The sequence below is a fragment of the Paenibacillus sp. RS8 genome (assembly GCF_041956825.1).
Classification (GTDB): Bacteria; Bacillota; Bacilli; order Paenibacillales; family Paenibacillaceae; genus Paenibacillus_AQ.
Genome location: NZ_CP168131.1, coordinates 1434863 through 1492533, shown reverse-complemented (window position 1 = coordinate 1492533; position 57671 = coordinate 1434863). Strand labels below are relative to the sequence as shown.

Below are 57671 nucleotides of genomic sequence, written 5' to 3'. Positions count from 1 at the left end.
TTGTGAACCAGCATGGTGGATGGAACGGAACCTATCGTCTTGAAGCTACCGAGGAGGGGAGACAGGAGAGAAAGGTCTCTTTTCAACAATACTATGGCTCCTACCCATATGGCTCCTATCCGATCATGAGTAATTCGCAGCTACAGTATGGCGTAATTAATCTGGAATTGCAGCAGGGAACCGTATCCTCTTATGAACGCTCATTAATCTATATTGAGGAGAGTAAAGCAGAGAAGAAAATCGTAGAGCTATCTGGAGGCGCGGAGCTGGAGAATCAATTGTCGTTAGTCAGCAAAACTTCGGGAGTGAAGGATTTGACGCCTGCGTATGTACCTGTAGTGAAAGATGAGAAGCTGCAACTGCTCCCAGTCTGGAAGGTTACGCTTATTGATGGCAGTGTTCTTACTTTAAACTAATTACAAGTTGTTTATATAACATTTAGGAGGTAAGGGTATGGATTGGGGAAGAGCCAAAAATGTACTAATTTGCGCCTTTTTAGGTCTGAATCTGCTGCTTTGTTATCAGTTGTGGATTGATTTGCGCGATCAGGTTAGTGCTAATCTCGATTTCACTTCCCTATCTGAAGAAACCCAAGCGGTGATGGAGCAAAAAGGGATTCGTGTGTTGTGTCCAATTCCTGCGTCTACCCCGCAGCTTCCTAATATAACTTATCGATATTCTGCTGAAGAGCAGAATGAGCCACCTATTAAATTAGATGTTCCTATAGATAGTAAGCTGATCTATTCTTCATTCTCTGACCTTAGCAAGGCGCTTGAGAGTCAAATTCCCGACATCGCCAATTATCGCTTCGATTCACAAGAAAGTGAAGTTGGGAAATTTGTTCTTCACCCGCTAGTTCAGAATCAGTGGTCGTTATTCCGAGTTAGACTAGAGTTGATTAATAGTGATCAGAAGATTGTAGCTTACCGCTCGCCGAAGATTGAAATTGGGGCAAGCAGTAGTGATAAGGAACAGAAGGTACTGCCGGCATCACAAGCGCTTAGTAGTTTGATTGAAAAATATTTTCCGGCAGACTCCGTAGTGAAGGAGATTGAACTTGGTTATTATGGTGAGCTGTTCAACTCCGAAAGTCAGGTAGCGTCGCCGATGTGGCGGTTCATGCTGGAGAACGGCAATGCCTATTATGTGGATGCTATTAGTGCGGACATCATCAGTCCGAAGACAACAGATTAGAAGGAGTAAGGAAAATGGGGATTTCATTTACAGTACTGTCCAGTGGTTCTACCGGAAATGTTACGGTGGTACGGAACGGGGAGACAACACTTATGATTGACGCAGGTCTGAGTGCCAAGCGGATCGATGAGCTGTTAGCCATGCGCGAGTTAACGGGTAATGATATAGACGGGATTCTAGTTACGCACGAGCATTCCGATCATATCAAGGGACTCGGGGCAATGGCCCGTAAATACGATCTTCCGATTTATGCAAACACCAATACCTGGGGTGCTATAGAGAAAGGCATTGGCAAAATACCGGACTATAACCGAATCATTATGGAGTCGGGGCAGCATAGGGATTTTGGCAGTCTGCGAGTAGAGTCGTTTGCGATTTCTCATGATGCGGCGGAACCGGTGGGTTACAATTTTTATGATGGAAAAGAGAAGCTGTGTGTAGCTACGGACCTTGGGTATGTTAGCGACAAGGTGAGAGATGCGATTTCAGATGCAGACGTATTGGTGCTGGAAGCGAATCATGATATTGAAATGCTGAGGATGGGACGTTATCCGTGGAATACGAAACGACGTATACTTGGCGATATGGGTCACCTTTCTAATGAAGCAGCCGGAGCAGCACTTAGTGAAATTCTCACAGGACGGACCAAGCGTACCTATTTAGCGCATTTAAGCCGGGATCATAATATGATGGATTTGGCTAAAATGTCGGTACGTTGCGCAATGGAGGATCGGGGTTGTTTCTTCAAGGATAGTGAGTTTAAGCTTTGTGATACGTATTATGATCAACCTACGCCATGGGATAAATTGAGCCAGTTATCATAAGCTGATCAAGCTCGGCGGTTTTTTGTTCTAATTCTTGGCGGGAGATCAGGCCTTTATCGATCATTAATTCGATCATAGCACTGAAGGCAAGGGTCATATGATAGTGTTCATCCTTTAAATCACCAAGTTTACCGATAAACTCAACCAGATCCATACTTGTAGAAAAAGAATTCATAATTATACCTCCTTATATAGTAAAAACAAAATTGGAGTTGTAAAAAATTCGCAGACCTTTTACCTCAGGAAAATCACGAATTGAGGGTTGCCTGTGATACAATTGTAGACATAATGAGCAAAACCTAAATTTAAGGAACATTTCTATTATTGTAGTCTTTTAAGATGCAAAATATTCCTAATAGAGAAGATATATTGAAAGATTCTAATATTCTTTCGATTAACTGAAACTATTGTGGGGTTAATGGATAAAGTGAAACCTTTTAGTGATTGTGAGAGTCTAAAAGTATGCAGTAATATGTGCTGAAATATAAGAACATAAGTGTTTTGCACCTAAGGTTCTTGTATGTCTTGTAATTCTCGCACAAATGCGTTTCGTTCTATTAAGGACGGCACAGGCGTTTATGCTTGGGATGTGATTGCTAGGTTCAAGTTTTAGAGACTGTGGACGCTTGGCAATAGAAGGGGGAGATTTTCGGTGGGATTGTTTGATGACGATTTCTATTCAACTAAAGTATCACGGTCCAGAGGGGATGAAGCATCAAAGGGATCATTTGCAAACCGCAAGCATTCTGTGCGAAGATCGCGCAAGGGCTTATCCACTTGGCAAATATCCGCCGTCTGCTCCTTAATCAGTGCTGTGGTGGCAGTGTTCTTATTCAGTGTGCTTACTGGACAAATGAGTCATGAAACTGCCCCGAAGTCGGTAGCAACAACTGGGGAGGTTACTCCAAGTAGTGATCCGTTTGACCGTATCATTCAAGCCGCTGCTACGGTTCGTCCTGCAGTAGTTAGTATTATCAATCATAAGGAAGATAATAAAGAATTGAACATTCTGGATGAGTCAGCATTAGGCTCTGGAGTGATTTATAAAAAGGTGGATAATAAAGCATTTATTATTACTAATAACCATGTTATCGAAGACTCCGGCAATCTTGAGGTCGTAACAGTAGATGGTGAGACACGTAAAGCTACACTTGTTGGTACGGATAAAGTGAGTGATATCGCAGTTCTTTCTATTGATGCTAAGGGTATCAATACGATCGCACAGCTAGGAGATTCCTCCAAGCTTCGCCTAGGTGAAACAGTCATTGCCATTGGTAACCCTTTAGGACTTGGAGACACATTGACCTCAGGGATTGTCAGCTATACTGAACGGAAGGTTCCTGTATCCTTAAATCAGGACGGCGTATATGACTGGGAGCAAGAGGTCATTCAGACCGATGCGGCGATTAATGAAGGTAATAGCGGCGGAGCACTTGTGGATCTGGATGGTAAAGTCATCGGTATTAACACGATGAAAATCTCCGATGCAGGTGTAGAGGGTCTAGGGTTTGCAATTCCAGCTAACCATGTGATAGATACCGCAAATGAACTGGCTGAAAAAGGGCGTATTGCCCGGTCCTACTTAGGTGTATATTCCGTAGATTTAAATAATCCTTACGTTCCTCTTGCAGAGGATCAACGGAAGGAACTGAACCTACCGAATAATGTTAAGGATGGGGTAGTCGTTCTGGATGCTGTTGGACCTGCAAAGGAAGCCGGAATACAATTTAATGATGTAATTACAAAATTTAATGATGAGCCTATTACATCCACACTCTCCCTTCGCAAGTATTTATATAATCAAACGAAGATTGGCGAGGATCTGAAGATCACCTATTACCGAAATGGGAAGGTCAATCAGACGACAGTTAAACTTCTTGAAAAACCAGAGGAATAATATACCGAAAGTCGGCATATAATGATATAGCAGTAATGACAAGTAGAACGGACTACCCCTTCAGTTGTGAAGGTAGACCTTCCTGAAATAGCGATACTTTGTATCGCTATCGGGGATCTGTTTCTTCTAAAGATTTGATAAATATGGCAATTATAAGCTGATTTAATGAATTTTGGGCTGACTGGCAACCCTTACATTGGAAGGTAATACTTATTAGGGTAGAACCGGATAAATCCGGATGCCAGCTTGCCTTTGCTAATCAGGTGTGGTAATATGATATCAATCATACATTTAGTCCCTAATTTTCGCATTGAAAAGGGCTGTTATATTTGGTAATACAACCTTTTTCAATGTGTGAATTTTTTCTTTGTTTGAAGATAAAAAGAACATATTAATTTAAATTTGTGGAGGTAACACACATGCAAACAGGTACAGTTAAATGGTTCAACGCAGAAAAAGGATTCGGATTTATCGAAGTTGAAGGCGGAAGCGACGTATTCGTTCACTTCAGCGCAATCACTGGCGACGGCTTCAAAACTTTGGACGAAGGCCAACGCGTTGAATTCAACGTTGTTCAAGGCAACCGTGGACCACAAGCCGAAAACGTTGTAAAACTGTAATAATAGAAGAAACCGTCCCAGCTTTTTGAAAGTTGGGACGGTCTTTTTATATCTAGTTAGTCACTATTGACTTACAGGATGGGAGGAACGGCAATGAACTACCGGAAGAAACCTTTGGAAGAAATACCGGAAGAAAATACCGCGATTTGGGCGTGTACCAATGATGGATGCAACGGATGGATGAGGGATAATTTCGCATTTGAACATGCGCCTTCTTGCCGTCTATGTGACTCTCCAATGGTTCGCAGCACGAAGATGCTACCACAATTGCTTAATTCGAATGGCGATCTCAAATCGCTGAAGAAGGGTATTTCCATTACCTAACCAATGCCTTTATGAGTCAAGCTTGTTATAGAGCAGTGAACAACTTCAAGACGGTTAAACCGTCTTATTTTTTTTGCTTTTTTTATGGTAAATTGTGATTTTTGTCACAAATCATTTGAATTTTACCGTTAAATACACCCCTTTGTGTGACATTAATCACAAAAAGACGTTTAAATTTTTGACACAATATAATTAACGAAAAGGGGAGAAGGAAGGGAAAAATATGGATACAGTAATGCTGTCGCGTATACAATTTGCGTCGACGACAATATTCCACTATTTCTTTGTACCGGTATCAATCGGACTAGCGCTCTTGATTGCCATTATGGAGACCATGTACGTTAGAAAAGGCAATGAAGAGTACAAAAGAATGGCGCAGTTCTGGGGAAAGCTGTTCCTCATCAATTTTGCAGTAGGGGTAGTTACAGGGATTTTGCAGGAATTTCAGTTCGGGATGAACTGGTCTGATTATTCACGTTTTGTGGGTGATGTCTTCGGGGCTCCGCTTGCAGTAGAAGCATTGGCAGCCTTTTTTCTGGAGTCTACGTTTATTGGAATCTGGATATTTGGCTGGGACAAAGTGTCCAAGAGAGTGCACTTGGCCTCCATCTGGCTGGTAGCATTCGGTACGATGTTATCTGCTTTCTGGATCCTGGCAGCAAACTCCTTTATGCAGCATCCAGTAGGATTTGCGATTAATAATGGTCGTGCAGAAATGAATGATTTCTTCGCGCTTATTACGAACGGACAATTGTTGGTTGAATTCCCGCACACGGTTCTTGCTGCGTATGCAACAGGTGCCTTCCTAGTAACGGGTATTAGTGCGTACAAGATATTGAAGAAACAAGATGTATCTTTCTTTAAGAAATCTTTTCAAATTGCAGCTATCGTAGGTATTATTTCTTCTATTGGTGTAGCCGTGGCAGGCCATGCGCAAGCACAGTATTTGGTTGAGACTCAACCTATGAAGATGGCGGCTTCCGAAGGACTATGGGGTAAGAGTGGTGACCCAGCGCCTTGGACCGTATGGGCAAATATTGATCCAGAGAAGCAAGAAAGTACTGGAGAATTTCAAATTCCGTATATGCTGAGCTTCCTTTCATACAGTAAATTTTCCGGTGAAGTTAAAGGTATGCTTGAACTGCAAGCTGAGTATGAGCAAACCTATGGCCCCGGTGACTATATTCCACCTGTACGTACGACATTCTGGAGTTTCCGGATCATGGTTCTAGCAGGAACGTTAATGATTGTACTGGGTATGTACGCTATGTATTTAATGTGGCGCAAAAAAATGGACCGTCCAAACACCTGGTTTATGCGGTTTATGTTATGGGGATTACTGCTTCCTCCAATCGCGAATACAGCGGGTTGGGTCATGACCGAATTCGGGCGTCAGCCATGGACGGTATTCGGACTGATGACCACGGAAGACAGTGTGTCGCCTAATATTACGAGTGGTCAGGTTCTATTCTCTGTTATTTCTTTTACAACGATTTACGCAATTCTCGGATTAGTACTGATTGGTTTGTTTATGAAAGTAATTAAAAAAGGTCCTTATGCGATGGATAACGATCACGGGGATTCGCATGATCCATATAATGAGGAGGGCGCCCAATGATATCTCTTAATGAATTGTGGTTTGTGCTGATTGCAGTTCTGTTTATAGGGTTCTTCTTTCTGGAGGGTTTTGATTTCGGCGTAGGAATGGAAACACAGATTCTCGTTAAAAATGATACAGAGCGCCGGGTACTGATTAACTCTATCGGACCTTTCTGGGATGCTAATGAGGTATGGCTACTAACGGGTGCGGGCGCAATGTTCGCGGCTTTTCCGGAATGGTATGCAACGTTGTTTAGCGGATTCTATATTCCTTTTGTCTTTGCTTTATTAGCTTTGATTGCGCGTGGTGTTGCTTTTGAGTTCAGAGGTAAACGAGATTCTGTAGCTTGGAAAAGAACTTGGGATGCTTGTATCTTTATTGGCAGCTTCCTCCCACCGTTCCTCCTTGCAGTAGTGTTCGCCAGCTTTATTAAAGGTTTGCCTATTGATGGCGATATGCAAATGTACGCAGGTTTTACAGATATCGTGAATGTATATACTGTAGTAGCAGGTCTTACGGTAGTTCTTCTCTGTTTGGTGCATGGTCTCATGTTCACAACGCTGCGTACAGTGGGTGATCTACAGGCTCGTGCTCGGAAGATGGCACAGAAATTGCTGATCCCACTTGCAGTTTTGTTTACTGCTTTTGTGATTATGACTTATAATATGACTGATATCTTCGAACAGCGCGGAACGGTTCTTATGATTATTGTAGCGCTTGGAATTATCGCTTTTGTGCTATCGGGTTATTTTATGAAGAAGAAGAAGGATGGCTACGCTTTTGGAATGACAGGAGCAGTAATGGCGTTGTCGGTAACTTCAGTCTTTGTAGGACTATTCCCACGTGTTATGATTAGTTCAATCGATCAAGCCTTTAATTTGACAATCACCAATGCGGCTTCGGGACATTACTCTTTAAAGGTAATGACGATTGTGGCACTGACCATCCTTCCATTCGTATTGGGATATCAAATTTGGAGTTACTTTGTCTTTCATAAACGCGTTCACGAGAAGGAGCATCTTGAATACTAATGGATAAAAATTTGCTTGGGTATAAAGGAGTTAAGCCGGTCTTTCTGATCGTTGGCCTCCTTACCCTGGTGCAAAGCATGTCCATACTTCTGCTGGCCAAATGGCTGGCAGAAGTCATCTCTGCGCTATTTGCGGGAGAACCTCTGAAGGAACAATGGGCTACTTCGCTATTGTTCCTTCTTGCATTTCTAGTGCGCCATGCTTGCGCCATGCTGATGAGCCGTATCTCTTACCGCTTTGCGGAAGCAACGGGCAGCAACATGCGGAGGGAAATGATGGATAAGCTCTTCCAGCTTGGACCCAGAATGGTGGGCGGGCGTGGAACCGGGGATCTTGTCACACTTGTGCTGGAAGGTGTAACAAAGTTCCGCACATATTTAGAAGCGATTATCCCTAGAATGGTAGGGATGTCAATTACACCGATTTTGGTGCTTATTTATATCTACAAGATGGATACCGCGAGTGGGATTATTCTTACGATCACCATGCCGATTATTATTGTTTTTATGATCTTGATCGGGATGACGGCTCGCAAGCAGATGGACCGTCAGCTAAAATCTTATCGCACCTTATCTAATCATTTCGTAGACTCCCTCCGTGGGCTAGAAACGCTGAAATTTCTGGGCCGCAGCCGTAGTCATAGCACGAGTATTGCCACCGTCAGCGATCGATATCGCTCGGCGACGATGCGTACACTGCGAGTAGCCTTTTTGTCCTCATTTGCACTGGACTTCTTTACGATGTTATCCGTTGCTTCCGTTGCAGTAAGTCTCGGTCTGCGTCTGGTCAACGATCAGATGACGCTTGTTACTGGCTTAACCATTCTGATCTTGGCACCGGAATATTTCTTGCCTGTCAGATTGGTGGGTTCAGATTTCCATGCTACTCTCGATGGTAAGGAAGCCGCTGAGGCAATGAAAAGCATTATAGATCAGGATGAAGTGAAAGCTGAAGTAGTAGGTTCTAATGGTAATCAAGCCTTAGATTCTGCATCAAAAACATCAGAAGAGATATTCACTTGGCATAAAAATAGCGTAATTACATTAAAGGATGTCAGTGTGAAATACGAGGAAGCCGGTCTTTCTTCGCTGGAAGCGGTGAACCTGCAATTTAAAGGAGCAAGCAAAATTGGAATTATCGGAGAGAGCGGGGCCGGTAAATCTACGTTAGTGGATATATTAGGGGGCTTTTTGCACCCTACTTCAGGAAGTATCACGGTTAACGGTACAACGGTTAGCGCATTAACGGATGAGGCTTGGAGAAAGCAGACTTCATATATCCCACAGCGTCCTTATATTTTTAGCGGTACATTGGCTGATAATATTCGCTTTTATTACCCAGAGGCTTCTATGGAAGCTGTGGCTGCAGCTGTGAAAGCTACCGGATTATCGGAGCTGGTGGCGACCCTTCCGAATGGCTTGGATGAAATGATCGGCGGCGGAGGTCGTTCGTTCAGTGGTGGGCAGGAGCAGCGGGTTGCGTTGGCTCGAGCTTTACTCAGCAGTCGTCCGATTATGTTATTAGATGAGCCAACGGCACATCTGGATATTGAGACCGAATATGAGCTGAAGGAGACGATGGTGCCTCTTTTTGAAGGTAAGCTGGTCTTTTTGGCAACACATCGCCTGCACTGGATGCTGGATATGGACATTATTGTAGTAATGAAGCAAGGACAAGTGGCAGAAATCGGTACCCATCAGGAGTTGCTTGCCCGCAAGGGTGCGTATTATGAGTTGATTGGGTCGCAATTGGAGGGAATCCATTGAAACGTGAAGGATGGTTTGCTCCGTATGTATCGTCGTATTTTTGGCGTTTTGTGCTTATTATCGTGCTTGGGGCATTGACGATTTTTACAGCCTCATCATTAATGTATACCTCAGGATTTCTGATCTCAAAAGCATCTACACCTGTCGAAAATATACTAATGATCTATGTACCGATTGTCGGTGTGCGGACGTTCGGGACGAGTCGGGCTGTGATTCATTATGTGGAACGCCTAGTTGGGCATGACACGATTTTGCGAATTCTATCTAAGATGCGTGTGCGTTTGTACAATATTTTGGAGCCTCAAGCGTTGTTTCTGTCCTCACGTTTCCGCACTGGGGATATTCTCGGGATGCTTGCGGATGATATTGAATATTTACAAAATGTATATCTGCGCACCGTATTTCCAAGCGTCATTGCTTTGCTGATTTACGGGGCTGCTGTGATTGCACTGGGTACTTTTGATATCGCTTTTGCGCTATTGATGGCTCTGTATATATTGGTGTTAGTAGTGGTGTTGCCGTTCTTATCTCTGCTCTTCACACAGAAGCGCCAACGTGAAGTGAAAGTAGAGCGTAATCGTCTTTATCAAAAGCTGACTGACGCCGTGCTTGGCATGGGTGATTGGGTCATTAGTGGGCGGCAAAGCCAGTTCGTAGACACTTATGAAGCAGATGAGAGAAAAGTAGCCCAAACCGATGCAGCGCTGCGCAGTTGGGCACGCCTTCGTACGTTCATTGGGCAAGCGGTAATTGGGATTGGCGTGCTTTCTATGCTGTATTGGGCCGCTGGAGAGTTTGCAGATGGTGCTATTGCGGGCACATTGATTGCGGCGTTCGTACTGGTTGTTTTTCCTGTAGCAGATGCCTTTCTGCCAGTGTCTGAAGCGGTGGAGAAAATCCCGCAGTACCGTAACTCCTTAGAGCGATTGTCTGGTGTAAATGGAACTGAGCAGAACATCGTCTCTGAAAAAGTAACTGTAGTCGATGCTCTACCTCAGGCCATGAAGAGTGCTCACATCAAGCTCGAAAATGTAGGTTACTACTATGGTTCAGAGGCTAACTGGTCGGTTCGCGATCTCAGCCTCGACATTCCACAAGGTAAAAAGATTGCGATCATCGGCCGAAGTGGTGCGGGTAAATCGACGTTATTAAAGGCTATTCAAGGTGTTATTGAGCCTTCTGACGGCTCGGTTACGATTAATGGTATCGCTGCAGATGCCTATGGTGAGCATATTCCTTCTATTATAGCGGTGCTTAATCAGAGCCCACACTTATTCGACACTACGGTAGCCAACAATATTCGTATGGGTGATCCGAAGGCTTCCGAACAAGCGATTAAAGAAGCTGGCGCCTTAGCCAAAATGGATACGTTGATCTCCTCGTTGCCAGATGGATATGATACCTTTGTCCGTGAAGCAGGGCAACGATTCTCTGGTGGAGAGCGTCAGCGGATAGCGTTAGCTCGTATTTTGCTGCAAAATACACCTGTCGTCATACTAGACGAACCGACTGTAGGGTTGGACCCGCGGACGGAACGTGATCTTTTGAAGACAATGTTCGAAGCCATGAAGGGTAAGTCACTAATTTGGGTAACGCATCATTTGGTCGGTGCGGAGCAGATGGATGAAGTGATTTTTATGGAAAATGGCTCGGTAGAAATGCGTGGAACCCATGCTGAGCTGATGAAAAAAGAACCGCGTTACCGCAGATTATATGAGCTGGATCGTCCGGTGGAGTTTCTAGGGTAGGATGGAGAGTTTAAGATAATATTTATAGAAAATAGAGAGAGAAGTGATGAGATTCCTTTTGCCCTTCGGGGTGGGAGGAATCTTTTTTTGGTGAAGGGCAAGAATATAGACAATGGATGAACAGATCGCTGGAATGGATAGATAGGAGTTCCATTTTCGTGGGAAGTATGGTAGAACAATAGAAGGAGTATTAGGCCGTAGCGGCACAGAATGGGATGCTTGGTTGAATGTATGTAGTATGTAAAGAACATGTGGAATTAGCTATTGATTTGTTTGTGGACGAGTATGAAGATGCACCAGATGTAGTGGATTTGAAGGAAACGGAATTCTCTGACTGGGACCCGCCGGCAAAGTGCACCCAATGTGAGAAGAACGCTGAATATTTGGTGGTCTAAGAGACCTTTAAGACTTATAAAAAAACACCTTGCAGTCCCAAAAGGGACTGACCCCATAACGTGAGACAAATCAAAACACCTTCAAAAGAATGGAACCTTGTCGTAAGATAAGGAGATCATCTTGGAGGTGTTTTTGCATTGGCAACCAGAGTAAGTTATCCCGTGGAAATAAAGATGAAAGCTATAGAAATGAGATTAGCAGGCGTACCTGTGAAAGAGGTTATGGAGCAGCTCGGAATACGGAATAAGACACAGCTAAAGACATGGATGAGATGGAATCGAAATGGTGAACGGCATCGTTTGCAGCAGCCGGTGGGTAAACAGTACAGCTATGGAAAAGGTCCGGAGGACTCTTCGGAGCTCGAAAGAGTAAAGGCAGAGAACCGATTCTTAAAACAACAATTAGAACTGCTAAAAAAGTACGAGGAGTTGGAGAGGAGGTGGAACCAGAGGCCGTTATTGCCTGGATCGAATCCATTCGAAACGAAGTGACGGTGTCTGAGGCTTGTAGATGGCTCGGAATCGCAAGAACGACTTACTACCGCTGGAAAGCAGCTGTGGGGACAAAGCATACAGACAAAGTGGTGGAGAAAATCCGGGAGCTTTGCATCCGTCATAAATTCCGCTACGGGTACCGGAAAATCACGGCGCTCCTTCGGATAGAGCAGAGTATAAATCACAAGCGAGTCCAGCGGATCATGCAGTGTGAGGGGCTTCAGTGCCGCGTGAGGATGAAAAAACGAAAGGTGACTGGGCAATCTGTACACTCCTTTGAAAATCTGCTCAAGCGACAGTTTCATGCAGAAGCACCTCTGCAAAAACTCGTCACGGACATTACCTATTTGCCATTTGGCGGGAAGATGTTGTACTTCTCCAGCATTCTAGACTTGTACAATGGTGAGATTGTGGCTTACAGTATAGCAGATAAACAAGATACCTCTTTGGTGTTGGATACGTTAAATCAACTTCCAAAGCAGGAAAAGATGTTGCTGCATAGCGACCAGGGCAGCGTGTATACGTCCTTTGCGTACCAGGAAGCTGTAAAAGGAAAAGGCATTACCATGAGCATGTCCCGTAAAGGAACGCCCGCTGATAATGCCCCCATTGAATCGTTTCATTCCACCCTAAAGTCTGAAACGTTCTACCTCGAAGATCTCACATCTACAACGACTGCAATCGTTGTAGAGACCATTCGAGACTACATCATTTACTATAACTCATTTCGAATTCAAGCGAAACTAAATAACCAGTCACCGATGGATTTCCGGCGACTGGCTACTTAAACTTGTAAGGTGTTTTGATCCCTGTCTCACAAACGGGGGTCAGTCCCAAAATGGGCTGCAAGGTGTTTTTGCGTAGAATAATATATTGGAGGGCTCATTAGTCTTATGCATCTGCCGCATCTGTCATGTTAGCCAGTGAACTACCTCGGCTGTTACGGCGGTAGACAATGGCTGAGATGATGGCAATTAGCGCCGCAATAGAGAGTCCCCAGTAAATGTTGGAGTAGGCGGCCCGGAGCGGCAGCCCACGCTGCCATTCCAGTGCGCTTGCAGCCATAGCTACGCTGAAGGCACCGCTAAAGAATTGCAGTAGCTGGAACAGTCCCATCCCGGAGCCGATTTGTGAGGAAGGCAGAATCCGTGAGATTTCATTGGATACACTACTAGACAATGTAGTGAAGGCAAGACTCATAATCATATAGATGAGCATGACGGCAATCCAGGATCGCCCCGCAAAAACAGCGAACAGGACGGTAGCAGTCAGCACAAGCAGTGGAGCGAAGCGCAATATCCCCGCATTGCCATAACGGTCGATGATTCGTCCGACAGAACGGGAAACGAAGATTGCGAGCAGCGATCCTGGAAAGATTACAAGCCCGGCATGACTTGCACTGAAGCCAAAGCGATGAGTCAAAATCTGTGGCAGCAGGAACAAGGTGGCGAAGCTGCACAGATAGGAGGCGATTCCGACCACCGCCAGCACGAGATATGAGCGGTTACGGAAAAGCGCGGGCATTACAAATGGGTCGGGCGTGCTGCGGATCCGGCCAACAAATAAAGCGATGGCAAGAAGTCCAGCGACCAAGGCCACCCACAGCCCACTAGTCAGGAACAGCAGCAGACCGGTGGTGCCGACGCCCAAGAGCAGCCCACCAAGCACATCGAAGGAGCCTCGGGTGGCCACCTCTTTAGGCAGCAGGATAAGGAACAACGGCACGAGAAGCAAAATAGCTGCCGTTACAGCGAACAACCAGATCCAGCCGAGATATTCGACGATGGCTCCGCCCGCGACCGGACCAAGGCCTAGGCCGAGTGAAACGGCTGACATAATCGTCGCCATCGCTTTGCCGCGACGGGCTTGCGGGACATAACGTGTAAACAGAACAAGAGATAAGGACATTACAGCGCCCGCGCCCGACGCCTGTAGAATGCGCACGATAAGCAGAAAGATAAAGTTGGTGCTGAAGAAGCCGGCTACAGCCGCAAAGCCCAGCGTCAACAGACCTATCACCAGCAGGCGGCGGATCGGCAAGAAATCAGAGAGCCGGCTGTACGTGATTGAGGCAATCGAAAACATAATGGAATACCCGGTAACAATCCAAGAAGCGGATGCAGCTGTAATGCCGAAGGCTTCAGTTACATCAGGCAGTGCCAGATTGAACATGGCTGTATTCATGATGACGAGAACCACAGCGATGCTGAACAGAAGAGTCAGCAGGCCTTCCCGTGGAAGAGTCGCTTCCGGAGCGGAGGCTTCATGATCCGCATTCGCGGAAAGGTTATTTACAGAAGTCATGTGCGAAGCACTCCTTTTATTATTGTTTAATAGTTCGATTACTTACGAACAATTGAAATATAGCATGCGTTGATATAAAATGCAATTAGGAGCACCAATATTTTTTTCGCATTAAAAGTAGGACAAAGGGGATAATCATCCATGAAAATACTATTTCATCCGGACCGCAAGGACATTCAGCTTGCTTCCGTATTGTATGCGCTCAGCGATCCGATTCGCCTCCATATCGTATCGGATATTCATAGAAATGGAGAACAGGCTTGCAACGGCTTCAACGTTCCGATCGCCAAATCCACCATGTCTCATCATGCCCGTACGCTGCGCGAGTCAGGGGTTGTGTTTACGCGGGTTCAAGGAACCCAGCGCATACTGTCGCTGCGAACGGAGGATCTTAACGCAAGGTTCCCAGGTTTGCTGGATTCTATATTGTGTGCTTATGAAGCTGGGGAAAAGCCGGATTTTGCAATGGAGGAGCGGGAGGAGAGTAAGTAGGGGATGGATTGTCTGAAGAATAGGACATTTAAGGAATGCGAAAGATTAGGAAGCTACTTGCTAAAACTACAAGGGACGGCCTATTGCGCGTCCTTTTGCTATTTCTATAGAGGATTTTGACAGGAGGCACTTATGCTTATTCAAATTATTGGCGTAGGAAAATTGAAGGAAAAGTACTTGATTAATGGCATCGCGGAGTATGCTAAACGGCTGACACCGTACCTGAAGTTTCAGATGATTGAGGTGGCAGATGAAAAAGCACCCGACTCTCTAAGCGAAGCAGAGGTCGGTATTGTTAAGGCACGCGAGGGGGAACGCATCCTCGCGCACATAAAGAGCGAGGCGCATGTCATTGCGCTCGCGATTGACGGCAAGCTATGGAGCTCGGAAGAGCTTGCCGCAGAAATTGACAGGCTCGGCACCTACGGGACGAGCCATGTCGTGTTCGTCATCGGAGGGAGCCACGGGCTCTCCGATGAGGTCATGCGCCGCGCGCAGCAGCGCATGAGCTTTGGGCGCATGACGCTGCCCCATCAGCTCATGCGCCTGGTGCTGGTGGAGCAGATCTATCGCGCGGTGAAGATAAATCGGGGGGAACCGTATCATAAGTGACGGCTAAATTTTTAATGATTAGTATAAGTAAACTAAGTTGACAGTGGGATTTGGAATGCTTCAGACGGATGTACTCCTATTTAAACTGAGTAATACATATAAATTAATAAAAGGATTATTCTAGCATTGTTATATCACTTATCGCTGATTTTAAAGACTTGTAGTAAGATGTAAGTGCAACTCTATATACTGATGAGATGCTATTGAGTTATATAGGAGTGAAATTGTATGGCGCATTTAGAGGATGTAATAAGTGAGATTCAGGATCCGCGTTTACGTGAAAAAATATTATCTGAAGTAAGAAAGTTAAAAAATGAAAAGAAATTCGGCCTTGTTTTTGAAGACCACATGCCAGAGTTGATACCTTTATATAACTCTCAAATAAAAAAAGGAGTAAGAATCGCCAAAAAGACTGAATCAATGGACGAGACCTATAAAGTTCAATCAGTAGCAGATAGTATGGTAAATTGTTTACGTGAAAGTGATAATGTTTTGGAATCACTTTCCATTGAAGAGGTAGTTGTTGTTAAAAGATTCGGGGAACCTATATATCCTACACTTGTACCAGTAGAAAGTATTATACGTAATTCGGAAAAGCCACATCATATTTTAATAGAAGCGGATAACTTTCATGCGTTACAATGTCTAGAATATACTCATCAGGGAAAAGTAGATTGCATTTATATAGATCCCCCCTATAATACTGGTGCTAGAGACTGGAAGTACAATAATAATTATGTTGATAATACAGATCAGTGGAAACATAGTAAATGGTTATCCTTTATGCAAAAAAGACTTCTGTTGGCGAAAAGGATTCTCAGGCCTGATGGTGTTCTTATTGTTACAATTGATGAACATGAGATTCATAACCTTGGGGTTTTATTAGAACAAATTTTTCCTTCTCATCTTCGGCATACAGTAACTATTGTTATGAATCCAAAAGGGACCGGAAAATTGAATTTTGCACGTGTTGATGAGTACGCAATATTTTGTGTGCCTAATCTTGGTGAGAGTATTATTGTGGGAAAGCCAACAAAACCCTTTGTGAAAGTTGATCATCTACAAGCAGAAGAAGTGAGTAAAGATTTTGGGAGCAACGATGACTTTGAAGATGAATTAATTGAAGAAGATATTTTTGAAGATGGTGACATGGACTTTGTATCAGATTTACCGTTTCCAGAAGAAGAAATTGACCTTTGGGAATTACGACACGCACGTCGACGTGGTGGGGAATCAAGTTATCGCCATCAAAGAAAGAATCAATTCTATGCGCTTTACCTAGATCCTCATTCAAAAAAAATTGTAAAAGCAGGGGAATCCTTATTGCCATTAGAGTTGCAGCCCACGTTTGAAATGGTCGATGGATTAGTTCCAATTTGGCCGATTGATGCTGAGGGTAATCAAAGATGTTGGAGGTTTATCCCCTCCAAAATGCAATCACTTATTAATGAAAGACGGGTAGTTCTTGGACGTTTTAATACAGTAAGGCAAACATGGACTGTGAATATATGGGAGAGAACTCCTACAACACAAAAGTTAAAGACTGTTTGGTGGGATTCTCTTCATGATGCAGGTACACATGGAACTACTCACTTAAATAATGTTCTTGGAAGAAGAGATGCTTTTCCATTCCCCAAATCTGTTTATGCAGTAAAAGACTGTATAGCTGCAGTCGTGCGTGATCGTCCAAACGCTATTATTGTTGACTTTTTTGCTGGCTCAGGTTCAACTCTTCATGCTGTCTCGTTACTTAATATGATGGATGATGGAAAACGCCAATGCATTTTGATTACCAATAATGAGGTTCAAGACCGACAAGCAAAAATACTAAAAAAACAAGGTCTTCAACCAGGCGATTCGAATTGGGAAGCCAATGGTATTTGTCAGTCTGTAACTTTTCCTAGGTGTAAATACATTTTAAATGGATATAGAGACGATGGAACAAAGCTAAGCGGCGAAATGTTCACAGGGAGAAAAATAAGAGTAGATGTACCAAGAGTATTTAGACCATTGTCCTTTACAACATCAGATCAGTTGATAAAGCTACAAGCTAAAAAACAATTAGCTGCTGTTATTGGAATAACCCAAAGTAAGATAGACAATAGTCCATGGTATTTACAGAAAGATGAAGAAATTTCTGTTTTATTCGACATGGAAAAACTTGAGGATTATTGTAAGGAAGTTTCACAATATGGGGGTCATCTAACGACTATTGTCTTAACTCTTCCAAATAATAAGGCTTTTAAGTTGGCGAAAGAACGCATAATGGCATCACTTCCACCATTATATAAAGATATTGATGAAGTTCAGTCTCTCTCTGATGGTCTTGATGAGAATCTTGATTATGTAAGATTAGATTTTCTTGATCCAACTAATGTTGAACTTGGTCACGAATTCTCTCGTATACTGCCTCTTCTTTGGATGATGGCTGGCGCTATTGGTCCTATACCAAATGTAATTGGTAATGAGGACTATTTATTTCCGAAAGATTGTCCCTTTGCAGTACTTATTAATGAGACTGCATTCCCACAGTTTAGAAAAGAAATAGGGCTACATCAAGATTTGAGTTATGTGTTCTTAGTGACTGATTCCAATGAGGCATTTTTGGCAATGCAAGAAGAAATTAATTCGCCGAATGTTATTCAACTTTATCGTAATTATCTTGATAACTTCCGCATTAATACAGGGGAGGTAAGAAAATGAATATTCGCCTAATGGATTTTCAGGAAGAGTATGTTGTTGAACTAACAGAAAAACTAAAAAAGGCAAAAAGATATGTTGCTGAGGGAGAAACCGAAGCAGTTCTCCTTTCCGCCCCTACGGGTTCAGGTAAAACCGTTATGATGACGGCTCTAATAGAGAGTGTATTTATGGGCGTAGAGGGGTTTGCCAGTGAACCAGATGCAGTTTTTTTATGGTTGTCGGATCAACCTGAACTAAATGAGCAATCTCGCAAAAGAATCTTCAAAGCCTCAGGAACATTAAGGGCCCATCAGTTAAAAGTGATTGGTCCAGATTTTGATGAGGAAGTATTCGAAGGAGGCCATGTGTACTTCTTAAATTATCAAAAATTGGGAAAAGATAAAAACCTCACGACCAAAGGTGATAATCGTACATGGACTATATGGAATACGATTGAAAACTCATCAAAGCGTCTAAACGACCGTTTTTATATAGTAATAGATGAAGCACACCGTGGAATGAATAAAACCTCTGCTCAAGAAACAGAGGCAATAACCATAGTCCAAAAATTTCTACTAGGCTCAAAGGAGATCTCTCCAATTTCATTGATAATCGGGATATCCGCTACTCCAGATCGTTTTGTGAAACTGGTTGGAACAAGCGAAAGACATTTATATAAAGTGAATGTAGATGTCGAAAAAGTAAGGCAGTCGGGATTACTAAAGGAACGACTAGTAGTACGTATTCCAGACGACAAACAACCGAATGATTGGTCCTTACTTAAGGCAGCTGTTTATCGTTGGAAGGTTATGCGTGATGAATGGCACAGATATTGCGTGCACCAAAAATTAGATATAGTAAGCCCTATAATGGTTATCCAAGTTGAAGATGGTACAACTGGTAAGATAACTAAAACAGACTTAGAACTTGCGGTCAGCATCATAGAAGAAGAAGTAGGATCATTGAAAGACGAAGATTTAGCTCATAGTTTTCAGGAGGATAAGGAGCTATTAACAAATTCCCATAGAATAAGACATTTAGAAGCATCCAAAATTGATGCAGATGACAATATTAAATTTATCTTTTTTAAGATGGCTCTTACTACGGGGTGGGATTGTCCTCGTGCTGAAGTCATGATGTCCTTCCGAAGAGCACAGGATGCAACATTAATTGCACAACTTATTGGGCGAATGGTAAGAACACCTCTTGCCCGGAAAGTAGAAGGAAATGAATCATTGAATGATGTGCATTTATACTTGCCTTATTATGATAAAGTGAATTTAAATGCAGTGATTGAAAAGCTAAAAGGTGATTCGGAAAATGTTCCAGCAACTGAAATAAAACTGGCTTCAGATTTAATAGAACTAAGATTAAATGAATTCTCTTACAGTGAAATTAATAGAAACGGCGAATCTCTTTTAGAGACAGATTATAGAGATTCATTGTTCGAGTATCAAGATTTTGATTCTAACGACAGTTCGCAGGAATTAGGATATCCTATATCTCAAGTTAAAAAATTGGGATTACAAGAAAGAGGGAGTATGTCACCCTCAATAAAGGATATCGAAACGGAAGATCAGAATTCTGAATGCCATTTAGAGAATCCATTAACTAAAGAATTCGAACAACAAGAATTAAATAGTGCTACTGAATTTATAGCTTTTAAAAAAGATGATTTACTTTTAACGGACCAAGAAAATTCTTTATACAAAGTGGGAGAGTCGAACGAGGTCCAGCCCCCTATTATAAGAGAAAAGCCTAATAGTAAAGGAATATCGATACTAACAATGGACATTTTTTCATCCTTAAGTTGTCTCCCTACCTATACTTTTCGACAAGGTAGGAAGATACCGGATATTCGTCGCTTATTACGTTTTTCTTATTTACTTACAGTCCTTCATGATATAGATAAGGAGGCATTAGCTGATTCTAGATCAATAATTATTAATACTCTAATTCAAAAAAGGAATCAGCTACTACAGGCCAATCCTGAATTTCGACAAGCGATTGAGGAACTTTCTGTTATTACGGTGAAGCCCCTGATAATAGACCAAAGTACATTTGAGGTTAGAGAGAGCGTACAAGAGACAATTGAAGTTACAGAAAAAAATGTTGATGACTTGTTTAGATTAGCCAAACAAAGACTAGGTAATGAACTATGTTTAGAATACCTACGAAAGAACTATGACGAAAGTGCACCATATAGAGCAAAGTTGGAGCTGTTTCTTTTATTACAGAGAGAAGAAATATGGTCAGAGCTTCAATCTACTGCAAGATCACAAATCAAGACCTTGCGAGATAGAAATCATAGCTCAATAGCAAATTTACCAAGTAGTAAGAGACAAGTTTATGACGAAATATGGGCATCTGCACGAATTCCTGAGGCAGGAATGTTAGTTCTAACTGATAGTGTTTCTTTGCCTAAATCAGAAAATGGTAGGATATACAAAAAACACTTGTTCAGTGACACCAATGGGGACTTCAGAACAGAACTTGGAAACTGGGAAGAGGAAGTCTTGTCTAGAGAACTAGAGGGTTGTCTTGCATGGCTTAGAAATGTTCCTAGAAAATCATGGGCCCTCTGTTACGTCTATGAATATGGTGGTGAATGGAAGCCGGGTTATCCTGATTTCATTATTATAAGACGTGGTACAGATGGGATGGTCATAGATTTACTTGAACCGCATACAGGAAGTTTAGCAGATGCAGCAGCCAAAGCCAAAGGGTTAGCGTCGTTTGCACGTGATCACGGTCTTGCATTTGGTAGAATAGAGATGCAACGTGTTGAGGATAGAAGAATTTTAAGGTTAGACTTCAATAATCCAGAAATTAGGATTCGCGCTCTTCGGTTAAACAATAATCAAGAGCTTGATAATTTGTTTGAGGATTACGCATGTTTATAAAAGTTAGGTCCTTGATTATTCTTTTTGTTTCTGTATTGGACTTGGGTGTGTAATAACAATTTCACATAAAACCACTCATTATGGAAAGAGTGGTTTTATGTATCGGATAGTCTTATATACAGGATTTTCTCCATTTTAATCAATCCTCGTTGTCCTCTAATCCATGTTCCAAGCGACTCCTGACAGACTTAAAAATTCGCTGTATATTACTTTTCCATTCTATATCATAATTAATTGGATCAATAAGATTATGAAAGCGGAATCCAATGACCCCTTCTTTTCCTTGTAGAGACTTACCAATAATCATTTCAGCGGGGTATGCAACTGATAGTACCTTTAGCAATTCGGCAAGAAGGATCTTTTCATTTAAAATAAGAAATTCTCGATTTGAATCATCCAATGCAAAGACCATTCTATGCTCCCTGACCTTTTTATAATTGGCTCCAAACATCTTAACTTTTCTTATTTCATGATCCCAGAGGGGCTTAACAGTTATATTTTTCATTTTATCTTGTATTTCATCAGGTACCCATGCACGTAAATCATCCGTGTAAAGAATATGGTCAACCACCCAATCCCACGCTTTAAGCTTTAGAGCTTTTTCAACTTTTTGAACTTCTTCTATTTGAATATTCTTACTAACAATTTCGCTTATTTCACGGTGGAAAGTATCTGTACTCGATTGTATGAACTTCGTTTGCAAATCTGAGAAATAATCAGGAATACATAATCGTTGAACTAGAAATACAAAAGTATTGTCGTCAACAGATTTAGGTACAAGTTCAAGGAAATTGACATTATGATCAATGAACCATTTCTGCTTTTCCTGTTCCATTTCATGAGTTACAAAAATCTCAAAAACGAAGCCAGTCTCTGATGCATCTTTCATTATACTTTTCTCATGCAGAAGCATAATGACATCAGCAATATAAGGTCCAATTCCTTTTTCAACTCTTGCCCCACGACTTTTATAAAATGAAGCAAGGGAGATAAGAGACAACGGGTATTCCTTCATACCGAGGCTGGAAAAAATGTTTTTTAGTTTAGGTGGAATGACTTCTAGTGGTGCATTAAATACAATATCAATTTTATTTTTTATACAATAAGCAAGGTAGTGCTTTGCATTAAAGTGGAGTATAGTTTCCTCGTTTGCTGAGCAATTAGAGCCTGGAGCATGAGCAAAGTGATGCTGACGCTCTTGTCCCTTTTTACTTTGGACTACTGCCGAACAAATAGGACAAGTATATGATTTTGAGTGGTCTATTCGTTCACTTATGTGCCTAAATACTTTATTGTCTTCCAGAGCTACTGCAAGTTTGATCGACATATAGTTTCTTCCAATCCATAAGTTAGTATTGCAATGATAACATTATCAGATCAAAGGTTGGATAAAATTTTGTATGATTTTCCCATAATACTAGGTTCAACCGAATTGTAACAAAGTATAAGTAGATATTATTATCATGTTAAGTATGTAAGGTACTTGCAAGAAAGGAGGACAAACCCCTATTCCTAAATCGGAGTAGGGGTCTTTTACATTTATATCTTCTCAAAAATATCAAAAAACGGAGGCTAACTATGAACAAGCAACAGCAACAACGGATTTTTGATTTTCTCAAAACATCATTAGATCCTGAAGGTACAATTCACTTTCTGGCATTAGCAGCAATAGAACAGGAAAGAGTTGAGCATCTGCAATCTGCCACCATCAAAGTAAGGGTGGCCCTAACCTATCATGAAGATCAATCCATAAATCCTTATTTTGACGGAAGCGATATGTATATTGAGATGACTCCCACTGAGATCCAGTTTACCAAAGAGGATGAGTGGGCAGATGGTCCACCAATTATGGAGGGTAGTCCAATTGAACTGGCGCTGGGGTGGGTTTCTGAATTGTCTCTACCGTTCTATGTTTCTTCGGAAGCTCAGGAAGCCTCAAATAGGGAAAGGGGGTGAACAGCCATAGAACGCCTGAGAGCCGAACATACCCGCCTGATTGAACATGAGGAGGACTTGTTGGCACAAACAGATACCTGTCAGCTAATTATGGTTCAATTATTGAGGTTTATCAGAGAGAGCAAGGAAACACTTCATCCAGAAATACTAAAAGAAATACTGCTGGCTGTACAAGCCATTGAATCACGCGTACAAGCTAAGCTTCTGGAAATTCGACTTGAAGATCTGATTTTAGAAAAACAACTACGTCAGAAAAGGGAACTTAACGACTCTGATTCCGGTGTTAGTTAATATTTGTTCCCTTCCCTACTCGTATCAAACGTCTCCAGCATATCCTTCACTATCCGATGTACCATGCGTACTTCTTCCAGGCTTCTCCCTCTTAGCAATGAATCATGTATTTTTAAAACCTGCTCTATTTCAGTTGCATCCTGTTCAGGGTCAAGATCATGAAACAGGAACGCCTCGGATGCTTCCACCTCAAGAACGTTCACTATCTTCTCCAACGTCAGTAAGGAAATATTTCGTTCCCCTCGTTCAACCCCACCTATATAGGTATCCTGCAACTCAGCACGGTGCGCGAGCTCCGCCTGTGAAAAGCCTCTTACCTTTCTGAGCCTACGTAATTTTGCTCCTACGAATTTAAGAAATTCAGACATTCGTACCACCTCTTATCCCGATAGTAGTGAAGGAATAGAAAGGCAAGAAGGCTATTAAACTATAATATAGTATTGAATAAATACTTATAAGTTCTTATAATCGGTATATAGTACGTGAGTCCCAAGTTTTTACACTGTGATATCAGCTTTCCATCGGATGGTATTACACAATGTTATAAAACAAGATAAAGTATTATCTTTTCTTACAAAATCAAACCATATTACAACTACAAGGAGGCTCATCCCATGATTCTCATGAATGAAGGAGAAGTTCTTATTAAGTAAGGCAAGGCCAATCGTGCGCGTTTTACGCTCATTTCCCAAGGAGGGAAGCTCATCCTTAGCAATCAGCGGCTACTCTTTATAGGTCACGGTATGAATATAGGTGAAGGAACGATTTCAATGAATCTGGCCGATATTCTGCGATATAAAAAGTCCATAGCATCGTTCTTGATCCCTATACCAACTCTATAAAACTCACCCACCAAAACAGTAAAACCCACTGGTTCGTCGTTACAGGGCGAGGTAAGTGGAGTCGTGCAATTTCCAAATCCCTTTAACATCCATAAATACAACAACAGAGCATTGATAGGCTCTCAAACCGGAGGAATATACAGATGAAAGTAAAAAAACAAATTATCACTACACTTACCGTCGCTACAATGCTGCTCGCACAAGCTGGGACTGCCCTTGCAGACAGCACGATTAACGTGTATCTGAAAGGAAAACTACAAACCTTCGAACAATCGGCAATCATCAAGGACGGATCAACATTGGTTCCCATGCGGGCCATTTTCGAGGCACTAGGTGCAACGGTCAAGTGGGATGGCAAGCAGCAAATCATCGACGCTACAAAAGGTGACAAGGTCATCCGCTTGCAGATTGGTTGGAAAGGCGCTTGGATCGGGGAAACCAAAGTGGCATTGGATGCTGCTCCACAAATCATAAATGGCAGTACAATGGTGCCGCTACGCTTCATCGGTGAAGCTCTTGGTGAGAAGGTCGAATGGGATAGCCCTTCTCGTTCCGTCCTCATTTCAACTGACAAATCCCAGCTTCCGAAAGCGGATAGCGGCGTGTATAAAGGCTATGCCACTGTCATGCGGGATGCGATAAAGAGCGAAACGTCTACAGGTGTCAAGATGCCAGATGCTACCTATAAGATTCTGGAGAGTAACAGTGACGCGTTCTTTGCGACTAATCGGGACAAGTTCTCTCTCTACGACAAAGCAAAACAGGTAAGTTCAGCTAATATGTCAAAAAATCCAGCCCAGTACAGCTCCACAATTACTGAGGTTAATCGAATCCGAATCTTCGACGTACAGGAATTGGCCGCAAAAAATGGACAGATCACCACTATGGCCTATGGAGAGAATGAAAGCGGGGGCTTGTTCTTCCAGATTTTCTACGCTGGTTCTAAGAAGCTGGCTAAAGAAGATGTCATCGAAATGGTAGGGATTTCCGCAGGCAAGTCTCAAATCAGTGTGCTCAATCGTCTTGGCGTTCAGTATGATGCTCCTGTAACAGTTTTCGTAGCCGGTAATATCTTTACTGCTATAGAAGAGTATCAGTTACAGGCCAATCGCGGCAAAGGTCAGGCCATTGAGTTTGACGATGAGGCGCAAGCGCGTCTGGATAAAGGAACAGTGACGAGTTACACAGGCGAGATGGGTCTCGTGCAGGCGGCTGAGGACGGAGTGCTTAGCGAAGTACAGCGTCTAGTCGGAACAAACCATGTCGATGCTAACGCTCTACCCCAAAACCGGACTCCGCTGATGGCAGCAGCACTTAAAGGCAATGATGAAATCATCACTTATCTGCTGTCCCAGGGAGCCGACCCGAATTTAGGCTATTCCTTTACGTCACCGCTCAGTTCAGCAGCATACAGCGGAAAAGCTTCAACAGTGAAGCTGCTGCTTCAAGCAGGTGCAGTTCCAAATGACTTTGCCCTAAGTACGGCAAGGGATAATGGATATGCTGACATCCTGATGCTTCTGGAAGCTGCTACGAAGTAACCAGTCTTTATAAATTTAGAAGTCCCCATGTCGCTTCTAAAGGACATGGGGAATCTATAAATAATAGATAGTAGAACGGAGGCGTAGCACTTGGCAATTCTTTTTTTTGACATGCTGAGAAACAAGATAGACATGACAAAAGCGGAAGCAGCGGTGAGAAGAGCAGAGAAACAAGACAACAAGCGATTTCGTCAGGCACAGACGTTCTCAGATCGGCAAGTCACGATCAGCACTAAGGCTCAGTTGGAGGATGCTGTAAGCAAGAGATACGGTACCATCATCGTTGTAGGAGAGCTAGCTAAACACGTCAGCGCAGGTTATAAGGCCAAGCATAAACTGGCTGCGTTGGAGAAGACTCCTGCAGTAGTGTCGGCCGGAGCCTTAGCGGCTGTCGGCATAACGGAGTCTGTTGTCATAACCGCTATTATTGCGCTAGCCGTTATTCTAGTTGTTGCATTATTCAAAAATTACGATATTGATACCGATATTCAAATAACCAGTGAGCAAGGTGAATTACAGCCAAAAGTAAAACTAAAATTGGTTAAGAAAATAACTTAAACTCAATTCAAATATCCCTAAGTCCTTTGAGACTCAGGGATATTTCTTTATTACATGGATAAAAAATACATATAGTTTATAGAAAAAAATTCAATTTAAGAAATAAGTATCTCGTTTGGATAAGAATCTATTCCCCTTATGCAAACGTGTTAAGAATCCATAACCTATAGAAAAGTTAAATAAACTTCTAATCGATTATAGGAAGATGCTGAAGAGTCTTACTTAGTATTTCAATACAAGTTAGCGCAATAAATGTATGTGTTATTATTGTTGTAATAAGCTGAGTAGTCATCTGCTATTAAAGAACTCATTAAAACATACTGGGAGGATGCCCCATGAGTCGTGGAAATAAAGAGCATTATGGAAATGCAGATTTAAAGGAACTATTGAGTGATTTAGGATGGGGTAGTTCATCCTTCGATAATAGATTCAAACGATTTTGTGAGGTGTATGGTTTTGACGACCAGGGTTATAATATGTTTAAAAAAGACCCTGAAGATCAGTTGAGTGAGTATGAGTTTAGTTGGGAGTGGTATCCTCTTTTCCGAGTGATATTGAAGTCTCTCCCAGAACACCCCTTTTTTCGAGAAAACCGTCAAATTAATAATATTAGTGTGGAGGATATAGGCTCTTACTACACAAGTCTTTTCAATGAAATTGAAAAAATGCCAAACCATTTAAAATATGAAATAATGTCTCACCCCTTGTATCAAAATGCGTTAAAGGAATCGTATGCGGCTACTCATTTGTCCAATAAGATTGCTGAATCTATTGCAGCGATCGAGCTCATCACGAAGCAGGAGCGAGCAGACATTATGATTCAAATTTATCAGCAACTAGATGAGTGGACATACAATGCTTTTAAGCATAATTATTCCCTGGACCTCGCTCGTTCGGGATATCATGATAATAACCAAGAGCTATTAACTCGAATGATCGACGATGACAATTGCAAAAGTCCAGATTTAAAAGAGGAAAATGAAGCATTAAGAGCTCAATGGCTTCAAGAAGAGGAGTACAAAAGGGTAGAAGCAAGACAATCACAAATTGACTCTCTGCTTGTTCACATATTACGACGCTATCTTACAAACGATAAAATACCTCAACCTGCAGGCAAATTATCAGCTGAGGAAAAGCGGTCGCGCCTTAAACTTCAAATTAAAAAGAAGGAAGAGAAACAGAATATCTTGGAATTAGTTGAGAGTCTATCCCTACAAAATAAGGAAGACAGAAAACGAAACAAAAAGACTATTGAGGAAATACAAAACTTCCGCTTTGCATATGAACAGTTTTTAGAAAAGACATCTTTATTGAACGAAACCCAAATGGGACAAATCGATTCGATGAAATTAAAAATTGAGAGTTGCAGTTATATTGAACGATCTGCTAGATCTACAATTCAAAGTGTACGGAATGAAGTTAACAATTTCAGCGAAGAGCAAATTGAAACAGCCAAAAGAGGTTATATAGAGAGGCGCAAGGCGTATCTTGAAGATGTGATTAACAATTGTAAGGAAGAGCTTGCAAATCTAGAGAGCGGTAATACGAGCATCAAGGACGTGGCAAACTTTGAACAGGAAATCCAAAACGAATACCTGAAGTTTTGCGATAAAGTTGGAATTTACGCCTATCAATATCAAGAAGCAAGCAGTTCCTTCATAGGCCAATTGATCATGGCACCCAGTTTTAAACTACGAAAAGATAAATAAATATTTTTTAAGGGCACATTTACTGTGCTCTTATTTTTTTGTCCCCAACTTTTAAATGAATGATGGGTGGAAAATGAGAAAGTAGCCTGTCTAACTTATATTTAGGTAGCAAGCAAATAACACAGCAATATTAAAGGAGGAACCAAACCATCGAGGATAAAATCAAAACCAACCAAAACCGACAGGAACAGAACTTGGATGGCTGCAAGTCCATACACATTCTCGTTCGTGAGAAGGGTATCAAAGGAGCACTTCGAGAGATTAATAAGAAACTTGTTGATCGGCTTGGTGTTATGTCGCTTGGCATTAGAACGGTTAAGGATAACAGCATTTTTTGTATGGCTGATTTTCAAATCACTCTCGATGTAGCAGGGAAAACAGAAGGGCATAAGGCTGCTATGAAACGTGTGGTACATGACAGCCTTGAAGTTTTTGAACATGTAGAAAGCGATAATAAGTTACGTTTTACATCTTATCGTGGTGAAGGATCAATTGTTTTTGAAATAAAAGATATTCTTGAAATCGTCAATCATCGAGGCTCTGCAATCGTGAAGATCATGAAGCAAATTGGCATTTCTGACTATATGATTGATTTCGATATTGAAGTCAGACAGCCTTTATCGATGCAAAATTACATTAATTAGGAGGGTTTAACTATGCACAAAATGAATGTTAGCGGCATTACTACTTTTGAATTAACCAAGGAAGTAGTTAACGAATGCATCAATTTAGACAAACTCTCAAAGGAACTCCCGATATTTGAAAAAAAAGAACGGACGTTACTAAGGTACAAGGATCATTTCGTAGAAAGCTACGTGGAGGAGGTAAGCCAGTTCCCTCCCACTCGATTTGCAGAGACTTCTATGATTCAAGTAGAAGGAATAGATACAGAGCCAGATGGAATCTTTGGACTTTACAGAGTGAAATTCAAGATTCCTGAGCTAATTGTAGGTGACTTAGCTAAATTCAATCGAGTGCGAGTGGCGGCTGATTCAGCAATAAAAGCTACTGCAAAACACTGGTATGTCAAAGACGAGTTGACCGAATTAGAAAGTCTTCTTCTGGTTATGGAACTGGAGGTTAACAGAGCCATTTCTAAGGCATTATATCGAACAAATGAAAGATTTATTCGATCAAATATTAATATAGGCACATGGTATTCTGTACGTTTTCTTACCGAGAATAACGAACCGTTGTTAACTGTTTGGCGCGTAAAGAACTGCATTCCTGCTTTTTGAATTTAATTTTTCAATAAGTACAAAAAGAATGGGTTGAGTGATTCTTTCTCAGATCTATTCTTCACTAAAATCGCTGCAAATAGTGTTGGTACATTGTTGCCACTTTAATTATGATGCTATTTGCAGCTACAACAGTTGTACCGATAGGTAATCTCTTCTCCAACGAAAGGAGGTGAGATCAAACTTCATGAATCAAACATCTCAAATTACTCTAGAAGATTGCACCGTTCCATTAGGTTTAAATCCCTTAGAAGGTGATGAAGTAAGTAGGCTTGAAGAGCGTGGCTTTCATTATGACGCTAACGGAAAAATTCGCTTTAATGCTAACATCTTCACTGCTTATTTCCTATCGCGAGTAAACCTTGTACGTCACAAAGGTGCCTATTATATTTTTCGAAAATCAGGAAAATATCTGGATATTTGTGAAGATGATTTGCTCCGGATTACTCGGCAAATTATTCATGAGGCTAAAAAAAATATATACCAGACCAATTTTAGCCGAGAGTACTTGCAGGTGCTCAAACTTGAGACGCCTCAAGTGGAATCTTTGGATTCATTCAAGCATCTTATTAATTTAAAGAATGGGATGTTGAACATGCTAACAGGTAAGTTGATACCTCATTCTCCTAAATACTACTCTACCGTACAGTTAGATTTAGAGTATGCCCCTCAGGAAGAAGCAAAGCGATTTAATCAGTTCATTACCGAGATTATGCTGCATGATGAGGACTTAATTTCTCTTCTGCAAGAAGTTGTCGGATATATTCTTTCATCAGAGACTCAAATTCAAAAAGCATTCTTTTTCGTTGGTGGCGGATCTAATGGAAAGGGCGTTTTGACAAAGATAATCACTCGACTGGTAGGTCAGCGGAACGTTTCCAACCTTACGCTGAACGATTTCGGTGATCGCTTTCGAATTGCCAATCTCGTAGGGAAAGCTGTAAATATTGCATCTGAAAATGAAGTTGGTCAGCGGGGACTTCAAAGTGAGAAGTTCAAGCAGCTTGTAGCTGGTGATGATGTTATCGTAGAGCGCAAATTTGAAATGCCATACAGCTTTACACCGACCTGCAAATTCCTATTTTCAGTAAATGCCCTACCTCGGACTACAGATCATTCACATGGGCTGTACCGAAGATTACAGCTAATTCCTTTTGATCTCGAAATTCCTGATGAAGAGCAGGATTTAAGATTAATTGAAAAACTAGAAGCTGAGCTACCAGGTATTCTTAACTGGGCCCTCGATGGTTTAGAGCGATTAAGAGAAAATAACTTTATCTTTACTGACTCTGAAAGGTCAAGGGCTCTTTTACGACGCTATAAGCAAGAGCAGAACCCATTACAAGTTTTTATAACAGAGTTTATCGATTCTGGCTCAAATAAAGAAGGACTGTTTCGAAGTGAAATACGCCAAACACTGAAAGCTTGGTGTTTGGACAACGGCGAAGATGAGCTATTGAGAATGTCTGCTCAAATGTTTTGGCCGCTGTTTAAAACAGTACTAGCAGAATTGGGATTACCACACGAAGAGAAGCAGTTTAATGGTAACTACCGCTTCAAGGGCTTGAAATGGAAGTAGCTGTACATCATTACGATTTCACTAGTATTTTGTACTGTAAGTGTTGATTAAGTGGTAAGCAGCGGAATGAAAAACCTTGCCCCACAAGGAAAAGTGTAAAAGTGTAGTGTAACGGAAGGAGAACTTGTTCTTATTTATCTTCTCTCCCAAGCTATCTCAACAGAAAAGAAATGCGATAGATTTCAATTCACTTTACACTTTTACACTTTTTCATAGATATCAATGAAATTTTTATTTTTGCATCACTTGCTCCACACTTTTTTTACACTCATATCGAAAAGAGGATGATTTCAATGGCAATTATAAAAAAACAAGCACCGTTAACTGAATCCATAGCAGAGGGGATATATAACGGTATGGTAAGAAGTACATTCTTGCTCCCTAACGTCCCAACCATAAATGGACCTAAGAATAAGTTAAGAATTTCTTATGAAATTGATTGTAACGGCACAAAGCAAATGGTCAGTGAAAGGTACGATGCTGACTTTTTCGAGGGAAGTAGGCTCTATAGTGTACTGGATGTCTTTCTAGAAGAAGTGCCTGAAGAATTAAACACTGACGTTCTCGTTGGTCTGGAATGCCGAGTTGTAATCGAACGGAGACAACTTTCTGATGGAAAGCCTTGGAATGGCGTTAAAGCGGTTTTGCCTCCCAGTTATGATGAGGAAATAATTTCACCGAGTCAAATTGCGTCACCGGTAACCTTGCCTCCAGTAGATTCACACACTACTAAAACAATGAAAAGGATGAAATCCCCGCTCTCAGCTGGTATTGCAACTGTGCTTGCCAAAAGGTCGGGGATAAAGACCCCATCTTCTTCTGATGTCGAACGTCTTTTCGAAGATGAAGAATTAGAAGGTCTTGAGGATTAATCCATGCCTAAATTACGACTCAATCAATCTAATGGTAGTTATATTTCCGAAGGTATATATCAAGCGGTTATTGATACCGTCTATGTTGATCGTGCAGTGAGGGTTGGGGATAATCTATACGATCAATTGGTTATCATTTATCAGGCAGCGGTTGGTCTGTACCTTCGAACGGTAAGGGAGAGATATTTTCTTCCTTACCGTGAAAACTGTCGACTAGCCGCTGTACTACACTCATTACTAGACTATGTGCCCGATCATTTTGATAGCAATCTTTTGATTGATAAGGATTGTTACATCAGAATCCAGCATAAAGAATTAGCCTCAGGTCAAACTTGGTGCTATGTCGATGAAGTTTTTCCAATGTGATTGAATCATAATGACCGTAAATAAAGAAGTTATAAACTTATATTATTCCTATAGAATCCTGATTCTTTCAGGAAAACTTCTATAGGAGATGAGTTCAATGCATACCATTACGAGTTACGAACATATTGGCATACTGCTCGAAAGCGACCAGTTTCCTGCTGTTGTGAAAGGATACCTAAGAACCGAATATGAAGTATTGCAAACGGCGCTCCATTATGATGAAGAACAGCCGTACTCAATGGAAACCCACGGGTACAGTATGGCCGTATTGGAATCTAAAGAAGGCAACGAGAGTCTATTAGTTGGTTCCCACGGTCTGGACCTGCTGAATTCGACTCCAGAGTACGTGGAACTGGTAGAACTGCTCGATGGAGTTTGTATGTACCGAGCCTGCCTAATGCCCGACAACGAGTATTTTCTGCTGATATACGCGCTTAGGGGCGCTTTAAAGCCAGAGCTGGAACAGTGGTTTGCGGAGCGATCTGGATGCCTGGCTAAGGAGGACTTCGAATGATTAACTCTAAGCCTAAACCAGCTAAGCGTATTGAGGTTATTTCTCTACGAATGGTACGTGAAAAAACATCGCTGCTCTATCCCAATCGTGTGATTCGCTCACCTCAAGATGCGGTTGACTTGTTCCGCCAATTCATCGGTGATTGTGATCGGGAATCCTTCTGTATCCTTTGCCTCAACACTAAAAATGAGCCAACTGCTATGCATCAAGTATCCTACGGGTCGCTTAATGCCTCAATTGTTCATCCCAGGGAGACTTTTAAGCTTGCGATCTTAGCCAACTCAGCTTCCATCATAGCCTGCCATAATCATCCGTCAGGTCAGCCAGATCCTAGCCCAGAGGACATTGAGATTACAGAGCGACTACGGGATAGCGGTTGCCTACTTGGCATTGATCTACTCGACCACCTGATTCTTGGAGAAGGTATTCAATTTACAAGCATGAAGGAAAGGGGACTGATGTAGATGTCTTATACATTTGATTCCCAGCGATACGTAACGCGAGGCGTAAAGAATGAGCTCAACCCTGAACTGCAACTGATTCTATGGGCGTTACTGGATGAACAAATCCTAAGCAACGTACAGATGGACTACCTTCAAGTATTTGATTTGACCACTGAGAACGAGGGAAGTCATAGGGTTCAACAGATCCTCCACTCTCAAGAGCAACCGGAACGTACAAAGACCTATAGTTATCCTGGCATTAATAAGCCTCTGCATGGTATTACCGTGTGGATAATTGATAGCGACGAGTACGTGACGATGCTCTTATCATCAGAATATTGAGAGGGTGGGACAGATGAATCCAAGGGTTATTAATCTCATTATCGTAGCGCTTCAAATAACTATCGAAATTATCAAAAGTAGTAGGAATCAAAAATAGATTGAACAAGCCTGTTTGTAAAGGGCAGGCATACTTTGAAGGGGGAAAAGCTATGAGCGAGGACTTCAATGTACAGTACGAATTTGAATCCGCTATTGATTTGCTCTCGGATATGGTCATCAACTACATTTCCAAGCAAGAAAGAAGAGTATCATACCGCGCAGAAGTTATGCTCTGGTTGGAACCGATCGAATTGCTGAAAATGGAAGAACTGGCCAACCATGAACTGACCTCACAACTTCTTGGGACAGCAGACTACCAAATGGTCGCCTGAGAATAGGAGGTCAACCTAATGGAATCAACAGTAGCCCTCTACATTCGGGTCTCCACAGATGAGCAGGTGGATGGTTACAGCATAGATGGTCAGATGGATATGCTAAAGGCATACTGTTTACGGCACAATCTAACGATATACAAATCGTATATAGATGCAGGAAAATCAGCAAAGTCGATTCAGGGTAGACCCCTTTTGCAGCAGTTACTTGTGGATGCGCAGCAGGGATATTTTCAAAATGTCTTAGTCTGGAAGCTTAATCGGCTTTCGCGCAACCATAGTGACTTACTGCAAATGGTGAAAACTCTTAATAAGAGCGATGTCGGAATAAAGAGCGTGACAGAAGATATTAATACAGATACGACGATGGGCAGCTTTGTCGTACAGGTGCTGAGTGCTATTGCTGAGTTAGAACGGGAACAGATTTGTGACAATGTCCGTTTAGCTGTACAAGAGCGCAATCGGCAGGGATGCTGGAATAGCGGGAATATGGTGCTCGGTTACCGGTGGCATAAAAATCCTGACCCTGGACAGCAACAGCTTGAAGTTGTGGAACCTGAGGCTGAGCTAGTCCGAACTATTTTTACCATGTATGCAGATGGATTAGGGTACAAGGCAATCACCAATCGACTAAATGCTGCAAGCTATCGGACCAAGAAAGGCCTAGCTTTTGGCATCGCAGCGGTGAGAGGCATCCTAACTAATCCCAACTACATCGGCAAAATACGCATTGGTACAAGCCAGCGCCATACAGGGGCTGAGGTACAACTGGTGGAGGGTGAACAAGAAGCAATCATAGCTTTGGAACTGTGGGAGCAAGTCCAAGCCAAGCTACGAAGTCGATCGAACCCACCATCGAAGATGATCAAACGGCATTTTCCATTGTCAGGATTGCTCAAATGTCCTGGGTGCGGGTGCAGCATGGTTGCGGCACACACGAAGAGCTATAACAAAAACGGGACAATTCGGAAGAACTACTACTATGTGTGCTCGATCTATAGGAGTAAGGGCTCCGCAGCGTGTAGCTTAAACGCGATTCGTGCAGATGATATGGATTGCTGGTTCTCTCAACAAATGCAGGAGCTTGTGACTAAACCCCCTTTGCTGAATCAAATCATCTCGGCAGTGAACGATAAGCGGGATCTAAGCCGTAAACCTCTTGAGGATGAAAAGAGAGGTCTGACTAAGGAGTTGGCTGCATTTGATCAGCGGCAGCAGAGATGCTTTGAGTTATTTGAAGGGGAGCATATTCCTCAGGAGGTCCTAGTCACGAGGCTTAAGGAACTCGAAGAGCAGAAGGCTGTTATGCAAGAGGCCCTACGAGGTGTTGAAGAAAAATTAGCTAATCAACAGATACAACTGGTAGATAGCAATAAGATTCTTACCGCACTGAATAATTTGTGGGCTATGGTCCAAACCTCCCCGCATGAACAGCAAAAAAAGCTGTTTAAGAGCTTATTTGATAAAATCACGCTCCCCCCTGACAAGGATATATCAAAAGCTGTCTTACATGGGAGCGCATCGTTAAATCATATACTACTCACAAATGACACGGAGGAATTATAATGCAAAACCAACAGCCAATCCGTTTAAATCAAGGCCAAGTCGTGCTGGAACTAGAGCGAACATTCTCATGCTAATGACTTCGGATAAGGTGCGTCGTGTTGCTATATACGTCCGTGTAAGCACGGAGGAGCAAGCTGAGCATGGTTATTCCATCGATGCACAACTCAAAACGCTGACAGACTACTCTAAGCTCTATAACTATGAAATCTACCGCGAGTACGTTGATAGAGGTATCAGTGGTAAGAGCATGGATAACCGCTTCGAGCTGCAGCAGATGCTTCAGGATGCTAAAAATAATTTATTTGATACCGTCTTGGTGTGGAAGTTTAATAGATTGGCGAGAAATGCTGAGCATCTTTCACAAATCGTCAATATACTGAATAAAAATAACGTTGCGTTTATGTCCATGACTGAACAGTTCGACACCTCAACGTCACACGGCAAATTCATGTTGCATATCATGGGGGCTGTAGGACAGCTTGAACGGGATACCATAGTTGACAATGTTAAGATGGGTCACAAACAACGTGCTAGGACAGGGAAGCACAATGGTAAGCTACCGCTAGGGTATCGAAGTGTAGAGGAGATCGTGGATGGCGTTCGGAGTCGGGAATCAAAAGTAGAGATTGTTCCTGAGGAAGAAGTCATTATTCTCAAGATATTTGAACGATTCGCTACCGGACGAGGATTTAAGTCGATCGCGAACGAACTCAACCATGAGGGTATGTTACTCGATCTGGTGGAGCCTTCTCCATCAGCGGTGTGAAGGAGATTCTGGACAATCCATTCTTTGTTGGAAGGATACGTTATGGAAGGTATGAAAACTGGAGTGAGAAAAGGCGTAAGGGCCTTAACACCATACTGGAGACTTTTGATGGGATTCATCCCGCTATTGTTTCGGAAGAATTATGGAACAAAGTGCAGTATTTACGTAAGAAAAAATCAGTGGTCTCCCTAAAGCGGTTCGATGGCGAGTTCCTGCTAACCTGGCTCATCCGCTGTCCAAAGTGCGGAGCGCCGATGGTAGCTAATCGGACTCAGAATCGTAAGAAGGACGGTAGTAAGGTCATGCGTCTATACTACTCTTGTAGCAACTTCCGTAACAAGGGGAGCAAGGTATGCAGCGCCAACAGCATTCGGAAGCTGGAGGCAGAGAATTATGTAATCGAACGGCTTAAAGAAGTATTAGCAAAGCCTCAAATTCTGAAGGCCATCGTGAAAAATATTAATGAAAGGAAAACGAAGCGTATCAAACCCCTCCAGCAGGAACTTGAGCATATTTTGGTTAAGATAACAGAGCTGGAGGGGAAGCGGCGAAAGTATTTTGACATGTACGAAATGAACGGTTTAGATAAGACGATGTTCTCCAAGCGGCTTGATGACATTGGTGAAGAACTGGAACGACTACATCTCAAAAAGGCGGAGCTGGCTGCTGAAATGAAAGACGACCATGCGGAGCCCGTCTCCTACGAAGTTGTCCGCGCTCTTCTAAACAAGTTCGATAAGCTACTGGACTCGTCATCCTTTGACCAACGAAAGACCTTAATGCATTTGGTCATCAAGCAAATTACAATCAAGGATTCAAAAACCATCGACCAAATCGATATGAACTTCGATGAGAATACGGTACACCATTTTTTAAACGCTGACCCTTCTGTGACCCATGCAGAAGGGTCTTTTGCTGGCCAGCTGAAGCGAGAGGTCGGAAATCTGTGTATCTCAGTTACTATTTAATCTCTATTTCACATCACACGATTCATTAGATTAACTGGAAGATTATTCTTGACACGCACCATCGGCTGTGCAACAATGGGATACAGATAAACATACTCAGGAACACAACTTGAATGCGTGGGAATACTAATGGAGGTGTGTTGATGCGTTATTCGGCAAGCAAGGTTAAGGGTGTAGGAAGGCAATCGTGGTCAATTGTATTTAGACATCCAGTCCGTAAAGACCCGACAGGTAAGGTTGGACTCCGGATTAGAAGAGGATTGGGTACAACGGATGAGAACGAAGCACAACGGCTGGTTGACCAAATGAATGAAATTTTGAATGACAGCTCACTCTGGGATCTCAGTGCAAAACAATTTGTTCTGTTACGTTTCGATGAAAAGATTGTGGCTGCATTTTATGATTGCTTAGAACCTCAGAATACTGATTACTTCAGCCTTAGAGAATCTTATTTACCTCTGCCAGGTGCAGAACAGGACTATGCAAAGATACTTCTTGTAGGTACGACTGGGGCAGGAAAAACTACATTACTTCGTCAATTGATAGGTTCTGACCCCAAAAAGGATCGATTTCCATCTACATCGCCGAACAAAACTACAGTTTCTGATATAGAGGTTATTTGTTCTCACGGTGATTATGAAGCAATAGTTACTTTCTTCGAACAACGGGAAATAAGATTACACCTCGAAGATTGCGTGATGGCAGCAGTTTTAGCTAAGGTAAACGGGATGGATGACGATACCGTCTCTACACGATTGCTTGAGCATAGTGAACAACGATTTCGGTTCTTTTATGTACTGGGAGACCCCAATTTAGATCTAGATGATGATGAGCAAGACGAAGAGGAAGAAGACAGGGATTATATTCAAGACGAGCACCGAGTAACTTCTGAAGAAAAAGTTAATTTCTTAACTGTAATAAAAGGATACTTAGCCCAAGTGAAAGAGCTTGGTTCTGTAAGCATAAAAGTAAAAGAGCAATTGGTAAAGGATCTCAACATCAACCCGGATTCTCTTAATTCGGAGGATAAAACTGCTTTTGAAGAGATTTTTGATGAAGAGCTTAGGCAAAAAAAAGAGTTTCATTCTTTAGTTGATGAAATACTCGATGAAATGGCAGAGCGATTCAAGTTGCTAAAAGAAGGAGATTTAAAGCGGGACGGCGATCAGTGGCCGGTGACGTGGAAGTATCACACGAAGGACAGGGATGCATTCATTGAAAATGTAAGGAGACTATCCAGTAACTATGCACCTCAATTCGGAAAGTTGTTAACCCCTCTAGTCCAAGGCATTAGAGTGAAGGGGCCATTTATGCCAAAATGGTATAACAATGTAGTTCCAAGATTAGTCTTGATCGATGGTCAAGGTATAGGTCATACAGTTTCAGCAGCAAGTAGCTTACCCTCCCAAACCTCAAGAAAGTTTGATTTCTGTGATGCAATTTTACTTGTAGATAGTTCCAAACAGCCAATGCAAACAGCCTCATTTTCAGTAATTAAGGAACTTGTAGCTAGTGGTCATATCTCCAAGTTACGTATCTGTTTTACTCACCTTGATGAACTTAAAGGTGACAACTTGCCTACTAGAAAAAAACGTATTAACCACGTCGGGGCTTCGCTAAACCAAGTTGTTTCCAACATAAGGGAAACATTGGGCTATGAGGCCGCAGTCAATCTGGATATGTTATTATCTGAGCGCTCGTATTATTTGGCAAATTTAGATCAAGTTATGCAAGAAAAAGATAGCCATACTCTGGAGCAACTTAAAAGTTTAGTTGCAGCCTTGGAAACAAGTATCTTTGTAGAAAAAGTATCTGATGGTATTCCTTACTACGATGAGGCGAATTTGATCATTGCAGTTCAGAACGCTACGAAAAAGTACCATGATATATGGAAGGGGCGTTTTGGAAAAGCAAACTCATCAAATGAGCCCACTCAGCATTGGACGCGAATAAAGGCTTTGTCACGTCGACTTGCTTACAAATACGATGATGGCGAATATGATAATCTTCGCCCCGTTTCAGAACTTAAGGATCGATTGATGGAGCATATAAGGGTTTATCTGAACCAGCCGGTCCGTTGGGTTCCTGGGAATATATCTGATGAGGAAAAGAAGGAAGCGGTTGATCGAATCGCTCGAGAGATTCACTCGAAGTTGTTTGACCTTACTACTCAACGCTTATGGATTGATCGGTTGTCTCCATGGGCTAATGCATATGATTTGAGTGGGAGGGGCTCTACAACTGAACGGATATATCACATGGAGAGAATTTATGAACAGGCTGCACCAATTCCGGGAGAGGCTGCGACTGCTATATCTTACGAATATTTAACGGATATAAGGCAACTAGCCAAGAGTGCAATTAATTTAAAAGGCGGTAGAATGGTATAATTTTTAATGTTAAGAGGCCTTTCTGTGAGATTACAGAGGGCCTTTTAGCTTACCCTTTAGTAGTTAAGAATGGCTAGAACTTGTTTTCATCAAAGATTTTGTTGCGAAGTCTCGCTGCGTCCTCATGTCACCTGCTGTTTTCGCTACTTTGCAATCAACGGAGCAGATGGAGATAAGGAACCAGGCTTATGATCCATCGAGGACAATGCTGTTGAGGGCCTGGATGAGCTAAGTCAACATTAATTAGAAATAGGTCTTTGATAGGGAAGTAGTTACAATTCTCAGTGCTTGGTAATCCCAACCAAATCGATAGTGGAAAAATATACTATCTATTAGGACGCGGCAAGGAGTATAATTATAGATATTTTCTTACTTAGAAGAGGTGTTTTTAATTGGTTTCGATTGGAATTAGGGTTTCTCCGCAAGTTATTTATTACACGATATTGGAACAAGACGAAGAGGGGGGGGCCACAATGAAAGCGAATGATACAGTTATCGTTCCTAAAGCAATGGATGTCCCCAAAAGGTTAACATTTATCAGGACGACCTTTATTTCAATAATAGCTGAATACAATGTGAAAAGGGCAGGTATACGTATTTTTGAGGGTAATTCACGAAATATAAGTTTAGAGCGGATATATATAGAAGGTGTCATTCAAGAATTATTGGCCAATTCTTCTATTGAGGGATATTTCTTAGGAACCAAAAACACCTTGGCAAAGCACATAGGTGTAAAAGTTACAGAAATCACAAAATGGATTGATCAAAAAGGTGATTGTGAAGAACTTGAAATTGAAAACTGGGATAAGATGAAAACAGAACAGCGTGAAAGCACTTTATCCGCTATCGCTGCATTAAATGCATAAAAGGGGAATAATATGCGAGTAGAGACAAGATTAACGTTCATAAGGAAACAAGACATAGGGGGAGAAGGTAGAAACTCTGAAGTCTTTATTGCAGAGGATATACAATTAAATGCCGAGATCGTCGTTAAATCAATTGAGAAGAAAAAGCTTGCTGATCTAAACATAACGGACTATTTTTCAGAGGCTAAGATTCTATACGCATCTACACACCCTAATATTGTTGAAATGAATTATTCCTGTGAAGACGACAAATTCATTTATCTTTCAATGCCGATGTATAAGAATGGGTCTATTAACTCACTAATGAACAAAAGATACTTGAGTGTCAGGGAAATCATTACATACTCACTTGAGTTTTTAAGTGGGGTCCATTACATCCATACTAAAGGGTTGCTTCATTTTGATATTAAACCTACTAATATTCTTATCAGTGATTCTAATACAGCATTGTTAACTGATTTTGGTTTAGCTAAATATATTAACGAATATGGGTTTGCTCAACCTGACTTATTATATCCACCTCACAGGGCGCCAGAGTCATATAATGTTGGATCACTTGATGTTTATCATGATATCTATCATTGTGGATTAACAATTTATCGAATGTGCAATGGTAACGCTGAATTTGCTAATCAATTAAGAACAGCCAAACAAAGTGATGTTCTTGCTGGGACCTTTCCTGACAGGAATAAGTACTTACCACATATACCGAAATCCATACAAAATGTTATAAAAAAAGCTTTGGCGGTCAATCCTAAAGATAGATATGATACCGTTCTGGCTCTGCTCAATGATTTGAGTAAGATTGACAAAAATCTAGATTGGAAATACACTGAAGATGCACTTGGTGGAACGTATGTTTGGAGTCTTGAAGAGGACAAAACGATAAAATATATACAAGTAGTTGCAACTAATAGTCAGTGGAAGATTGAAGGTAAGCAATACAGTAAGGCTACACTGAAAACAACAAATGTATCAAAATGGAACTCGAATGGTTATAATAGCATTCAAGAAGCTTTCAAAAAGGTAACCAGTTTGATTTATGAACATGAAAATCCTAAAAAGTGAATTTCTTAGTGTCGACATCTTATAAAAGGAGGTTGTGTCGAAATGGCCAAAATTGTATTAAAAAACAAGATTAAGTCCAGACATCAACTAGCTAACCCTTTTTCTGGAGATAATCGACATGAAAGAATGATTAAAAATGGTACAGTTGATCTAAGGGAAAACCTAATTACCGAGGATTTTGGCAATGGTTACGTTAGGTTATTACCAATTGATAAAAATAAAAGATTAAAATAACAAATTAATGCTTAAAAGCCCTATTGACGTAACTACTTCAATAGGGCTTTTGCATTGTATGTTCTATACGAACATAAAGGACATCACGAAACTAATGTTAAATTAGCCGTTATAACGTGTAAGGTGAACCGTATCATAAATAGAGCGAAATTTGCAGTAGATATTTATAAAAGATACACTAAATTCATCCTTTAAAACACCGTAAGTAGGGATGATTGAGATTATCTGTCGCATCTCTAAAAGTTTGCGTGAAGGCGAGTTTTAATTTATGAATTTTGATCTCGAATGTGCTTAATTAATTGGTTTCAGAAATGTATGACAACCTAGATTCTCGTGATCATTGATTATCATACACTACGGGGGTGTGGTATTGACCAATTCCATTTTTGAGTTGATAGAGACGAATGATACGCTTCCGTTTGACGTATCGCTACATAGTGTTAATTATGTGCCCAGTCATTGGCACAACAGTGTTGAGATCATCTTTGTTCTAAGCGGTCATTTAGAAGTGACTGTAGGGAGCCAGAACCATTCTCTCATGGAAGGGGATGTCCTACTGATTAATCAGTGCCATGTGCATGAGGTCATAGGTCTGGACATGAACATTATCGCTACCTTCCTGATCCCAGTTTCTTATCTGAAAGAGCACATAGCTGGTATAGAGAGCCTTAACTTCGATTGTCATTCAGGTACAGCGGGATCGGATAAGAGGTCAGCGATGAATCATATGCGTCAGCTGCTTGCAGAGATAGTACTACTCAAGTATAAGAGGGGAGAAGCCTACGAGCTTGAAATGCAAGTCCGTATGCTAGGTGTCTTCACTACACTTATAAAACAATTCAAGGTTCAGGTGGCAAGCGGCGCAATGAATGAGAAATACATGGAGCGCATGCTGCGCATCATCTCTTATATTGATGACCATTATAAGGAAGCTATTTCCTTACAGACTCTTGCTGAGCGGGAATATTTGTCTGTGCCCTATCTATCCAAGTTCTTTAGTGAGAACATCGGGCTTAACTTTCAATCGTATGTTACAAGCATTCGTCTGAAGAACACTGTGGAGGATCTACTACATCAAGATGATATGTCGATCGCTGATCTAGCTCAAACCCACGGATTTCCGAATGCTAAGTCGTTTTATGCTGCATTCAAGAACAGATATCATATGACGCCTAATGAATACCGCAGGCAGTATCGACCCGATCTACATGAGAAAAAGGAGAAGTCTTCATCGAACTATCTTGCTTTTAACCAGTCCAGCGCACTCGGGATCATTAATAAGTATTTAAAACGCAGCCAATCGAATGAATTGGAACAGGTAGAATCGTTGGAGTGTATCTCTAACGTGGTAGATCTATCTGTAGCAGGCAGCTCACTTAGACATACTTGGAATAACTTGATTACAATTGGCAAGGCCAAGGAAGGTCTGCATGCTGACGTCCAGCAGCATTTAAGGTATGTTCAGCAATACTGTCGTTTTCGCTACTTGCGCTTCCATGGTATTTTTGATGATGCCATGATGGTCTATAAGGAAGATGAGAATGGACAGCCTGTTTATAATTTCAGGTTTGTAGATCAATTGTTCGACTTCCTGCTGTCCATTGGACTTAAACCGTTCGTGGAGCTGGGTTTCATGCCTTCGGCACTTGCATCTGATCGGAGTAAGACGATATTTTATAAGGTTAGCTATATAAGTCCACCTAGATCCATAGATCGTTGGTGTCAGCTTATCGAAGTGTTCATACGTCACTGCATAAGTCGTTATGGAAAGACAGAAGTAGAGAGCTGGAAGTTTGAGTTCTGGAATGAACCCGAGCTTGAAGCATTCTGGTCAGGATCGGATGCCGAATATATGGATTTGTATCTGAGAACCTATGAGACAATGAAGAGCATCTCTACTGAGCTCCAAATCGGCGCCCCCGGTTGTATCATTACGCTTCATTCGGGCCAGTTCAGTCAGAAATTCTTCGCATTCTGCAGGGAACGCAGCTGCCTTCCCGATTTTATTCCGATTCATTTCTACCCGCATGACAATCTGGAAAACATTGTTCAAACAAAGCATTTTGAAGAGTTCTATAAGCTTGATCCATACCGGAAGTTATTAGAGGAATTTCAGGGGATATCTCCGAATCCGGATTATCTCAAAGACATGTTGAATAAGGAACTAAAGAGATTGGACGAGCAAGATCTTTCTGGTCGTGAAGTATATCTTACCGAATGGAATTCGACAGCGTACCATCGTGAACTAACGAATGATACCCTATATAAGGCTGCCTATATTGTCAAAAATATTGTAGAGAATCTGGATCGTATTGATGGGTTCGGATACTGGGTCCTCAGCGACAATATCGAGGAAACTGCGGCATCAGCTCAGCTGTTCCACGGAGGGCTGGGTTTGATTGCACAACATGGTATTCCGAAATCTGCCATGTATGCTTACCAGCTTCTTGCTAAGCTAGGAAATCGGTTGATTACTCAAGGGGATGGATACACGGTGACAGCAGGAGAAGGGGGATATCAAATATTGACGTACAATTATTGTCATTTCGATGATCTGTATGCACTAGGAGATACGTCCTTCATTAATGAGAAGAGCCGTTATAACGGATTCAAGGATGAGAAGACGCTTAAGTTTATTTTGGACTTGAAGGACCTGCCGAATGGAAAGTACAAAGTAATCACCCACACTATTAGCCGCCGACATGGCAGCAGCTATGATAAATGGGTGGAGATGGGGGCACCAGATTCGTTAACAAAAGAGGATGTTGCGTATCTTAAAGATAACTCTCACCCCCGAAGGCATGTTCAATCTCTAGAGATTGAGGGTGGCATGACATTTGTCTCTACATTAGATCCGCATGGGGTTGAGCTAACTGAGTTGTTATTTGTGTACGAGTAGATAAGTCAATTTTTATTCTAATTAAACATCAGGATATAAAACGCTTACAAAAACATGTTAAAAATAGACTCAAAAGACCATAACAAACCGTCTCTCTTATGAGGGACGGTTTATTTTATAATATTTATGTAATCGCTTTCTATAAAAACAGAGGGTTGTTACAATGGCTGATTCAGTAATTAGAGGGCAAGTACGTACGCCATTACGTAGGCCGCGAAGAAATAAGTTCGATCTTTGACCGCGCATAAAAACATAACATTGGAGTGAAAAAAGATGGCCAAAAAATTTGTATTTGATGAAGTACCTGTTATTCAGACAAAAGCAGGTCAACTAAAAGGTTATTTTTATGATGGAGTTCATATTTTCAAAGGAATTCCTTATGCACAGGCAAAAAGGTTTCAAATGCCAGAGGAAGTAACTCCATGGGAAGGTATCAAAGATGCAACATCATATGGATATGTGTGTCCTTTGATGCAACAGGAACGTCCAAGTGGAGAACTGATGGTGCCCCACCGTTACTGGCCTATGGATGAAAATTGCCAGAATCTTAATATCTGGTCGAAAGTTCTTGATAAAGATGCTAAAAAACCAGTTTTAGTATGGCTCCACGGCGGTGGCTTTACTGCTGGATCATCCATTGAACAGGTAGCATATGACGGTTTTAATATGAGTCAACTTGGTGATGCAGTAGTAGTGAGTGTGAATCACCGTTTAAACATCCTTGGATATATGGATTTTTCACCTTTTGGAGAGAAATATAAAAATTCAGCAAATGCTGGTCATGCTGATCTTGTAGCAGCTTTGAAATGGGTTCACGAAAATATAGCTCAATTTGGCGGAGACCCTGAAAACGTTACATTGTTTGGGCAATCTGGTGGTGGTATGAAAGTTACTGGTCTTATGCAGATATCGGCTGCCGATGGACTTTTCCATAAGGGAATTGTTATGAGTGGTATTTCCGATGGTAAGCTAATACCTCAACCAAATGGTGATGGAAGAATGATTGTAACAGCAATGCTTGAAGAATTGGGACTTGCAGAAAAGGACGTGGAAGCTTTAGAGACACTTCCTTACAGTGAACTGGTAAAAGTCTATGGAAAAGTATCTCCAGCCATTATGCAAAAGGGTGGCTATATGGGCTGTGCACCACTTAAAAATGAGTTTTATTTTGGAGAACCTCTTATACATGGCTTTACCGAACACGCAAAAACCATTCCATTAATAGTAGGGTCTGTATTTGGTGAGTTTGCATTTAATCTAGCAACTGTTAATAAATATGAGCTTTCTGATGATCAAGAAGTAGAAATGCTTAGCAAGAAATTTGGTGAGCATACACAGGTGCTTATGGAGTTGTTTGCAAAAGCTTATCCTGAAAAAAAAGCGGTCGATTTATTGTCGCTTGATAGAATTTTCCGACCGCTTTCTAAAGAACTGGCTAAACTTTTGGCAGAAGGAGGAAAGGCTCCTGCTTTCTTGTATAATTTCACTCTGGAATTCCCGATTGCTCATGGAAAGGCAGCATGGCATTGTTCAGACATTCCTTTTGTCTTCCATAATACAGATAAAGTTGAAATCTGTAATATGGATGGTATTTCAGATGAACTGGAAGAAAAGATATTTCAAGCAGTCATCCATTTTGCACAAACCGGTAATCCAAATCACCCAGGGCTACCTGAGTGGCCAGATGTGAAACCAGAGGACGAACCTACCATGATTTTTGACCGAGATTGCAAGGTTCTTCAAAATTATGATGATGAATTGATAAATTTATTTAATGAGGTATGTGGTCCTATCAATCTTGCAGAGTTATTCGCTCAGGACGTTCAGCATTAAGAAAAAGAAGCAAAATATATACAACTAAAAAGGGGGGAAATATCATGGGAACAATTAAAACACCTTTTACGCGATTAGCTGCGGGTATTTCAATTGGTTTTGGGCTAATGCTCATGGGCTTCTTGACCACTGGTGCACTATTGATTCCAATCAAGGTTATGGCTATCCATCCTGAGGGTTACGCTGCATCCTATGGTCTGGTAGCAGGAATAAGTGCATTCTTTGCCTTGATCAGTAATCCAATTGGTGGTGCCATAAGTGACCGAAGCACCGTGTCATTTGGAAGACGTCGTCTTTGGATTTTGCTTGGTTCACTGTTAGGTTCATTATGCATCATGTATATTTATTACGCGAAAACGGTTTTAGGAGTCGTGATAGGATGGTCAGCAGCACAGTTTTTCTTTAATTTCAGCTGGGCAGCTTATACGGCTTTAATTCCTGATCAAGTAGAAGAATCCAAAAGAGGTACCATGTCTGGTATATTCGGTATATTAATGCCTCTGTTTTTGACTCTAGGAATGATATTGATTCAAATCTTGAACAATACAACTGATTTCGTTAAGTTCGCAACGTTTGCTGCTATTGGTATTATTGGACCGGTCATCAGCTTGTTCCTGATAAAAGAAGGCAAGGTAGAATTCGTTAAAAAGAATAACAATAGTACTGGATCCTTCGTTGAAAAAATAACAAAGATTTATCCAAGTCCAAAAAAATTCCCTGAGTTTACATGGGCTTTATTTTCAAAGTTCCTACTTATGCTTGGATATTGCAGCATGTTCTATTTAACAATAATGCTAGGTGCTCGTATGCATATGGATTCGGCACAAATTACATCAACTTATGCTAATATCATGATTTTCGGTAATATTTTCACTGTTATTGCCAGCCTTTTCGGTGGTGTTTTATCAGACAAAGTCAGAAAACAAAAAATATTCCTTTATATTTCTAGTGTAATTCTAGCAATTGGTATTTTATTATACCTTATACCAAATGTTAATGCCTTTTATGTGGCTGCTATTGTGTGTGCTATAGGCGGAGGTTGCTTTATGGCTGTTGATACGGCTATGGTTGCCCGCGTGCTGCCTAATAAAGAGGATACTGCTAAAGACTTTGGAATCATGAACGTTGCCAATACTTTGCCACAATCTATAGTGCCAGCAATAGGACCACTGCTTCTTGCAATAGGAGGCTGGAACTTCTTTTTCATATTCCTTGCGCTTATGCCCATTATAGGTATGTTAACAATTATGCCTATACCAGAAATAGGTAAAAGATTGAAGCATGAAAGAGTATTGGAAACAAATAAGTTAACCGATATGCAGGAAGTCTCTATGTAACACAATAAACTATAGGCATAATTGGAGAAAATATGAGTAAGAGAGCTGTAATTTTTGATTTAGATGGGGTCATTGTTTCAACTGATGAGTTTCATTATGAAGCTTGGAAACAAATGGCCGAGGACGAAGGAATATATTTTGATAAAAAAATAAATGAACGGCTCCGTGGAGTGAGCAGAATGGAGAGCCTGGAGATTATTTTGGAAAGGTCAGAAACGCTTTATACTTTACAAAAAAAAGAGGATCTGGCTGAAAGGAAAAACAATTATTATAGAAATCTACTTAATACATTGTCAGAAATGGATATTCTGCCCGGGGTCATGAATGTGTTAAAGGCATTGAAGGAATTAGGTATAAAGATAGCTATTGGATCTTCTAGTAAAAATACACCCTTTATACTGGAAAGAATCAAACTTGACGGCTATTTTGATGCCGTAGCAGATGGAAATGAAATAAAATATAGCAAACCACATCCTGAGGTTTTTCTGTTAGCAGCAGCAAAATTAGGAATGGATGCTTTTGAATGCGTTGTCATTGAAGATGCTGATGCTGGCATTGAGGCAGCAAATGCTGGAGGTATGAAAGCTGTAGGAGTAGGATTTGCAGCGAACTGTTTAAATGCAAAATATAGAATCAAGGATTTATCTTTAATATCAATCGATGAATTACTAAAAGATTAACAAAAGGAAGGTTAAAAATGATGAATTTAAGAGAAAAGCCATTTAATTTGAATGATGAGGATATTCAATGGGTAGAGAAAACAATAGCTTCCATGACAGAGGATGAAAAAATATGTCAGTTATTTTGTTTAGTTGCTTATTCTGATGATGAGGAAAATATAAAAAATCTAGCTTCAAAGTATATGCCTAGCGGGTTGATGTGTAGACCTATGCCAGCAGCTGAGGTTGTTAATACAGTACGTATTCTTCAAGAAAATTCAAAAATTCCTATGCTGATTTCAGCAAACTTAGAAAGCGGTAGTAATGGTATTGTACAAGAAGGAACAATGATAGGATCTCAGATGCAGGTTGCTGCTACTGATGATGATGGAATGGCGTATAAGCTTGGCGTTGTTGCTGGTCGTGAAGGTTCAGCAGTTGGAGCTAACTGGGCTTTTGCACCAATTATTGATATTGATTATAATTTCAGAAATCCGATAACAAATACACGTACTCTTGGTTCAGATCCAGACAGAGTTCGCCGTATGGGGGTTCAATATGTAAAGGGTGTTCAAGAATATGGTGTAGCTGCCTCAATAAAGCATTTCCCAGGTGATGGTATGGATGAGAGAGATCAGCATTTAGTTACCTCTGTAAATTCCATGTCCTGTGAAGATTGGGATAAAACCTATGGGGCTGCCTACAAAGCTTGCATTGAAGCAGGTGCTATGACTGTTATGGTCGGTCATATTATGCAGCCTGCATATACTAAGAAACTTAATCCACAAATAGAAGACAAGGATATTTTACCTGCTACACTATCTTATGAATTAGTAACGAAGCTATTAAAAGAACAATTAGGTTTCAATGGGCTAGTGGTAACAGATGCATCATCAATGGCTGGTATGGTAATTCCAATGACAAGAGATAAGGTGGTACCACAGGCTATTGCTGCTGGTTGTGATATGTTCCTATTTACAAAGAACATAGACGAAGATTATGAATATATGAGAAGAGGCGTGCAGGAAGGAATTATTACAAAGGAAAGATTAAACGAGGCTGTAACAAAGATAATTGCTCTTAAAGCGGCATTAAAACTTCATAAAAAACAAGCGGAAGGAAAGCTAATACCTACGCTGGAAGAGGCATTACAGGGGATTGCTACGGAAGAACATAGTGCTTGGGCAGCTGAATGTGCAGATAAAGCAATCACATTAGTAAAAGAGGAAGAAGGAGTATTACCTATAAGTCCCAAAAAATATAAGAAGGTATTGTATTACGATATAGAGAGTCAACAAGGTATAGCGTACTCGGTTAGAGCTGGAATTGCTGAAAAGGTTAGAAATCTTTTAGTAGAGGAAGGCTTCGACATAGACGTATTTGAACCAAGTCCAGGCTTTGAAGGTTTAGCTAGTAGTTACAAAGACATTGCTGAGAAATATGACCTGATAATATATTTAGCCAACATGGCAACAAAAAGCAATCAAACCACAGTACGTATAGAATGGGCCCAGCCTATGGGTGCTAATGTTCCTGTTTATATGTCAGCTGTTCCAACTATTTTTATTTCTGTAGAAAACCCTTATCATCTTTTAGATGTACCAAGAGTTAGGACATTTATTAATACTTATAGCTCAAATGATCATGTATTACATGCGTTAGTTGATAAATTGATGGGTAGATCAGAGTTTAAGGGCACAAGTCCGGTAGATGCCTTTTGCGGTATGTGGGATACTAGGTTGCAATAATTATTGCATTGATTAACTTTTTTGATAAAATCTGCACTATTGACGCCGAAATATAGTTGGTAAAAATTTCTCCTATAAAAGAATAGTTAATTGCTAATAGAGAAAGATATAGAGAAGTTTCCCAAGGAGTCTAATAGAATAGAATAGAAAACAAATAAGGCTCCCTTTATAAAGGAAGCCTTATTTGTTTATTTAAACTTCATTTAGATGTGCTGTGGTGAACCGTATCACAAGTAGGGCAAATTCTTTGGGTTTACCACTTTTCATTCTGTAGTCTATGTCACTGTTATGTCTAAAGGTAACAGGTGAACCTTGCGTCAGGGGCATAGACTGCGCTGTACTTCGTCACCGCAGTCTATATGTTGCTCGGGGTTCTGTCTCCGAACCATCGTGTAAGAAAGGCACTCAGCACGTTAGTGTTGCGGATGCCTATTTGGCGGTCACTCGCTCACGCGACCTAGCCGTTGGGGAGATAAATAACTGGTAAGAATATTAATTCTCGTTCTGTGTATTCTTTTTATTTTTAATCAAAATTGCACTTGCGAATGTACCAATTAATAAGAAGATACCAATCAATAGTGTTACATTTTGCATACCTGAATTAAAAGCATTAAAAACGAGCGTCTTCATTTCATCAAAAGCTGGCATAGCTTTAAATGTTTCAGCTTGCTTGCTATCAAAAATTTGTGAACCTGCAAAAGCTCCAGCTTTATGGAAAACATCCAGCATTTGATTTCTAAACTCGGTAGGAATATCGGCTAAATTCATGATATTAGTGTTCAACGAATCGTTATAACCTTCCGTTAATTTAATTCCTAGCAATACAACACCAAAGGAGATTCCCACTTGTCTAAAGACATTTAAGATACCAGAAGCCATACCTACATACTTTTTATCAACTGAACCCATTGCAGCATTTGTAATAGGTGGATTGACTAGAGCATTACTAATACCTAAAAGAATAAAACCAGGCATCAGATAGCTCCATTCAAACGGAACTTTGATCATATAACGCATAACAAATATTCCGATTGCACCGATAAGTAGTGCTCCACTAATTAACCAACGATCACCAATTTTTCCTGAGATAATTCCTGCAATCGGACCAAGAACTATCGTGAAACCACTAATGAGTAACATTTTTACCCCTGTATCAAAAGCTGAATAACCCATGTAATTTTGCATAAGAATGGTTAAGTAAGTGAAACCCCCGTATAGTCCAGCACCTAATACAAAAGCTGCAATATTAGCTCCATTGAATGACCAATTTCTAAAAATAGATAATTCAATCATTGGCTGTGTGACCTTTCTTTCGGTAACGATAAAAGCTATAAGTAAAATAAGTGATAATCCAAGTAGACTTAAAATGTGCCAATCAGTCCATGCGTAGTCTCCATTCATCGTCTTTTGAATTAGGGCAAAAATCATCGTAAAAATCATGGCTGTGCTGAAAATCAGTCCCCAAATATCAATTTTTCCATTTTTGTTTGTTTCACTTTCCTTAATAGCAAATATTCCCAATAAAATTGCTACAATCCCAACAGGAATGTTAACTAGAAAAATAGACCGCCAACCAAAACTATCAACCAAAGCCCCACCAATCAAAGGACCACCGGCAATAGCAAGCCCAACGGCACTACTCCAAATGCCTAGTGCAAGTCCTCTTTGTTTTTCAGGAAACGAAGAAGTAACTATCGTTAATGATAATGACATCATAGCTGCTCCACCAATTCCTTGAAATCCACGGAAGATATTTAACCAAATATCACTGTTTGCTAATCCACTGGCTAAAGAGCCAATCACAAAAATACCCAATCCTAATAAAAAGACTTTTTTACGTCCGATAATGTCTCCTAATTTTGAAACTGGCAACAACATCGCAGCATAAACTAAAGTATAGGCATTCAACACCCATTGTAGATTTGAAAAACTCGATAAAAAAGCTTGTTGTATTTCTGGTAATGCAACATTAACAATTGTAATATCTAACATTGCCATAAATACGGTTAAACTAACTGTGGCTAAAACCCACCATTTTCTTTTTGTTTTTATCAAAATAAATGCCCCTTTCATGTATATGTGTGTACAAATGCATGTATAAATTAAAATAAAAAGCACTGCATTATATCAAATTCATGAGTGCTTTCATATTGTTAGCTGTTTGTTCAAATTTATCTACAATGAAATCATTATTAGTTTTGTAATAAACTTCTCGCCCATCTTTTCTTCTTTGAACAATGTCAAAACGACTCATGAAGTCAAGATGCCGAGAGATAACTGAACGATTCTGTGGAAAATGTTCTGCAATACCACCGATAGTCATTTCACCATTAGCTGAAAGAAAAATCAATAACTCACTCCGCACTGGATCAAATACTGCTCGGAAAAACTCAATATCAATATTATCTTCGATCAGTTTTTTACATTTATTTGGATCAAGGTTTAATCCCATAGCCCAACCCCCTTAATTCATTATATGCATACATGTGCACATGTCAACATTTTTGGAAATGGTATTTCAATAAGTGAAATATTTGACTATGTATCTGCAACAGGATATTCCGCAAGTAAGGAATCAACACCTCTTTTCTCGAATGAATGAAAATCAATGTTCCAATCAAGCTTTTGCTCTATAGATGTTAAGGTGAACCGTATGACAAATTTTAGCCATAAAAAAACCCGAAAAGCAACACTTTTCGAGTGTGTTTTCTTTCGGGTCATTTCGTCATATCAAGGACGATTCGACCATTGATTTTGCCTTCTAACATCAGATCGTAGATCTCATTAATATCTTCTAATTTACGTGTCTCAATAATGGTTTTGATTTTTCCTTCTGCAGCGAATTGCAATGTTTCTTGCAAATCTTTGCGAGTGCCGACAATCGAACCGACTACCTTTGTACCGTTTAATACCGTATCAAAGATCGGAACATCCATGGATTCAGGGGGCAGCCCAACCATGACGCAGGTACCGCCGCGACGAATGGCCCGGTAGGCTTGGTCGAATGCTTTTTTTGCAACCGCCGTACAAACGACACCATGCACTCCGCCGATTTCTTTTTGAATCCAGACTGCCGCATCTTCTTTTAATGCGTTTACGGTTTTGTCTGCGCCAAGCTGTTTGGCAAGCTCCATCTTTTCATCTGAAGTGTCGATGGCCACTACATTCATTCCCATTACTTTTGCATATTGTACACCTAGATGACCCAATCCTCCGACGCCGAAAATGGCTACCCATTCACCTGGCTTTACACCTGATACTTTCAAAGCTTTATAGGTCGTAACGCCAGCGCAAAATAAAGGTGCCGCTTCGATGAAACTTAGATTATCAGGAACCTTCACTACATAATCGGCAGCTGCTACACAATATTCTGCATATCCGCCATTTACGGAATATCCGGAATTTTGCTGATCCAGACAAAGGGTCTCTCTTCCTGTGAGACAATATTCGCAATGACCGCAAGCAGAATACAGCCACGGAATTCCTACTCGGTCCCCTACCTTTAAGTGTGTAACTCCTTCACCTATTTCTTCAATAATCCCAACGCCTTCATGTCCGGGAATAAGAGGGAGTTTCGGTTTGACAGGCCAATCGCCATGAGCAGCATGCAAATCAGTATGACACACTCCGCACGCCTGAATGTGGACAAGAATTTCTTTGTGTCCGGGTTTTGGTTTAGGTACGTCTTGTAGTTCTAACTTTTCTTTAAATTGTTTTACTACAGCGGCTTTCATTAGCATACTCCTTTAGCTTTTTGTTTTTCAAAAAGTAGTATGTTCATGAGGCTTACTTTAAATTCTTGAGACTTTTATCACAGATTAACACTCACATCAGAAGTAATATGTTAGAATATCAGAACAGCTTTACTGCGTTACCGCTTTATCAACTTCATAATTCACGAGCTATGATGGCTAAGGATTACACTTTAGCTGGAGCAGCTTCTGGAGAGACCGGGGAAATTCCGCGGCGCCGAAGGGTTCACAATCTCAGGCAAAAGGACAGAAGAGTACGAATATATATTTGTCATGCTGATCGACATCAGTAGGCAAATATTATTTGATATTCTTACGATCTGGGAGATTGGATGACATCCAATCTCTCTTTTTTTATTCAATTTATTGTACTCACAAGGGGGAACTAGGTATGGCACAACCAGAATTAAAGAGAGAGCTGGCCAATCGGCATGTTCAACTTATTGCTATTGGCGGCACCATCGGTACAGGATTATTCTTGGGATCAGGCAAGGCGATAGAGAAGGCAGGCCCATCTATCATGATCACGTATTTAATCGTGGGTATTGCTGTGTTTTTTGTGATGAGAGCACTGGGAGAGCTCCTATTATCTAAAGCGGGCTATCAATCGTTTACGGATATTGCTGAAGACTACCTTGGATCACGGATCGCATTCATTACCGGTTGGACCTATTGGTTTTGCTGGATCATGACGGCTATGGCTGATGTCATTGCTGTTGGCGTATATGTACAGTACTGGTTTGATATCCCGCAGTGGGTTCCTGCCATCGCCTGTCTAGTCGTGTTATTAGGACTTAACCTATTAACTGTAAAGAGCTTTGGGGAACTCGAATTTTGGTTTGCTTTAATTAAGGTAATTACGATTCTCGCCTTGATTGGTCTTGGGGTCATTTTACTGATCATAGGGTTTAAGACGGATGCAGGATCGGTGACGATACGGAATCTATGGGAGCATGGGGGATTTTTTCCGAACGGCATATCAGGCTTCTTATTCTCTTTTCAAATGGTTGTATTTGCTTATGTCGGTGTGGAGTTGGTGGGTGTGTCAGCAGCGGAAACAGCGGATCCGGAGAAAAATATCCCGTCGGCAATTAATAAAATTCCTTTACGGATTCTATTTTTCTATGTCGGCGCGCTTTTCGTCTTGCTATGCATTAACCCTTGGACGGAGCTTAGTCCGGCAGAGAGTCCTTTTGTAAAAACCTTTACTTTAGTAGGGATTCCAATTGCCGCAGGGATTATTAATTTTGTTGTACTAACCTCAGCGGCTTCCGCTTGTAATAGTGGGATGTTCTCAACAAGCCGAATTCTCTATAATTTGAGTAGAAATAACCAGGCATCACCTCATTTGGGTAAACTAAATAAAAACCATGTACCAGGTAACTCGTTATTCATTTCTACAATTGTTATATCTGTAGGGGCTCTTTTAAGTAAACTTATTCCGGAGCAGGCTTTTGGAATCGTGACAACGATTAGCGCCATTTGTTTTATATGGGTGTGGGGCATTGTGCTCATCTGCCATATTAAGTACAAAAAAAACCGGCCAGATTTACAGGCGAAATCCAAATTCAAAGCACCGTTCACACCGGCTATTAATTATATTGTCTTAACCTTGTTCGCTGGAATACTGATCATTATGCTGTTCGCTGGAGAGACACGCCCGGCTTTATTGTGTACTCCGATCTGGTTTATTTTATTATTCATCCTGTATTCGATTAGAGGTAAGAAGGGGAAAAGTAATTAAGCTAGTGTGAGGCAGACATTAAGTAGCGCTACTAGGGGATGCGGGGCTGAAACCAAAGCTAGTGAGCTGAAAATAGCTATGAGGATAATGCAAAAGGACAGCGAGCAGCTGTCCTTTTGACGTTCCACTTTATGAGTCTATTCTTCGCTAGCTAGGTTTGCTTTCTTTTCAATCGTGATCTTGCTCTTCATAGGCATAAATAATGTTATAACAAATGCGGCAATGGATAATATCATCATGAAGTAATAGGCGTCACTCGCCCCTAGAATGGATGCTAGGGATTTAAGGATTTCAGGAGTAGTAGCGGGATTACTCTGCATCACTGTGGCCGCATGACTTGTTGCCTGCACAGTATAAATTGTAATTACGACAGCAGTACCAATAGCGCCAGCAATTTGACGAACGGTATTGTTCACTGCTGTACCATGCGTACCTAGTTGTTTGGGCAACGCATTTAGTCCGGCTGTATTGAGTGGCATAGTGATAAAGCTTAATCCAATTCGGAGACCAATGGTACGAATCATTAGATACATATAGGTTGTCGATTGAGACAAATCGGTTACCGCCCACATAGATGGAATAATAAAGAGTAAACCAATAATGAATAGCGGCTTGGCACCAAAACGGTCGTATAATTTTCCGGTGACGGGCGACATGAACGCATTTACAAGTGCCCCCGGCAGCAAGAGCAATCCTGCATCAAACGCTGTGAAACCACGGCCATTTTGCAGATAAATAGGCAATAAAATCATATCTGCGTACATCATCATCGTGATCAATACGTTAATAAGAGATGTCATCGTAAAAACTTTATTTTTGAAGACAGACAGGTTTAGCAGTGGATCATCAGACTTGATTTGTCTTATACAGAATGCAGCCGTTACAGCGATCCCAATCCCTAAGGTCAGAATTACTATTGCATCGTCCCAGCCTTTACTGCCTGCACTACTGAAGCCGTATAAGATCAGGCCGAATCCGACGGTTGATAAAAGAACACTTACTACATCAAGCTTCGACTTAGAGGTCTCAGATACATTCACTAAATACTTGAATGCCAACGCTATAACAAGGATGACAAGTGGGATGAGGGCGATAAATAACCAGCGCCAAGAGTGGTATTCGACAACAAATCCCGCAAGAGTCGGCCCTATAGCAGGAGCAAATATCATTGCCAGTCCGAGCAGTCCCATAGCACTGCCACGTTTCTCAACGGGGAAGATGGCGAGCACAACACTCATCATGAGCGGCATTATTATGCCAGCACCCGCAGCTTGGATCATTCGTCCGATTAAGAGTAGACTAAAGCTCGGCGCCGCTGCACAAATAATCGAACCGATTAATAAAAATGACATGGCACTTATAAATAATTGCCGTGTTGTAAAACGTTTCATTAAATAGGCCGTAATCGGAATCAAAATCCCGTTGATCAGCATAAATCCGGTTGAAATCCATTGTACGGTTGTTGCTGTAACATCAAAGACATCCATCAGACTACTTAAGGCGACATTTAAAAGTGTCTGATTGAGTGTGGATAAGAAACAACCAAAAATTAGGATGGTTAGTAGGATTCCTTTATTTATTTTCTTAATGTCTTCTTGCATGGTGCAGGCCTCTCTTCATTGCTTTTTCGACATAGTGTCGATAAAATAAATCATATCAGCATTTAAACGGTATTCCTATTTGCAATTTTATTAAAATGTCGACTAATCGACAGAATGGGTAAATTAGTTGATGAAATACTATATAAACGATAATAGAGGGATGAAATGTCCGAACATAAAAGAGTTGATCCACGAGCCATTCGCTCAAAAAAGATGCTGAAAAATGCTGTTTTTTCATTGTTGGCCGACAATGTGGAGATTTCTCAATTAACTGTCCAAAAAATCGCCAACCGTGCTGAACTGAATCGTGCAACGTTTTATTTGCATTATGAGGATATTAACGATTTATTGCGCCAGATTGTACATGAAATCTTTGATGACCTGTCCATGAAGGTTGAACCGCTATTACAAATGAAGAGCAACAATGAACAGGAGCAGCTGGTCACATTTTTAAATTATTTTTATGAATACCGGAAAGTTTTTGCTGTATTGATGGAGCACAAAGGCTTCAAAAACCACTTGACCAACCTGTTAAAGAATACTGTCGAAAAACGAAGAAACGCCAGAAACATAGACCCCAATAAAGAAGTAGTCTCTGTTGATATAATTGCAGCATCACTACTTGGGATTATTATGTGGTGGATTAAGGATGGCAGCCAATATAGTGCGGAATACATAGCGGGGCAGATTACCTTGATGTATAAAAGAAGGTATTTATAAGCGCTAGACTA

General features: G+C 41.1%; 52 protein-coding genes and 1 riboswitch (1 of these 53 cut by a window edge). Of the genes, 44 read left to right on the top strand and 8 right to left on the bottom strand.

Features of this window, described 5'->3' with window-relative positions:
* The 3 genes in view from ACDZ28_RS07910 to ACDZ28_RS07900 are tightly spaced (at most 37 nt apart) and all read left to right on the top strand, a layout consistent with a single transcriptional unit that may run on beyond the window.
* Positions 1-416, top strand: partial view of a YycH family regulatory protein gene (locus tag ACDZ28_RS07910; RefSeq protein ID WP_076120607.1) — the 3' portion only. The gene continues 877 nt to the left of window position 1, outside the view; the window shows 416 of its 1293 coding nt (coding positions 878-1293); its start codon lies off the left edge, out of view; the stop codon is at positions 414-416.
* Between the two features lie 37 nt (positions 417-453).
* Entirely contained in the window at positions 454-1194 is a 741-nt protein-coding gene (gene yycI / locus ACDZ28_RS07905) for a two-component system regulatory protein YycI (protein WP_042131702.1), read from the top strand.
* Between the two features lie 14 nt (positions 1195-1208).
* On the top strand, positions 1209-2018 hold the full coding sequence (locus ACDZ28_RS07900; RefSeq protein WP_339288671.1) for an MBL fold metallo-hydrolase: 810 nt from the start codon (positions 1209-1211) through the stop codon (positions 2016-2018).
* On the opposite strand, the gene ACDZ28_RS07895 is transcribed toward ACDZ28_RS07900, so the two are convergent.
* Complete coding sequence (locus tag ACDZ28_RS07895) at positions 1984-2193, bottom strand: hypothetical protein (RefSeq protein ID WP_375104417.1); 210 nt, start codon at positions 2191-2193, stop codon at positions 1984-1986. The genes ACDZ28_RS07900 and ACDZ28_RS07895 overlap by 35 nt on opposite strands.
* A gap of 477 nt (positions 2194-2670) precedes the next feature.
* Here ACDZ28_RS07895 and ACDZ28_RS07890 point away from each other — a divergent pair, with 477 nt between their 5' ends.
* The 9 genes from ACDZ28_RS07890 (at position 2671) to ACDZ28_RS07850 (ending at position 12682) form a co-directional block, all read left to right on the top strand.
* Positions 2671-3915: a S1C family serine protease gene (locus tag ACDZ28_RS07890; protein ID WP_042131699.1), complete on the top strand. Its 1245-nt coding sequence runs from the start codon at positions 2671-2673 to the stop codon at positions 3913-3915.
* Positions 3916-4334: 419 nt separating this feature from the next.
* Positions 4335-4535 carry a cold-shock protein gene (locus ACDZ28_RS07885; RefSeq protein WP_019914582.1) on the top strand — a complete coding sequence of 67 codons (201 nt, stop codon included), beginning with the start codon at positions 4335-4337 and terminating at the stop codon, positions 4533-4535.
* Positions 4536-4628: 93 nt separating this feature from the next.
* Positions 4629-4859 carry a cold-shock protein gene (locus ACDZ28_RS07880; RefSeq protein WP_042131698.1) on the top strand — a complete coding sequence of 77 codons (231 nt, stop codon included), beginning with the start codon at positions 4629-4631 and terminating at the stop codon, positions 4857-4859.
* Between the two features lie 223 nt (positions 4860-5082).
* Complete coding sequence (locus ACDZ28_RS07875; RefSeq protein ID WP_042131697.1) at positions 5083-6477, top strand: cytochrome ubiquinol oxidase subunit I; 1395 nt, start codon at positions 5083-5085, stop codon at positions 6475-6477.
* Positions 6474-7490, top strand: coding sequence for a cytochrome d ubiquinol oxidase subunit II (gene cydB / locus ACDZ28_RS07870; protein ID WP_375104416.1), 1017 nt, complete (start codon positions 6474-6476; stop codon positions 7488-7490). Before ACDZ28_RS07875 ends, cydB begins: the two co-directional genes overlap by 4 nt.
* Positions 7490-9256, top strand: a complete 1767-nt coding sequence (gene cydD / locus ACDZ28_RS07865) for a thiol reductant ABC exporter subunit CydD (RefSeq protein ID WP_375104415.1) — start codon at positions 7490-7492, stop codon at positions 9254-9256. Before cydB ends, cydD begins: the two co-directional genes overlap by 1 nt.
* Entirely contained in the window at positions 9253-11004 is a 1752-nt protein-coding gene (gene cydC, locus ACDZ28_RS07860) for a thiol reductant ABC exporter subunit CydC (RefSeq protein WP_339288665.1), read from the top strand. Before cydD ends, cydC begins: the two co-directional genes overlap by 4 nt.
* Before the next feature lie 227 nt (positions 11005-11231).
* A complete protein-coding gene (locus ACDZ28_RS07855) occupies positions 11232-11399 on the top strand; it encodes a CxxH/CxxC protein (RefSeq protein ID WP_076120603.1) in 168 nt (55 codons plus the stop codon).
* A 138-nt stretch (positions 11400-11537) separates the two neighbouring features.
* Positions 11538-12682 (top strand): IS3 family transposase gene (locus ACDZ28_RS07850; RefSeq protein WP_339287325.1). Its coding sequence is split into 2 segments (ribosomal slippage): positions 11538-11826 and positions 11826-12682, totalling 1146 coding nucleotides; the frame shifts between segments, so codons are not numbered across the junction.
* A 103-nt stretch (positions 12683-12785) separates the two neighbouring features.
* Here ACDZ28_RS07850 and ACDZ28_RS07845 read toward each other — a convergent pair.
* Positions 12786-14198: an MFS transporter gene (locus ACDZ28_RS07845; RefSeq protein ID WP_375104414.1), complete on the bottom strand. Its 1413-nt coding sequence runs from the start codon at positions 14196-14198 to the stop codon at positions 12786-12788.
* A 141-nt stretch (positions 14199-14339) separates the two neighbouring features.
* Between ACDZ28_RS07845 and ACDZ28_RS07840 the strand changes: the two genes are divergently transcribed.
* The 4 genes from ACDZ28_RS07840 (at position 14340) to ACDZ28_RS07825 (ending at position 20887) form a co-directional block, all read left to right on the top strand.
* On the top strand, positions 14340-14690 hold the full coding sequence (locus ACDZ28_RS07840; protein WP_375104413.1) for an ArsR/SmtB family transcription factor: 351 nt from the start codon (positions 14340-14342) through the stop codon (positions 14688-14690).
* Positions 14691-14822: 132 nt separating this feature from the next.
* A complete protein-coding gene (gene rlmH / locus ACDZ28_RS07835; RefSeq protein ID WP_339288661.1) occupies positions 14823-15302 on the top strand; it encodes a 23S rRNA (pseudouridine(1915)-N(3))-methyltransferase RlmH in 480 nt (159 codons plus the stop codon).
* Positions 15303-15530: 228 nt separating this feature from the next.
* A complete protein-coding gene (locus ACDZ28_RS07830; protein ID WP_375104412.1) occupies positions 15531-18005 on the top strand; it encodes a site-specific DNA-methyltransferase in 2475 nt (824 codons plus the stop codon).
* Positions 18002-20887, top strand: coding sequence for a DEAD/DEAH box helicase (locus tag ACDZ28_RS07825; protein WP_375104411.1), 2886 nt, complete (start codon positions 18002-18004; stop codon positions 20885-20887). The genes ACDZ28_RS07830 and ACDZ28_RS07825 overlap by 4 nt, the downstream gene beginning before the upstream one ends.
* Before the next feature lie 139 nt (positions 20888-21026).
* On the opposite strand, the gene ACDZ28_RS07820 is transcribed toward ACDZ28_RS07825, so the two are convergent.
* Positions 21027-22214: a competence protein CoiA family protein gene (locus ACDZ28_RS07820; protein WP_375104410.1), complete on the bottom strand. Its 1188-nt coding sequence runs from the start codon at positions 22212-22214 to the stop codon at positions 21027-21029.
* 251 nt (positions 22215-22465) lie between these two features.
* Here ACDZ28_RS07820 and ACDZ28_RS07815 point away from each other — a divergent pair, with 251 nt between their 5' ends.
* Both ACDZ28_RS07815 and ACDZ28_RS07810 read left to right on the top strand, forming a co-directional pair.
* Positions 22466-22843 (top strand): hypothetical protein, encoded by a 378-nt coding sequence (locus ACDZ28_RS07815; protein WP_375104409.1) that lies wholly within the window; start codon positions 22466-22468, stop codon positions 22841-22843.
* 60 nt (positions 22844-22903) lie between these two features.
* On the top strand, positions 22904-23134 hold the full coding sequence (locus ACDZ28_RS07810; RefSeq protein WP_375104408.1) for a hypothetical protein: 231 nt from the start codon (positions 22904-22906) through the stop codon (positions 23132-23134).
* On the opposite strand, the gene ACDZ28_RS07805 is transcribed toward ACDZ28_RS07810, so the two are convergent.
* Positions 23131-23502, bottom strand: a complete 372-nt coding sequence (locus ACDZ28_RS07805; protein ID WP_375104407.1) for a helix-turn-helix domain-containing protein — start codon at positions 23500-23502, stop codon at positions 23131-23133. The two genes, ACDZ28_RS07810 and ACDZ28_RS07805, sit on opposite strands and share 4 nt — an antisense overlap.
* Before the next feature lie 617 nt (positions 23503-24119).
* Here ACDZ28_RS07805 and ACDZ28_RS07800 point away from each other — a divergent pair.
* From ACDZ28_RS07800 to ACDZ28_RS07685, 24 genes are all read left to right on the top strand, one after another.
* Positions 24120-25517 (top strand): stalk domain-containing protein, encoded by a 1398-nt coding sequence (locus ACDZ28_RS07800; protein ID WP_375104406.1) that lies wholly within the window; start codon positions 24120-24122, stop codon positions 25515-25517.
* Between the two features lie 90 nt (positions 25518-25607).
* On the top strand, positions 25608-26075 hold the full coding sequence (locus ACDZ28_RS07795) for a hypothetical protein (protein WP_375104405.1): 468 nt from the start codon (positions 25608-25610) through the stop codon (positions 26073-26075).
* Between the two features lie 335 nt (positions 26076-26410).
* Entirely contained in the window at positions 26411-27784 is a 1374-nt protein-coding gene (locus tag ACDZ28_RS07790) for a hypothetical protein (protein WP_375104404.1), read from the top strand.
* A 194-nt stretch (positions 27785-27978) separates the two neighbouring features.
* Positions 27979-28428: a hypothetical protein gene (locus ACDZ28_RS07785; RefSeq protein ID WP_375104403.1), complete on the top strand. Its 450-nt coding sequence runs from the start codon at positions 27979-27981 to the stop codon at positions 28426-28428.
* Positions 28429-28440: 12 nt separating this feature from the next.
* Complete coding sequence (locus ACDZ28_RS07780; RefSeq protein WP_375104402.1) at positions 28441-29022, top strand: hypothetical protein; 582 nt, start codon at positions 28441-28443, stop codon at positions 29020-29022.
* 187 nt (positions 29023-29209) lie between these two features.
* On the top strand, positions 29210-30601 hold the full coding sequence (locus ACDZ28_RS07775; RefSeq protein WP_375104401.1) for a phage/plasmid primase, P4 family: 1392 nt from the start codon (positions 29210-29212) through the stop codon (positions 30599-30601).
* A gap of 293 nt (positions 30602-30894) precedes the next feature.
* Positions 30895-31473, top strand: a complete 579-nt coding sequence (locus ACDZ28_RS07770) for a hypothetical protein (RefSeq protein ID WP_375104400.1) — start codon at positions 30895-30897, stop codon at positions 31471-31473.
* A 3-nt stretch (positions 31474-31476) separates the two neighbouring features.
* Positions 31477-31839: a hypothetical protein gene (locus ACDZ28_RS07765; RefSeq protein ID WP_375104399.1), complete on the top strand. Its 363-nt coding sequence runs from the start codon at positions 31477-31479 to the stop codon at positions 31837-31839.
* A gap of 97 nt (positions 31840-31936) precedes the next feature.
* The gene (locus tag ACDZ28_RS07760; protein WP_375104398.1) at positions 31937-32353 is read left to right on the top strand and encodes a hypothetical protein; all 417 of its coding nucleotides are present in this window, start codon (positions 31937-31939) and stop codon (positions 32351-32353) included.
* A complete protein-coding gene (locus ACDZ28_RS07755) occupies positions 32350-32817 on the top strand; it encodes a RadC family protein (RefSeq protein WP_375104397.1) in 468 nt (155 codons plus the stop codon). The genes ACDZ28_RS07760 and ACDZ28_RS07755 overlap by 4 nt, the downstream gene beginning before the upstream one ends.
* Positions 32818-33138: a DUF960 family protein gene (locus ACDZ28_RS07750; RefSeq protein WP_375104396.1), complete on the top strand. Its 321-nt coding sequence runs from the start codon at positions 32818-32820 to the stop codon at positions 33136-33138.
* Between the two features lie 149 nt (positions 33139-33287).
* On the top strand, positions 33288-33509 hold the full coding sequence (locus ACDZ28_RS07745) for a hypothetical protein (RefSeq protein ID WP_375104395.1): 222 nt from the start codon (positions 33288-33290) through the stop codon (positions 33507-33509).
* Between the two features lie 18 nt (positions 33510-33527).
* A complete protein-coding gene (locus tag ACDZ28_RS07740; protein WP_375104394.1) occupies positions 33528-35075 on the top strand; it encodes a recombinase family protein in 1548 nt (515 codons plus the stop codon).
* Positions 35056-35841, top strand: coding sequence for a recombinase family protein (locus ACDZ28_RS07735; RefSeq protein WP_375104393.1), 786 nt, complete (start codon positions 35056-35058; stop codon positions 35839-35841). The genes ACDZ28_RS07740 and ACDZ28_RS07735 overlap by 20 nt, the downstream gene beginning before the upstream one ends.
* Positions 35838-36809: a recombinase zinc beta ribbon domain-containing protein gene (locus tag ACDZ28_RS07730; RefSeq protein ID WP_375104392.1), complete on the top strand. Its 972-nt coding sequence runs from the start codon at positions 35838-35840 to the stop codon at positions 36807-36809. The genes ACDZ28_RS07735 and ACDZ28_RS07730 overlap by 4 nt, the downstream gene beginning before the upstream one ends.
* A 143-nt stretch (positions 36810-36952) precedes the next feature.
* Entirely contained in the window at positions 36953-39199 is a 2247-nt protein-coding gene (locus tag ACDZ28_RS07725) for a Rab family GTPase (protein WP_375104391.1), read from the top strand.
* A gap of 473 nt (positions 39200-39672) precedes the next feature.
* Entirely contained in the window at positions 39673-40065 is a 393-nt protein-coding gene (locus ACDZ28_RS07720; protein ID WP_375104390.1) for a hypothetical protein, read from the top strand.
* Positions 40066-40077: 12 nt separating this feature from the next.
* Positions 40078-41133, top strand: a complete 1056-nt coding sequence (locus ACDZ28_RS07715) for a serine/threonine-protein kinase (RefSeq protein ID WP_375104389.1) — start codon at positions 40078-40080, stop codon at positions 41131-41133.
* Between the two features lie 42 nt (positions 41134-41175).
* Positions 41176-41367 carry a hypothetical protein gene (locus ACDZ28_RS07710; RefSeq protein WP_375104388.1) on the top strand — a complete coding sequence of 64 codons (192 nt, stop codon included), beginning with the start codon at positions 41176-41178 and terminating at the stop codon, positions 41365-41367.
* Between the two features lie 364 nt (positions 41368-41731).
* Positions 41732-44266 carry a helix-turn-helix domain-containing protein gene (locus ACDZ28_RS07705; protein ID WP_375104387.1) on the top strand — a complete coding sequence of 845 codons (2535 nt, stop codon included), beginning with the start codon at positions 41732-41734 and terminating at the stop codon, positions 44264-44266.
* A 273-nt stretch (positions 44267-44539) separates the two neighbouring features.
* Positions 44540-46099, top strand: coding sequence for a carboxylesterase/lipase family protein (locus ACDZ28_RS07700; RefSeq protein ID WP_375104386.1), 1560 nt, complete (start codon positions 44540-44542; stop codon positions 46097-46099).
* Positions 46100-46143: 44 nt separating this feature from the next.
* A complete protein-coding gene (locus ACDZ28_RS07695) occupies positions 46144-47436 on the top strand; it encodes an MFS transporter (protein WP_375104385.1) in 1293 nt (430 codons plus the stop codon).
* Between the two features lie 32 nt (positions 47437-47468).
* On the top strand, positions 47469-48116 hold the full coding sequence (pgmB, locus tag ACDZ28_RS07690; RefSeq protein WP_375104384.1) for a beta-phosphoglucomutase: 648 nt from the start codon (positions 47469-47471) through the stop codon (positions 48114-48116).
* 17 nt (positions 48117-48133) lie between these two features.
* Complete coding sequence (locus ACDZ28_RS07685; RefSeq protein ID WP_375104383.1) at positions 48134-49843, top strand: glycoside hydrolase family 3 protein; 1710 nt, start codon at positions 48134-48136, stop codon at positions 49841-49843.
* A 492-nt stretch (positions 49844-50335) separates the two neighbouring features.
* Here ACDZ28_RS07685 and ACDZ28_RS07680 read toward each other — a convergent pair whose 3' ends face one another.
* The 3 genes from ACDZ28_RS07680 to adhP form a co-directional block, all read right to left on the bottom strand.
* On the bottom strand, positions 50336-51898 hold the full coding sequence (locus tag ACDZ28_RS07680; RefSeq protein WP_375104382.1) for an MFS transporter: 1563 nt from the start codon (positions 51896-51898) through the stop codon (positions 50336-50338).
* A gap of 67 nt (positions 51899-51965) precedes the next feature.
* Entirely contained in the window at positions 51966-52295 is a 330-nt protein-coding gene (locus ACDZ28_RS07675; RefSeq protein ID WP_339244116.1) for a metalloregulator ArsR/SmtB family transcription factor, read from the bottom strand.
* A gap of 265 nt (positions 52296-52560) precedes the next feature.
* Positions 52561-53577: an alcohol dehydrogenase AdhP gene (adhP, locus tag ACDZ28_RS07670; RefSeq protein ID WP_042131662.1), complete on the bottom strand. Its 1017-nt coding sequence runs from the start codon at positions 53575-53577 to the stop codon at positions 52561-52563.
* Between the two features lie 197 nt (positions 53578-53774).
* A riboswitch (glycine riboswitch) is annotated at positions 53775-53855 on the top strand.
* 131 nt (positions 53856-53986) lie between these two features.
* On the opposite strand from adhP, the gene ACDZ28_RS07665 reads away from it, so the two are divergent.
* Positions 53987-55339: an amino acid permease gene (locus tag ACDZ28_RS07665; protein WP_375104381.1), complete on the top strand. Its 1353-nt coding sequence runs from the start codon at positions 53987-53989 to the stop codon at positions 55337-55339.
* A gap of 137 nt (positions 55340-55476) precedes the next feature.
* On the opposite strand, the gene ACDZ28_RS07660 is transcribed toward ACDZ28_RS07665, so the two are convergent.
* The gene (locus ACDZ28_RS07660) at positions 55477-56940 is read right to left on the bottom strand and encodes a DHA2 family efflux MFS transporter permease subunit (RefSeq protein ID WP_375104380.1); all 1464 of its coding nucleotides are present in this window, start codon (positions 56938-56940) and stop codon (positions 55477-55479) included.
* 165 nt (positions 56941-57105) lie between these two features.
* On the opposite strand from ACDZ28_RS07660, the gene ACDZ28_RS07655 reads away from it, so the two are divergent.
* Positions 57106-57660 (top strand): TetR-like C-terminal domain-containing protein, encoded by a 555-nt coding sequence (locus ACDZ28_RS07655; protein WP_375104379.1) that lies wholly within the window; start codon positions 57106-57108, stop codon positions 57658-57660.
* Positions 57661-57671 lie beyond the last annotated feature (11 nt).

What these genes read in the sequence shown, in the direction of transcription:
- ACDZ28_RS07695 (WP_375104385.1), top strand. Translation starts at nt 46,144, where the DNA reads ATGGGAACAATTAAAACACCTTTTACGCGATTAGCTGCGGGTATTTCA.
- ACDZ28_RS07815 (WP_375104409.1), top strand. Translation starts at nt 22,466, where the DNA reads ATGAACAAGCAACAGCAACAACGGATTTTTGATTTTCTCAAAACATCA.
- rlmH (WP_339288661.1), top strand. Translation starts at nt 14,823, where the DNA reads ATGCTTATTCAAATTATTGGCGTAGGAAAATTGAAGGAAAAGTACTTG.
- ACDZ28_RS07805 (WP_375104407.1), bottom strand. Translation starts at nt 23,502, where the DNA reads ATGTCTGAATTTCTTAAATTCGTAGGAGCAAAATTACGTAGGCTCAGA.
- ACDZ28_RS07845 (WP_375104414.1), bottom strand. Translation starts at nt 14,198, where the DNA reads ATGACTTCTGTAAATAACCTTTCCGCGAATGCGGATCATGAAGCCTCC.
- ACDZ28_RS07820 (WP_375104410.1), bottom strand. Translation starts at nt 22,214, where the DNA reads ATGTCGATCAAACTTGCAGTAGCTCTGGAAGACAATAAAGTATTTAGG.
- ACDZ28_RS07665 (WP_375104381.1), top strand. Translation starts at nt 53,987, where the DNA reads ATGGCACAACCAGAATTAAAGAGAGAGCTGGCCAATCGGCATGTTCAA.
- ACDZ28_RS07715 (WP_375104389.1), top strand. Translation starts at nt 40,078, where the DNA reads ATGCGAGTAGAGACAAGATTAACGTTCATAAGGAAACAAGACATAGGG.
- ACDZ28_RS07885 (WP_019914582.1), top strand. Translation starts at nt 4,335, where the DNA reads ATGCAAACAGGTACAGTTAAATGGTTCAACGCAGAAAAAGGATTCGGA.
- ACDZ28_RS07710 (WP_375104388.1), top strand. Translation starts at nt 41,176, where the DNA reads ATGGCCAAAATTGTATTAAAAAACAAGATTAAGTCCAGACATCAACTA.
- ACDZ28_RS07875 (WP_042131697.1), top strand. Translation starts at nt 5,083, where the DNA reads ATGGATACAGTAATGCTGTCGCGTATACAATTTGCGTCGACGACAATA.
- ACDZ28_RS07685 (WP_375104383.1), top strand. Translation starts at nt 48,134, where the DNA reads ATGATGAATTTAAGAGAAAAGCCATTTAATTTGAATGATGAGGATATT.
- ACDZ28_RS07765 (WP_375104399.1), top strand. Translation starts at nt 31,477, where the DNA reads ATGCCTAAATTACGACTCAATCAATCTAATGGTAGTTATATTTCCGAA.
- ACDZ28_RS07840 (WP_375104413.1), top strand. Translation starts at nt 14,340, where the DNA reads ATGAAAATACTATTTCATCCGGACCGCAAGGACATTCAGCTTGCTTCC.
- ACDZ28_RS07720 (WP_375104390.1), top strand. Translation starts at nt 39,673, where the DNA reads ATGAAAGCGAATGATACAGTTATCGTTCCTAAAGCAATGGATGTCCCC.
- cydB (WP_375104416.1), top strand. Translation starts at nt 6,474, where the DNA reads ATGATATCTCTTAATGAATTGTGGTTTGTGCTGATTGCAGTTCTGTTT.
- ACDZ28_RS07655 (WP_375104379.1), top strand. Translation starts at nt 57,106, where the DNA reads ATGTCCGAACATAAAAGAGTTGATCCACGAGCCATTCGCTCAAAAAAG.
- ACDZ28_RS07900 (WP_339288671.1), top strand. Translation starts at nt 1,209, where the DNA reads ATGGGGATTTCATTTACAGTACTGTCCAGTGGTTCTACCGGAAATGTT.
- ACDZ28_RS07735 (WP_375104393.1), top strand. Translation starts at nt 35,056, where the DNA reads ATGACACGGAGGAATTATAATGCAAAACCAACAGCCAATCCGTTTAAA.
- ACDZ28_RS07675 (WP_339244116.1), bottom strand. Translation starts at nt 52,295, where the DNA reads ATGGGATTAAACCTTGATCCAAATAAATGTAAAAAACTGATCGAAGAT.
- ACDZ28_RS07755 (WP_375104397.1), top strand. Translation starts at nt 32,350, where the DNA reads ATGATTAACTCTAAGCCTAAACCAGCTAAGCGTATTGAGGTTATTTCT.
- ACDZ28_RS07780 (WP_375104402.1), top strand. Translation starts at nt 28,441, where the DNA reads ATGCACAAAATGAATGTTAGCGGCATTACTACTTTTGAATTAACCAAG.
- ACDZ28_RS07725 (WP_375104391.1), top strand. Translation starts at nt 36,953, where the DNA reads ATGCGTTATTCGGCAAGCAAGGTTAAGGGTGTAGGAAGGCAATCGTGG.
- ACDZ28_RS07775 (WP_375104401.1), top strand. Translation starts at nt 29,210, where the DNA reads ATGAATCAAACATCTCAAATTACTCTAGAAGATTGCACCGTTCCATTA.
- adhP (WP_042131662.1), bottom strand. Translation starts at nt 53,577, where the DNA reads ATGAAAGCCGCTGTAGTAAAACAATTTAAAGAAAAGTTAGAACTACAA.
- ACDZ28_RS07855 (WP_076120603.1), top strand. Translation starts at nt 11,232, where the DNA reads ATGTATGTAGTATGTAAAGAACATGTGGAATTAGCTATTGATTTGTTT.
- cydD (WP_375104415.1), top strand. Translation starts at nt 7,490, where the DNA reads ATGGATAAAAATTTGCTTGGGTATAAAGGAGTTAAGCCGGTCTTTCTG.
- yycI (WP_042131702.1), top strand. Translation starts at nt 454, where the DNA reads ATGGATTGGGGAAGAGCCAAAAATGTACTAATTTGCGCCTTTTTAGGT.
- ACDZ28_RS07770 (WP_375104400.1), top strand. Translation starts at nt 30,895, where the DNA reads ATGGCAATTATAAAAAAACAAGCACCGTTAACTGAATCCATAGCAGAG.
- ACDZ28_RS07830 (WP_375104412.1), top strand. Translation starts at nt 15,531, where the DNA reads ATGGCGCATTTAGAGGATGTAATAAGTGAGATTCAGGATCCGCGTTTA.
- ACDZ28_RS07745 (WP_375104395.1), top strand. Translation starts at nt 33,288, where the DNA reads ATGAGCGAGGACTTCAATGTACAGTACGAATTTGAATCCGCTATTGAT.
- pgmB (WP_375104384.1), top strand. Translation starts at nt 47,469, where the DNA reads ATGAGTAAGAGAGCTGTAATTTTTGATTTAGATGGGGTCATTGTTTCA.
- ACDZ28_RS07660 (WP_375104380.1), bottom strand. Translation starts at nt 56,940, where the DNA reads ATGCAAGAAGACATTAAGAAAATAAATAAAGGAATCCTACTAACCATC.
- ACDZ28_RS07825 (WP_375104411.1), top strand. Translation starts at nt 18,002, where the DNA reads ATGAATATTCGCCTAATGGATTTTCAGGAAGAGTATGTTGTTGAACTA.
- ACDZ28_RS07740 (WP_375104394.1), top strand. Translation starts at nt 33,528, where the DNA reads ATGGAATCAACAGTAGCCCTCTACATTCGGGTCTCCACAGATGAGCAG.
- ACDZ28_RS07800 (WP_375104406.1), top strand. Translation starts at nt 24,120, where the DNA reads ATGAAAGTAAAAAAACAAATTATCACTACACTTACCGTCGCTACAATG.
- ACDZ28_RS07790 (WP_375104404.1), top strand. Translation starts at nt 26,411, where the DNA reads ATGAGTCGTGGAAATAAAGAGCATTATGGAAATGCAGATTTAAAGGAA.
- ACDZ28_RS07700 (WP_375104386.1), top strand. Translation starts at nt 44,540, where the DNA reads ATGGCCAAAAAATTTGTATTTGATGAAGTACCTGTTATTCAGACAAAA.
- ACDZ28_RS07750 (WP_375104396.1), top strand. Translation starts at nt 32,818, where the DNA reads ATGTCTTATACATTTGATTCCCAGCGATACGTAACGCGAGGCGTAAAG.
- ACDZ28_RS07880 (WP_042131698.1), top strand. Translation starts at nt 4,629, where the DNA reads ATGAACTACCGGAAGAAACCTTTGGAAGAAATACCGGAAGAAAATACC.
- ACDZ28_RS07760 (WP_375104398.1), top strand. Translation starts at nt 31,937, where the DNA reads ATGCATACCATTACGAGTTACGAACATATTGGCATACTGCTCGAAAGC.
- ACDZ28_RS07895 (WP_375104417.1), bottom strand. Translation starts at nt 2,193, where the DNA reads ATGAATTCTTTTTCTACAAGTATGGATCTGGTTGAGTTTATCGGTAAA.